General features: G+C 69.7%; 48 protein-coding genes and 3 pseudogenes (1 of these 51 running past the window's edge). 20 read left to right on the top strand and 31 right to left on the bottom strand.

Going from position 1 to position 47,570, the window contains the following annotated elements; translation table 11 throughout:
• On the bottom strand, window positions 1-890 hold an 890-nt coding region (gene coxB / locus AC1DCG_RS05330; protein WP_477041403.1), incomplete at its 3' end, for a cytochrome c oxidase subunit II.
• A gap of 371 nt (window positions 891-1,261) precedes the next feature.
• On the opposite strand from coxB, the gene AC1DCG_RS05325 reads away from it, so the two are divergent.
• The 5 genes from AC1DCG_RS05325 to AC1DCG_RS05305 all read left to right on the top strand — a co-directional run bounded on the left by AC1DCG_RS05325 (window position 1,262) and on the right by AC1DCG_RS05305 (window position 6,756).
• Window positions 1,262-1,588, top strand: coding sequence for a PadR family transcriptional regulator (locus AC1DCG_RS05325; protein ID WP_116490190.1), 327 nt, complete (start codon window positions 1,262-1,264; stop codon window positions 1,586-1,588).
• On the top strand, window positions 1,585-2,151 hold the full coding sequence (locus AC1DCG_RS05320) for a DUF1700 domain-containing protein (RefSeq protein ID WP_165261197.1): 567 nt from the start codon (window positions 1,585-1,587) through the stop codon (window positions 2,149-2,151). The genes AC1DCG_RS05325 and AC1DCG_RS05320 overlap by 4 nt, the downstream gene beginning before the upstream one ends.
• 9 nt (window positions 2,152-2,160) lie before the next feature.
• Window positions 2,161-2,955, top strand: coding sequence for a GIN domain-containing protein (locus AC1DCG_RS05315; protein WP_477029283.1), 795 nt, complete (start codon window positions 2,161-2,163; stop codon window positions 2,953-2,955).
• A gap of 56 nt (window positions 2,956-3,011) precedes the next feature.
• Window positions 3,012-4,442: a metalloprotease TldD gene (gene tldD, locus AC1DCG_RS05310; protein ID WP_477029282.1), complete on the top strand. Its 1,431-nt coding sequence runs from the start codon at window positions 3,012-3,014 to the stop codon at window positions 4,440-4,442.
• A gap of 277 nt (window positions 4,443-4,719) precedes the next feature.
• On the top strand, window positions 4,720-6,756 hold the full coding sequence (locus AC1DCG_RS05305; protein WP_477029281.1) for a TonB-dependent receptor plug domain-containing protein: 2,037 nt from the start codon (window positions 4,720-4,722) through the stop codon (window positions 6,754-6,756).
• Between the two features lie 144 nt (window positions 6,757-6,900).
• Here the strand turns inward: AC1DCG_RS05305 and AC1DCG_RS05300 are convergent, their stop codons facing one another.
• The 4 genes from AC1DCG_RS05300 to AC1DCG_RS05285 all read right to left on the bottom strand — a co-directional run bounded on the left by AC1DCG_RS05300 (window position 6,901) and on the right by AC1DCG_RS05285 (window position 10,642).
• Window positions 6,901-7,497 carry a hypothetical protein gene (locus AC1DCG_RS05300; protein WP_477029280.1) on the bottom strand — a complete coding sequence of 199 codons (597 nt, stop codon included), beginning with the start codon at window positions 7,495-7,497 and terminating at the stop codon, window positions 6,901-6,903.
• Between the two features lie 114 nt (window positions 7,498-7,611).
• Complete coding sequence (locus AC1DCG_RS05295) at window positions 7,612-8,343, bottom strand: DUF4908 domain-containing protein (RefSeq protein ID WP_240903565.1); 732 nt, start codon at window positions 8,341-8,343, stop codon at window positions 7,612-7,614.
• A 304-nt stretch (window positions 8,344-8,647) separates the two neighbouring features.
• Window positions 8,648-9,370, bottom strand: coding sequence for a beta-ketoacyl-ACP reductase (phbB, locus tag AC1DCG_RS05290; protein WP_165261209.1), 723 nt, complete (start codon window positions 9,368-9,370; stop codon window positions 8,648-8,650).
• A gap of 96 nt (window positions 9,371-9,466) precedes the next feature.
• A complete protein-coding gene (locus AC1DCG_RS05285; RefSeq protein ID WP_477029279.1) occupies window positions 9,467-10,642 on the bottom strand; it encodes an acetyl-CoA C-acetyltransferase in 1,176 nt (391 codons plus the stop codon).
• Between the two features lie 220 nt (window positions 10,643-10,862).
• On the opposite strand from AC1DCG_RS05285, the gene phaR reads away from it, so the two are divergent.
• On the top strand, window positions 10,863-11,543 hold the full coding sequence (gene phaR / locus AC1DCG_RS05280) for a polyhydroxyalkanoate synthesis repressor PhaR (protein WP_477029278.1): 681 nt from the start codon (window positions 10,863-10,865) through the stop codon (window positions 11,541-11,543).
• Window positions 11,544-11,602: 59 nt separating this feature from the next.
• Entirely contained in the window at window positions 11,603-11,938 is a 336-nt protein-coding gene (locus tag AC1DCG_RS05275; protein ID WP_477029277.1) for a hypothetical protein, read from the top strand.
• On the opposite strand, the gene AC1DCG_RS05270 is transcribed toward AC1DCG_RS05275, so the two are convergent.
• Window positions 11,919-12,248, bottom strand: coding sequence for a DNA-binding protein (locus AC1DCG_RS05270; RefSeq protein ID WP_477036776.1), 330 nt, complete (start codon window positions 12,246-12,248; stop codon window positions 11,919-11,921). The two genes, AC1DCG_RS05275 and AC1DCG_RS05270, sit on opposite strands and share 20 nt — an antisense overlap.
• A gap of 328 nt (window positions 12,249-12,576) precedes the next feature.
• Here AC1DCG_RS05270 and AC1DCG_RS05265 point away from each other — a divergent pair.
• A pseudogene (locus tag AC1DCG_RS05265) lies at window positions 12,577-12,704 on the top strand (hypothetical protein); the annotation flags it as partial.
• Between the two features lie 11 nt (window positions 12,705-12,715).
• Here AC1DCG_RS05265 and AC1DCG_RS05260 read toward each other — a convergent pair.
• The 3 genes from AC1DCG_RS05260 to AC1DCG_RS05250 form a co-directional block, all read right to left on the bottom strand.
• Complete coding sequence (locus AC1DCG_RS05260) at window positions 12,716-13,984, bottom strand: acetyl-CoA C-acyltransferase (RefSeq protein ID WP_477029275.1); 1,269 nt, start codon at window positions 13,982-13,984, stop codon at window positions 12,716-12,718.
• A 78-nt stretch (window positions 13,985-14,062) separates the two neighbouring features.
• A complete protein-coding gene (locus tag AC1DCG_RS05255) occupies window positions 14,063-14,719 on the bottom strand; it encodes a sulfite oxidase-like oxidoreductase (RefSeq protein ID WP_477029274.1) in 657 nt (218 codons plus the stop codon).
• A gap of 75 nt (window positions 14,720-14,794) precedes the next feature.
• The gene (locus tag AC1DCG_RS05250; protein ID WP_477029273.1) at window positions 14,795-15,220 is read right to left on the bottom strand and encodes a hypothetical protein; all 426 of its coding nucleotides are present in this window, start codon (window positions 15,218-15,220) and stop codon (window positions 14,795-14,797) included.
• A 62-nt stretch (window positions 15,221-15,282) separates the two neighbouring features.
• Here AC1DCG_RS05250 and AC1DCG_RS05245 point away from each other — a divergent pair.
• Window positions 15,283-15,358: pseudogene (locus tag AC1DCG_RS05245) on the top strand (hypothetical protein); the annotation flags it as partial.
• A gap of 136 nt (window positions 15,359-15,494) precedes the next feature.
• Here AC1DCG_RS05245 and AC1DCG_RS05240 read toward each other — a convergent pair.
• Window positions 15,495-16,235, bottom strand: a complete 741-nt coding sequence (locus tag AC1DCG_RS05240; protein WP_477029272.1) for a glycosyltransferase family 2 protein — start codon at window positions 16,233-16,235, stop codon at window positions 15,495-15,497.
• Window positions 16,236-16,290: 55 nt separating this feature from the next.
• Between AC1DCG_RS05240 and AC1DCG_RS05235 the strand changes: the two genes are divergently transcribed.
• Entirely contained in the window at window positions 16,291-18,051 is a 1,761-nt protein-coding gene (locus tag AC1DCG_RS05235) for an ArnT family glycosyltransferase (protein ID WP_477029271.1), read from the top strand.
• Window positions 18,048-18,953 carry a hydroxymethylglutaryl-CoA lyase gene (locus tag AC1DCG_RS05230; RefSeq protein WP_477029270.1) on the top strand — a complete coding sequence of 302 codons (906 nt, stop codon included), beginning with the start codon at window positions 18,048-18,050 and terminating at the stop codon, window positions 18,951-18,953. The genes AC1DCG_RS05235 and AC1DCG_RS05230 overlap by 4 nt, the downstream gene beginning before the upstream one ends.
• A gap of 178 nt (window positions 18,954-19,131) precedes the next feature.
• Here the strand turns inward: AC1DCG_RS05230 and AC1DCG_RS05225 are convergent, their stop codons facing one another.
• Both AC1DCG_RS05225 and AC1DCG_RS05220 read right to left on the bottom strand, forming a co-directional pair.
• Window positions 19,132-19,836, bottom strand: coding sequence for a glycosyltransferase family protein (locus AC1DCG_RS05225; RefSeq protein WP_477029269.1), 705 nt, complete (start codon window positions 19,834-19,836; stop codon window positions 19,132-19,134).
• A gap of 68 nt (window positions 19,837-19,904) precedes the next feature.
• The gene (locus tag AC1DCG_RS05220) at window positions 19,905-20,780 is read right to left on the bottom strand and encodes a bifunctional regulator KidO (RefSeq protein ID WP_165261229.1); all 876 of its coding nucleotides are present in this window, start codon (window positions 20,778-20,780) and stop codon (window positions 19,905-19,907) included.
• Window positions 20,781-20,880: 100 nt separating this feature from the next.
• On the opposite strand from AC1DCG_RS05220, the gene AC1DCG_RS05215 reads away from it, so the two are divergent.
• Window positions 20,881-21,876, top strand: coding sequence for an XdhC family protein (locus tag AC1DCG_RS05215; RefSeq protein ID WP_477029268.1), 996 nt, complete (start codon window positions 20,881-20,883; stop codon window positions 21,874-21,876).
• 25 nt (window positions 21,877-21,901) lie between these two features.
• On the opposite strand, the gene moaC is transcribed toward AC1DCG_RS05215, so the two are convergent.
• The 5 genes from moaC to moaA all read right to left on the bottom strand — a co-directional run bounded on the left by moaC (window position 21,902) and on the right by moaA (window position 24,729).
• The gene (gene moaC, locus AC1DCG_RS05210; protein ID WP_477029267.1) at window positions 21,902-22,369 is read right to left on the bottom strand and encodes a cyclic pyranopterin monophosphate synthase MoaC; all 468 of its coding nucleotides are present in this window, start codon (window positions 22,367-22,369) and stop codon (window positions 21,902-21,904) included.
• Complete coding sequence (gene moaB, locus AC1DCG_RS05205; RefSeq protein WP_477029266.1) at window positions 22,366-22,917, bottom strand: molybdenum cofactor biosynthesis protein B; 552 nt, start codon at window positions 22,915-22,917, stop codon at window positions 22,366-22,368. The genes moaC and moaB overlap by 4 nt, the downstream gene beginning before the upstream one ends.
• Window positions 22,918-22,991: 74 nt before the next feature.
• Entirely contained in the window at window positions 22,992-23,432 is a 441-nt protein-coding gene (locus tag AC1DCG_RS05200) for a molybdenum cofactor biosynthesis protein MoaE (protein WP_477029265.1), read from the bottom strand.
• Window positions 23,429-23,668, bottom strand: a complete 240-nt coding sequence (locus tag AC1DCG_RS05195) for a MoaD/ThiS family protein (RefSeq protein WP_477029264.1) — start codon at window positions 23,666-23,668, stop codon at window positions 23,429-23,431. Before AC1DCG_RS05195 ends, AC1DCG_RS05200 begins: the two co-directional genes overlap by 4 nt.
• A gap of 2 nt (window positions 23,669-23,670) precedes the next feature.
• On the bottom strand, window positions 23,671-24,729 hold the full coding sequence (moaA, locus tag AC1DCG_RS05190) for a GTP 3',8-cyclase MoaA (protein ID WP_477029263.1): 1,059 nt from the start codon (window positions 24,727-24,729) through the stop codon (window positions 23,671-23,673).
• Between moaA and AC1DCG_RS05185 the strand changes: the two genes are divergently transcribed.
• Window positions 24,728-25,300 (top strand): nucleotidyltransferase family protein, encoded by a 573-nt coding sequence (locus AC1DCG_RS05185; protein ID WP_477029262.1) that lies wholly within the window; start codon window positions 24,728-24,730, stop codon window positions 25,298-25,300. The genes moaA and AC1DCG_RS05185 overlap by 2 nt on opposite strands.
• Here the strand turns inward: AC1DCG_RS05185 and AC1DCG_RS05180 are convergent.
• The 8 genes and pseudogenes from AC1DCG_RS05180 to AC1DCG_RS05145 all read right to left on the bottom strand — a co-directional run bounded on the left by AC1DCG_RS05180 (window position 25,297) and on the right by AC1DCG_RS05145 (window position 30,042).
• Window positions 25,297-25,701: a hypothetical protein gene (locus AC1DCG_RS05180; protein WP_477029261.1), complete on the bottom strand. Its 405-nt coding sequence runs from the start codon at window positions 25,699-25,701 to the stop codon at window positions 25,297-25,299. The genes AC1DCG_RS05185 and AC1DCG_RS05180 overlap by 4 nt on opposite strands.
• A 108-nt stretch (window positions 25,702-25,809) precedes the next feature.
• Window positions 25,810-26,025: a hypothetical protein gene (locus AC1DCG_RS05175; protein WP_101711290.1), complete on the bottom strand. Its 216-nt coding sequence runs from the start codon at window positions 26,023-26,025 to the stop codon at window positions 25,810-25,812.
• A gap of 32 nt (window positions 26,026-26,057) precedes the next feature.
• Window positions 26,058-26,411, bottom strand: a complete 354-nt coding sequence (locus AC1DCG_RS05170) for a hypothetical protein (protein WP_165261247.1) — start codon at window positions 26,409-26,411, stop codon at window positions 26,058-26,060.
• 75 nt (window positions 26,412-26,486) lie between these two features.
• Window positions 26,487-26,615 carry a hypothetical protein gene (locus AC1DCG_RS05165; protein ID WP_276308897.1) on the bottom strand — a complete coding sequence of 43 codons (129 nt, stop codon included), beginning with the start codon at window positions 26,613-26,615 and terminating at the stop codon, window positions 26,487-26,489.
• 14 nt (window positions 26,616-26,629) lie between these two features.
• On the bottom strand, window positions 26,630-26,914 hold the full coding sequence (locus AC1DCG_RS05160; RefSeq protein ID WP_240903567.1) for a hypothetical protein: 285 nt from the start codon (window positions 26,912-26,914) through the stop codon (window positions 26,630-26,632).
• 142 nt (window positions 26,915-27,056) lie between these two features.
• Window positions 27,057-27,233: pseudogene (locus tag AC1DCG_RS05155) on the bottom strand (response regulator transcription factor); the annotation flags it as partial.
• 74 nt (window positions 27,234-27,307) lie between these two features.
• The gene (locus AC1DCG_RS05150) at window positions 27,308-29,476 is read right to left on the bottom strand and encodes a xanthine dehydrogenase family protein molybdopterin-binding subunit (RefSeq protein ID WP_477029260.1); all 2,169 of its coding nucleotides are present in this window, start codon (window positions 29,474-29,476) and stop codon (window positions 27,308-27,310) included.
• Entirely contained in the window at window positions 29,473-30,042 is a 570-nt protein-coding gene (locus tag AC1DCG_RS05145) for a (2Fe-2S)-binding protein (protein ID WP_477029259.1), read from the bottom strand. The genes AC1DCG_RS05150 and AC1DCG_RS05145 overlap by 4 nt, the downstream gene beginning before the upstream one ends.
• Window positions 30,043-30,240: 198 nt before the next feature.
• Between AC1DCG_RS05145 and AC1DCG_RS05140 the strand changes: the two genes are divergently transcribed.
• Window positions 30,241-31,137 carry a precorrin-2 dehydrogenase/sirohydrochlorin ferrochelatase family protein gene (locus tag AC1DCG_RS05140; RefSeq protein WP_477029258.1) on the top strand — a complete coding sequence of 299 codons (897 nt, stop codon included), beginning with the start codon at window positions 30,241-30,243 and terminating at the stop codon, window positions 31,135-31,137.
• An 11-nt stretch (window positions 31,138-31,148) separates the two neighbouring features.
• On the opposite strand, the gene phoB is transcribed toward AC1DCG_RS05140, so the two are convergent.
• From phoB to AC1DCG_RS05110, 6 genes are all read right to left on the bottom strand, one after another.
• Entirely contained in the window at window positions 31,149-31,841 is a 693-nt protein-coding gene (phoB, locus tag AC1DCG_RS05135; protein ID WP_058349669.1) for a phosphate regulon transcriptional regulator PhoB, read from the bottom strand.
• Window positions 31,842-31,862: 21 nt separating this feature from the next.
• The gene (gene phoU / locus AC1DCG_RS05130; protein WP_165261255.1) at window positions 31,863-32,555 is read right to left on the bottom strand and encodes a phosphate signaling complex protein PhoU; all 693 of its coding nucleotides are present in this window, start codon (window positions 32,553-32,555) and stop codon (window positions 31,863-31,865) included.
• A gap of 19 nt (window positions 32,556-32,574) precedes the next feature.
• Complete coding sequence (pstB, locus tag AC1DCG_RS05125; protein WP_408608625.1) at window positions 32,575-33,417, bottom strand: phosphate ABC transporter ATP-binding protein PstB; 843 nt, start codon at window positions 33,415-33,417, stop codon at window positions 32,575-32,577.
• Between the two features lie 55 nt (window positions 33,418-33,472).
• On the bottom strand, window positions 33,473-34,786 hold the full coding sequence (gene pstA, locus AC1DCG_RS05120) for a phosphate ABC transporter permease PstA (RefSeq protein WP_477029257.1): 1,314 nt from the start codon (window positions 34,784-34,786) through the stop codon (window positions 33,473-33,475).
• A complete protein-coding gene (pstC, locus tag AC1DCG_RS05115) occupies window positions 34,779-36,221 on the bottom strand; it encodes a phosphate ABC transporter permease subunit PstC (RefSeq protein WP_477029256.1) in 1,443 nt (480 codons plus the stop codon). The genes pstA and pstC overlap by 8 nt, the downstream gene beginning before the upstream one ends.
• A 101-nt stretch (window positions 36,222-36,322) precedes the next feature.
• Window positions 36,323-37,780: a sensor histidine kinase gene (locus AC1DCG_RS05110; protein WP_477041402.1), complete on the bottom strand. Its 1,458-nt coding sequence runs from the start codon at window positions 37,778-37,780 to the stop codon at window positions 36,323-36,325.
• 238 nt (window positions 37,781-38,018) lie between these two features.
• Here AC1DCG_RS05110 and AC1DCG_RS05105 point away from each other — a divergent pair, with 238 nt between their 5' ends.
• From AC1DCG_RS05105 to AC1DCG_RS05080, 6 genes are all read left to right on the top strand, one after another.
• A complete protein-coding gene (locus tag AC1DCG_RS05105; protein ID WP_477029254.1) occupies window positions 38,019-41,273 on the top strand; it encodes an autotransporter outer membrane beta-barrel domain-containing protein in 3,255 nt (1,084 codons plus the stop codon).
• A gap of 204 nt (window positions 41,274-41,477) precedes the next feature.
• The gene (locus tag AC1DCG_RS05100; protein ID WP_477029253.1) at window positions 41,478-43,004 is read left to right on the top strand and encodes an OprO/OprP family phosphate-selective porin; all 1,527 of its coding nucleotides are present in this window, start codon (window positions 41,478-41,480) and stop codon (window positions 43,002-43,004) included.
• A 713-nt stretch (window positions 43,005-43,717) separates the two neighbouring features.
• On the top strand, window positions 43,718-44,746 hold the full coding sequence (locus tag AC1DCG_RS05095; protein WP_477036774.1) for a sulfate ABC transporter substrate-binding protein: 1,029 nt from the start codon (window positions 43,718-43,720) through the stop codon (window positions 44,744-44,746).
• A gap of 104 nt (window positions 44,747-44,850) precedes the next feature.
• A complete protein-coding gene (locus AC1DCG_RS05090; protein WP_165261269.1) occupies window positions 44,851-45,897 on the top strand; it encodes a sulfate ABC transporter substrate-binding protein in 1,047 nt (348 codons plus the stop codon).
• Between the two features lie 205 nt (window positions 45,898-46,102).
• Window positions 46,103-47,212, top strand: coding sequence for a photosensory histidine protein kinase LovK (gene lovK, locus AC1DCG_RS05085; protein ID WP_477029251.1), 1,110 nt, complete (start codon window positions 46,103-46,105; stop codon window positions 47,210-47,212).
• A 14-nt stretch (window positions 47,213-47,226) separates the two neighbouring features.
• A protein-coding gene (locus tag AC1DCG_RS05080) for a response regulator (protein ID WP_165261273.1) crosses the window boundary here: on the top strand, window positions 47,227-47,570 show its 5' portion. It continues 121 nt past the right edge of the window; the window shows 344 of its 465 coding nt (coding positions 1-344); its start codon is at window positions 47,227-47,229; its stop codon lies beyond the right edge, outside the window.

Below are 47,570 nucleotides of genomic sequence, written 5' to 3'. Positions count from 1 at the left end.
GCGGCGGGCGTGGCGGCGGGCGCGGCCGCCGGAGCGGCTTCGGCGGCGGCCGGGGCGGCGGGCGCCTCGGCGGGAGCCTTGGCCTTCACCCACGCGTCGAACTCGGCCTGCGTGACGACCTTGATCTCGATCGGCATGAAGGCGTGGTCGATGCCGCAGAGCTCCGAGCACTGGCCGTAGTAGGTGCCCACCTTCTCGGCCTTGAACCAGGTTTCGTTCAGGCGGCCGGGGATGGCGTCGGTCTTCAGACCGAAGGCCGGCAGGGCGAAGGCGTGGATCACGTCGGCGGCGGTGACCTGCACGCGCACCACCTGGTTGACCGGCACGACCATCGCGTTGTCGGCGGCCAGGCGATAGAGGCCGTGCGGCAGGCCCTTGGCCGCCACTTCTTCCTCGCTCAGCACCTTGGAGATGATCTCCGGCACCTTCTGGTCCGGATACTCGTAGCCCCAGTACCACTGATAGCCCGTGGCCTTCACGGTCATGTAGGGCTTGGGCATGTCGTTGTACTTGAACAACAGCCGGAACGAGAAGATGGCGATGATCATCAGGATCAGCACCGGCACGATCGTCCAGATGATCTCGATCGTGGTGTTGTGGCTGAACTTGGCCGGAACCGGGTTCGCCTTCCTGTTGTAGCGGATCATGATCCAGACCAGCAGGCCCAGGACCAGCAGGGTGATCGCCGTGATGATCGGCAGCAGAACCCAGTCGTGGAACCAGATGGCATCGTGCTTGAGCACGGATGCCGCGGGCTGGAGGGCGATGCCCCCCGGCGTCGGCTGACCCAATAGGTCTTCGGCGAAAGCCTGGCCCGCAAACGTCGTCATGACGGCGGCGGCTGCGAAGCCCAACCCTTTCCGTCCCATCCCCTGAACTTGTGCCTTCATTTCCCTCTCGGCCCGTTACGGCGGCGACCGGCTGTTACTCAGCCGTATCCCCGCGCCGACATGCACAATACGACCGGTTACGCGGACTTATGCAATCGACTTGAAACGGTCGAAAGCACTCCCCCCACGGCGCCGGCCGGTCGCAGGCGTGCTTACGCGCTTCAATCCCTGTTGCCAAGCACCCGAAACCACACGCAGCACAGGGGAATCGCGCCAGTTGCGAAGCATTCTCAATAACTTCGCCGATTTCATCCACACGACCACGAGGCGAATCACGTCGATCCTCGAACATTGATAACTTGTAATAACAGCTACCTTGCATCACACACTACCTGGCCGTACAAGGTTCTCACGAACAGGAAACGAGAGCCGTGCCTGAAGCCATCGAAACCCAACTGAAGAAAGGCGTGCTGGCGCTGTGCGTGCTGGCCCTGCTGTCGAAGGCCGACAGCTACGCCTACGAGATCGCCAGCCAGCTGGCCAAGGACATCGACATGGGAGAGGGGACCATCTACCCGCTGATGCGGCGTCTGCAGTCCGACGGCCTGGTCGAGACCTATCTGGTCGAGTCGACCAGCGGCCCGCCCCGCAAATACTACCGCCTCACCGCCGCCGGCCGCGACAGCTTCGCCGCCCAGAAGAGCGAATGGGAAGCCTTCGCCAAGGCCGTGAACGACATCCTGGGAGCCGCCGCATGACCCGCGCCGAATTCGTCACCCGCCTCAAGCGCGGCCTGGCCGGACTGCCGGTCACCACCATCGCCGACGCCGTGGCCGACTACGAGGCCCACTTCGACGACGCCGCCGCGGCGGGCCGCACCGAGGCCGAGACCGCCGCGGCCCTGGGCGATCCCGACCGTCTGGCCCGCGAGCTGCGCGCCGAGGCGGGGTTGAAGCGCTGGGAAGAGACCAAGAACCCGTCGGCCGCGGCCGGCGCCGTGTTCGCGGTGCTGGGCCTGGGCGCCATCGACATTCTTATCCTGCTGCCCATCCTGATGGGCGTGATCGGGGCGCTGTTCGGCTTCTTCATGGCCGGGATCGGCATCTTCATCGCCGGCGGCTTCGTGTTCTCGGCCGGACCGTTCATGGACCCGCCGGGCGGCGCGGCCGTCGCCCTGCTGGGCGGCATCGGCCTGATGGCCGCGGCCACCGCCCTGACCGCCGTCACGGGCCTGGTCACCGTGGGCCTGGTCAATCTGCTGGTCTGGTACGGCCGCCTCCACTACCGGCTGCTGAAGCCGGCCATCGAACCGCAAGCCTGAGGTCGCGCCATGATCCGCAACCTGACCATCATCGCCGTCGCCAGCTTCGTCCTGGCCGTGGCCTGCCTCGGAACGGCCTTCGCCATCGGCGGCCGCGACATCGCCAAGCACGGCTGGACCTTCCCGGCCAACATCCACATCGAGGACGACGACGGCCGCGTCACCATCCGCCGCAACGGCGACCTGACGATCGAGGACCACGGCCCCAACACCAGCCGCCAGATCGCCTGGACCGGCGGCGAGGCCCTGCGCGTCGACCTGCCGGCCCGGGTGATCTTCACCCAGGGCGAGGCGGCGGGGATCACCGTCGAGGGCCCCGAAGGCCTGGCCCGCCGCGTGGTGCTGACCGGCGATCGCCTGCACTTCGACGGCGACGGCGAGGGCCGCGGCTTCCGCATCGATCGCCACGGCCTGCAGACCTTCGCCGGCCACGACGACCTCGTCATCCGCGTCACCGCCCCCGGCGTGCGCAAGTTCACCCTCAACGGCTCGGGCGACCTCGACATCCAGTCCTACGACCAGCCGGAGCTGTCGCTGACCCTCAACGGCAGCGGCGAGGCCTACGCCTCGGGCAAGACCGGCAAGGTCGACCTGCGCATCGCCGGCTCGGGCGAGGCCGAACTCAGCGCGCTGACGATCACCGACGCCAAGGTCGCGATCGCCGGCAGCGGCGAGGCCAAGCTGGGCCCGACGGGCGAGGCCGACGTCCATATCGCCGGCAGCGGCGACGTCACCCTGACCGAGCGCCCGGCCAGCCTGTCCAAGTCGGTCGCCGGCTCGGGCGAGGTCAACGAAAGCTGGTGAGCGATCCGGGGGCGGAGGGAGATGACGCGGGGCCTGCAAGCGCCTACCTTACAGGAATGACCGCTCCTCTCTCCGCCCCTTCCCTGCTGGACGCCGCCGGCGTCGATCCGCAACGCGCCCGCGCCATCCTCGGCGAGGCCCTGGCCGGGGCCGACGACGGCGAGCTGTTCCTCGAACGGTCCGAGAGCGAGGCCTTCGTCTTCGACGACGGCCGGCTGAAGACCGCCTCCTACGACAGCGGCGAGGGCTTTGGCCTGCGCGTGGTGGCCGGCGAGACGGCCGGCTACGCCCACGCCTCGGAAATCTCCGAGGCCGCCATCGGCCGGGCCGCCTCTTCCGCCAGCCTGGCCAAGCGCGGCTATGCCGGGATTTCGGCCGAAGGCCCGCGCGCGACCAACGAGAAGCTCTACGGCGAGGACGACCCGGTCTCCTCGCCCGCCTTCTCCGACAAGGTGTCCCTGCTCCAGGAGATCGACGCCTTCGCCCGCCAGCGCGACCCGCGCGTGGTGCAGGTGCTGGCCAGCCTGGCCGGCGAGCGCCGCGTGGTCGAGATCCTGCGCGCCGACGGCAAGCTGATCCGCGACGTGCGCCCGCTGGTGCGCCTGAACGTCCAGGTCACCGTCGAGAAGGACGGCAAGCGCGAGGCCGGCTCGTCCGGCGCCGGCGGCCGCGCCGGCTTCTCGGCCTGGATCAGCCCCGACAAGTGGCAAGGCCAGGTCGACGAGGCCCTGCGCATGGCGCTCGTGAACCTCGACGCCGTCGCCTGCCCGGCCGGCGAGATGGACGTGGTGCTGGGCCCGGGCTGGAACGGCGTGCTGCTGCACGAAGCCGTCGGCCACGGCCTGGAGGGCGACTTCAACCGCAAGGGCATCAGCGCCTTCTCGGGCCGCATCGGCGAGCGCGTGGCCGCCAAGGGCGTCACCGTGTTCGACGACGGCTCGATCCCCGGCCGCCGCGGCTCGCTGACCATCGACGACGAGGGTACGCCCACCGAGCGCACCATCCTGATCGAGGACGGCATTCTCGTCGGCTACATGCACGACCGCATGTCGGCGCGCCTGATGGGCATGGCCGCCACCGGCAACGGCCGCCGCCAGTCCTACGCCCACATGCCCATGCCGCGCATGACCAACACCGGCATGCTGGCGGGCAATGACGACCCGGCCGAGATGATCGCCTCGATGAAGAAGGGCCTCTACTGCGCCAATTTCGGCGGCGGCCAGGTCGACATCACCAACGGCAAGTTCGTCTTCCAGTGCACCGAGGCCTACCTCGTCGAAGACGGCAAGATCACCGCCCCGGTCAAGGGCGCCACCCTGATCGGCGACGGCCCCTCGGCCCTCACCCGCGTGACCATGATCGGCAACGACTTCGACTTCGATCCCGGCATCGGCGTCTGCGGCAAGGCCGGCCAGGGCGTTCCCGTGGGCGTGGGCCAGCCCAGCCTGAAGATCACCGGCCTGACCGTCGGCGGCACGAACATTTAGAAACCTCTCCCGTGGGGAGAGGGAGGGGCCCGCGCCGAAGGCGTGGGAGGGTGAGGGCGTACGCCGTCGGCGCCCCCTCCCCCTAGTTTCCCTATCCAGACAGACTGAGACCCCTCACCCTCCCTCCGTGAGAGATGTATCTCGGACGAAAAATGGACGGATTGGTCCATTCCTGTCCGTTATTTAATCCACATTTCAAGCTTGTAACTTTCCCTCCCGGCGACCAAAGGCCCAGTTTGCCAGCACGTGACTGGCGGGGGCCAGGGGACGGAAAGACATGCAGTTCGGATCGCTTTTCGCGGCCCTCGCGGCCGCCACGCCCGAGGCCGCGGCCGAGACCACCGTTCAGGCCCCGGTGATCGCCGCGGCGACGGAGGGCGTCACCCGCTATCCCGCCGCCTTCTTCGCCGAGCGCCAGCCGCTGTCGGCCTACGACATGGTCGTGCGCGTGCCCGGCTTCACCTTCGACGGCGGCGACAGCGTGCGCGGCTTCGGCGGCGCGGCCGGCAACGTGCTGATCGGCGGCCAGCGCCCGGCCACCAAGAGCGAGTCCCTCGAGGACGCCCTGCGCCGCATCCAGGCCAGCCAGGTCGACCGCATCGAGATCATCGTCGGCGGCGCGCCCGGTATCGACATGCAGGGCAAGAACGTGGTGGCCAACGTCGTGCTGCGCGCCGACGCCAAGGGCTCGACCCTGCTGGCGGTCGCCAGCTCGTTCCAGCAGGACGGCCGCACCACCCCGGCCATGCGCTTCGAGGGCTCGCGCCAGTACGGCGTCAACGCCTTCGACTGGTCGATCCTGACCTTCCGCTATGTCGACGACGGCGCCGGCGAGGGCCCCAAGGTCGTGCGCCGGGCGGACGGCAGCGTCAGCCCCTCGTGGCTGGACGAAACCGGCGGCGGCGACGGCCTGACCGCCAAGGCCAACCTCAAGCGCCCCCTGCTGGGCGGCCGGCTTTCGGTCAACACCGTCTACGAGCAGGAAACCTACGACTGGAGCCTGGAGGACATCCCGCCGGCCGGCGGCGACCGCCTCAAGGTCATCGACGCCGACGAGCGCCAGGAGGGCGAGATCGGCCTGGGCTGGGAGAAGGCGCTGACGGCCAGGTCGCGCGTCGAACTGACGGGCCTGGTGCGCCGCAAGCACGTCGACTACGCCAGCACCTTCACCGACGCGGGCGAGGCGGGCCGCTTCACCTCGGCCCGAGACAGCGGCGAGAGCATCGTCCGCGGCGTGCTGCGCCACACCCTCAATCCCGTCCTGTCGTTCGAGGGCGGCGGCGAGATCGCGGTGAACTTCCTCGAAAGCGAGATCGGCTACCTGGTCAACGGAACGCCCCAGGTGCTGCCGGCCGCCAATGTGCGGGTCGAGGAAAAGCGCGGCGAGGCCTTCGGCGTCGCCACCTGGCGGGCCCACCCCAAGCTCACCCTGGAAGGGGCGGTGCGACTGGAGCGCTCGACCATCGAGCAGACCGGCGACACCAACCTGGAAAAGTCGTTCACCTATCCCAAGCCGCGCCTGTCGGCGACCTGGTCGCCCACCGCCCGCGACCAGTTCCGGGGCCGCATCGAGCGCGAGGTCGGCCAGCTGGACTTCACCGACTTCGTCTCCTCGACCACCTTCTCCACGGGCCGCGACACCGCCGGCGGCGCCGAGCTGGCCCCCGAGCACGCCTGGGTGTTCGAAGCGGCCTGGGAGCGCAAGTTCGGCAAGGACGGCGCCCTGGTGTTGACCGCCCGCCACAAGGAGATCAGCGACGTCGCCGACCGCATCCTGGTGGTCGACAAGGCCGGCAATCTCTACGACGCCCCCGGCAACATCGGCGACGCCACGGGCGACGAGCTGGAGCTGTCGGTGAACCTGCCGCTGGAGCGTTTCGTGCCCGGCGGCCTGCTGCGCGGCAAGGGAACCTGGACCCGCTCGGCCGTCGTCGACCCGATCACCCGCCACAAGCGCCGGATCAGCGACGAGGAGCCGTTCGAGGGCGAGCTGCGGTTCTCGCAAGACCTGCCCAAGCGCAAGCTGCAGTGGGGCGTGGAGCTGTTTTCGGGCTCCACCGAGACGGCCTACGCCTTCAACGAGGTCAGCCGCTTCGAGATCGAGCCGTGGCTCCTGGCCTATGCCGAGGTCAAGCCGCGCCAGGGCCTGTCGCTGCGGGTCGAGGCCCAGAACCTCACCGGCCGCGGCCTCAACCGCCAGCGCGAGGTGTTCCAGGGCCGCGAGCGCGCGCCAGGAGACTTCGCCTATCTCGACGACCGCCGCGTCGACTTCGACCCGTTCATCTATTTCCGCCTGCGCCAGACCTGGGGCTGAGCCCGACGGACACGACGACAACCAGGCCGCCGCCCGCTCCCATCGGTCCCCAACCCAGCGGGCAGAAGCGGCCAACTCGCAAGGACCCCGGTTCGCCTTTGCCGGGGTCCTTTTTCTTTGCGGGAAAGCCAGCGAGCGGAAAGCTCAGCGAGGAGCAGAAGCTCGTGCGCTCACTAGAAATTCTTCAAAGTGATCGTCGGAAATCGCCAGATGCTCGACCCAAACGCCTTGCCCCGCTCCCGGGGCAAAGCCGGACACGAAACAATCTGGCTTCTGGGAGAAAAGCCGTCCGCCGTAGACCGCACTATCGTGCTTGATGGTGTTGGTCAGCGCACGCAGCACATCAAGGCCCGGTTCGTCCAGCGGAAGCCCCTGCGCCTTTGCCGCAGCGACCATTTGCTCGTGCGTCGGTCGCGATTGAGGTGTCCAGCGCTTCGCCATGCGTTCCCAGCGATGATAGACGGCCATCGCGAAGGTCTGCCGAAGCGTACTCAACGCGTCCTCGGCATCTTCGCGGCGCTCGGCGAACTCGTCTTCGTAGCTCCAGATTTCCCCGTCTGGATAGGACGCCACCCAACTCGCACGGCCTTCGCTGACTTCGCGTGCGAAGGCTTCGCTCTCGCTGACAACGTTCAGTATTTCGGCGCGAAACGGCGCGCTCGCTTGTTGAAAGGTTCTTTCCAGCCGGTCGATAGCGATCTGATATCGAGCGCCTAGTACTTTGAGGAAAAGGGAACTCAAGGATCTCTCTCGTGACGATTTTTCAGACGCCTGCCTGTAGGGCGCCTTGAGAGAAAAATACAACCCCAATGATATGAAGGCGAAACGACCCTTACGCCCTCCAACTGCGCCCTCTTACTTGTCCACCACCTTGATGATGCGGTCCGACGACGGGCGGCCGGCCAGGCCCTTGCCGGCGGCGTAGGTGACGATCAGGGCGTCGTCCTTGATCGTCGCGCCGGGCTTTCGGCCCTCGGCCAGCAGCACGCGGCCGATGCGGCTGAGCAGGCTGCGGTCGCCGTTGCGGGCCATGCGCTCGAAGGCCTCGGCGGTGACGTTGGCGCATTCGGCGACCAGCACCGAGGTCTCGGGCCGGGCGTCCTGCACGGTCTCGAAGCTGACCCGGTGGCGGGCCGCGCGGCTGGCGCGGTCGGCCGCCTGCAGCATGCGCTGGAACAGGGCGTTGGGCGTGATGATCGCCGGCGGCTGGATGGTCTGGGCCCGGCCCATCAGCGCCGCGGCGGCGCCGGCCGGGCGGTCGGCCGTGAACAGGGTCATGCCGCCCAGCTTGGTGGCGCGCAGCACCGGCTCGCCCAGCTCGTTCTTGTAGATCACGTCGCCGCGCGGACCGGCGTGGGGCGACAGCACCCACACCTCGCTGCTGTTCTCGAACTTGAGCAGGGTGGTCGAGGTGGCGCGGTCGAGCACGAAGGCCCCGCCGCCGTCCGAGACGTAGCGGGCCACCGGCGGCGGCGGCGCCTTGCGCGCCTCGGCGGCGGCGCGATCGCCGAACAGGGCGTCGCGGAGATTATGCTTGGACTGGGCCGCGGCGGGCGCGGCGATGGTCAGGCCTGCCAGGGCGAGCATCAGCGCGGCCGCGCAGCCTCCCGGCCCCATCCTTTCCACCGTCGGTCGTATCATGCGAACGGTGATGGTCCCCGACTGGGGCGAATCTTGGACGTGGAGGCGGCGCTTCCTGGCAAGCGTCGCCGTGCGACTTTTCTGCAACGCTTCCCCTGGCGCGCGGCCCCCGCCACCCGCTCCCCTTAGAGCCTGCCCGTTTCCGGTCTCGTGGAACGGGAGAGCAGGCTCGTCCCGAACAAGATCCCGGTCGGCGCGATTGACGCCAACCGGGACCGGCAGGTCAAGACACTAAGGCGTTCGAAGGCGCCTAGGCCAGGTACTGGCCGCCGTTCAGCGACAGGGTCGCGCCGGTGACGAAACCGGCACGCTCGCCCGCCAGGAACGAGACCATGTCGGCGATCTCCTCGCCCTTGCCCAAGCGGCCGACGGGGATGCCGCCGATGATGCCGGCCAGCACCGTCTCGGGCACCGCGGCCACCATCTCGGTGTCGATGTAGCCGGGGCAGATCACGTTGACCGTGACGCCCTTCTTGGCGTTCTCCAGGGCCAGGGCCTTGGTGAAGCCGATCAGGCCGGCCTTGGCGGCCGAATAGTTGGTCTGGCCGACCTGGCCCTTCTGGCCGTTGATCGAGCTGATGTTGACGATCCGGCCCCAGCCGCGCTCGCGCATGCCCTCGATCACCGGGCGGGTCATGTTGAAGGCCGAGTCCATGTTGACCCGGATCACTTCGGACCACTGCTCGTAGGTCATCTTGTGCAGGAAGCCGTCGCGGGTGATGCCGGCGTTGTTGACCAGCACGTCGATCGGACCCAGTTCGGCGGTCACCTTGGCCACCGCGGCCTGACAGTCGTCGAACGAGCCGACATTGCCCTTGACCACCATCACGCCCAGTTCCTTGGCGCAGGCCTCGGCGGCCGCCTCGTTGCCGGAATAACCGGCCGCGACCTTGAGACCGTCGGCCACCAGCCGCTCGCAGATCGCCCGGCCGATGCCCCGGGTGCCGCCGGTCACGAACGCAACTCTAGCCATACAGTAGTCTCCCGTTACCGCTACGTCATGGTTGCACGTGCTCGCGTCCGGAGCGCAAGCCCCGGACGCGTTTTGTCACGAAGACTTCTTCCGGGCTCAGACGGCCTCGACGCAGAGGGCCACGCCCATGCCGCCGCCCACGCACAGCGTGGCCAGGCCCTTCTGGGCGCCCGAGCGCTTCATCTCGTGCACCAGGGTGGTCAGGATCCGGGCGCCCGAAGCGCCGATCGGGTGGCCGATGGCGATGGCGCCGCCGTTGACGTTGACCTTGGCCGGGTCGAGGCCCAGCTCGCGCACCACCGAGATCGACTGGGCGGCGAAGGCTTCGTTGCTCTCGACGAGGTCGAGGTCCGAAACGCTCCAGCCGGCCTTTTCCAGGGCCTTCTTGGTGGCCGGGATCGGGCCGGTGCCCATGATCTCGGGCTCGACGCCGGCATTGGCCCACGAGACGATCCGGGCCAGCGGCTTGAGGCCGCGCTTCTCGGCTTCCTCGGCCGTGGTCAGCACCAGGGCGGCGGCGCCGTCATTGAGGCCCGAGGCGTTGGCGGCGGTCACCGAGCCGTCCTTGGCGAAGGCCGGCTTCAGGCCCGAGATGCTTTCCAGCGTCACGCCGTGGCGGATGTATTCGTCCTGGTCGACGACAGTGTCGCCCTTGCGGCCCTTGATGGTCACGCCGACGATCTCGTCGGCGAACTTGCCGGCCTTCTGGGCGGCCTCGGCCTTGTTCTGGCTGGCGACGGCGAACTTGTCCTGGTCTTCGCGGGTGATCTGCCAGCGGTTGGCGATATTCTCGGCCGTCTGGCCCATGTGGTAGCCGTGGAAGGCGTCCCACAGGCCGTCCTTGATCATGGTGTCGACGAAGCCCAGGTCGCCCATCTTCTGGCCGGTGCGCAGGGCCTGGGCGTGCGGGGCCTGGCTCATGCTCTCCTGGCCGCCGACCACGACGATCTTGGCGTCGCCCGACAGGATCTGCTGGGCGCCCAGGGCCACCGCGCGCAGGCCCGAGCCGCACAGCTGGTTCAGGCTCCAGGCCGGGCTCTCGACCGGGATGCCGGCCTTGACCGAGGCCTGGCGGGCCGGACCCTGGCCGGCGCCGGCCTGCAGCACCTGGCCCAGGATCACCTCGTCGACATCGGCCGGCGCGATCCCGGCCCGCTCGACGGCGGCGGCGATCGCGGTCTTGCCCAGCTCCGCGGCGGGCAGGCTCGAAAGCGCGCCGAGGAAGGACCCGACCGGCGTGCGAGCGGCGGAGACGATGACGATATCGGTCATTGGCTTTGATTTCCCGTGACTGTTCCGTGACGCCTTCGCAGGTGCGGCGCCCACACTTTTGCAGTGCAACAGCACCATGCCCAAACGAACGGCGTTCGTCACGAATACATTTTCATGTCATCATCTGGCGTCCAAGTCCTCGCGGGACTGGCGCCCTGGCTTTGCATTAGCGATAGTGCGATGCGAAAAGGCGGGCGACACCGCTGTCCCAGGGAACGAAATGTCCGAGAACCCCGATAAAGGCGAAGCCGCCGCCGGCGCCGACAAGGTTTCCGCCGAAAAGGTTTCGGGCCAGCGCGTCGTCATCAAGAAGTACGCCAACCGCCGGCTCTACAACACCGCGTCCAGTTCCTACGTCACCCTCGAGCACCTGTCGGACATGGTGAAGGAGGGCGTCGACTTCGTGGTCTATGACGCCAAGACCAACGACGACATCACCCGTTCGGTCCTGACCCAGATCATCTTCGAAGAGGAAAACCGCGGCGGCGGCCAGAACCTGCTGCCCATCCAGTTCCTGCGCCAGCTGATCGGCTTCTACGGCAACTCGATGCAGGCCTTCCTGCCCAGCTACCTGGAGATGTCGCTGGAAAGCTTCTCCAAGCAGCAGGAGCGCATGCGCCAGCAGTTCACCGGCGCCCCGGGCCTCGCCGGCAAGGCGGCCGCGCCGGGCATGGCGATCTACGAGGAACAGATCCGCCAGAACATGGCCCTGTTCGACCGGGCCATGAAGATGTTCTCGCCCTTCGCCTACAGCCGGCCCGAGGACGCCGCCGCCGAGGCGCCCGTCGCCCCGCCGCCCGCCCCGGCTCCGGCCGCGCCCAGCGAGGACGGCCTGGCCGACCTCAAGCGCCAGCTCGAAGCCATGCAGGAACAGATCGCCAAGCTGGCGACCAAGTCCTAATTTCCATCAACCATGACGGCGCATTCGTTCTTAACGGAGGCGCCGCTAGCGTACCGACCATGACCGGTCCGATCGACCCCATCCGACGCGCGGCGAACGCGCGCCGGGCGCTGGCCGCGCCCAAGGACTCCGACCGCCACGAGGCGGACGGCGACGAGGTCGTGTTCGTCCGCGACGAGGAAGAGGCGCCCGCCGATCCGCCGCCGCAGCCGCGCCCGCGCGGCCCGTTCGCCGCCTTCGCCGCCCAGGTGATGGGCCAGCCCGGCCAGAAGCGCGGTCTGCGCGGTGGGCAGGAAGTGCTCGACGCGGCGCGTTCGACCTATCTCGGCACGGAATATTCCGGCCCGGCCGACCGCCGTCCCAAGGCGGGCCTGATCAAGAAGACCGAGATCTAGCCGCCAGCAGTTCGGCCACCTGGCCCTCCAGGCGCGCGACCCTCGCCTCCAGCTCCGCGATGCGCCGCGCGGCCGGGTCGGCCGGCGCCGCATGCGCGCCGACGCCGGCCCGCCTGGCCGCCTCCTCGCGCGAAACGCCCACCATCTCGGCAAAAACCGCCAGTTCGGCCGGCCTGATCTCGCGCTGATCCTTGAAGACCAGGCCGATCTCGGCCGCGCTCAGCCCGGCCGCGGCGGCCAGCGACGCCCTGTCGAGCCCCCGCTCGGCCAGCCTCGCGTCGTACCACTGATGATCGAAAAACAGCGCCATATGGAATTTCTAGCGCCCCGCGGCGACTTGGCGCCAGTCTTGCTAGGTCGAGGCCCGAGTCTTTTCGGAAAGCGTCTCGACCTATGCTGTCCATCCTGATCCGAGCCTTCGACGTGGCCGTCGTGACCCTGATCTTCTCGGTCCTGACCTGACAGCGTTTTCCTGACAACGCTTCCCTGCGACAAAAGCGCCGAGCGACATCCATTCGCTTGATCGGAGGGACTGGCGGGTCCAATTTAACCGTGTCGCGTCCACCCCCCACAACGCGACATGCGTACCGCCGGCCCGAGGTTGCCCCTAGTCCTCGGGCCGGTTCTACGTCTGGGGTATCCCACCGACATCGCCCAAGCGCCCTGCGTCCTTCGAGGCTCGCCTTTCGGCTCGCACCTCAGGATGACGACGCTATCGCATTGAGTTCCTCATCCTGAGGCGCCCGCGCAGCGGGCCTCGAAGGACGTAGCGATTCCTCAAGCCGCCTCCAGCAGCATCATCGTGCCCTGGCCGCCGTCGGCGCAGATGCTGACGATGGCCTTCTCGCCCTTGCCGCGCGCGGCCAGTTCCTTGGTCGCCTGGCTGAGGATCCGCGCGCCGGTGGCGCCGAACGGGTGGCCCAGCGCCAGGCTGCCGCCGGTGGGGTTCATCCGCTCGCGCGGGAAGGCGCCGAGGTCGGCGGTGACGCCGGCCCGCTCGGCCAGGAACTTTTTGCTCTCCCAGGCGGCGATGTGCGACAGCACCTGGGCCGCGAAGGCCTCGTGGATCTCCCACAGGCCGATGTCGGAAAGGGTCAGGCCGTTGCGCGCCAGCATGCGCGGCACGCCATAGGCCGGCGCCATCAGCAGGCCCTCGCTGCGCAGGTCGATGGCGGTGACCTCGTAGTCGAGGATCTTCACGCGCGGCGTGCGCGCGGGCAGGCGGGCCAGACCCGCTTCGGAGGCCACCCAGACGCTGGCCGCGCCGTCGGTCAGGGGCGAGGAGTTGCCGGCCGTCAGCGTGCCCTGGCCGCTTACCTTGTCGAAGGCCGGCTTCAGCTTGGCCAGCTTCTCCAGCGTGCTGTCCTTGCGCGGGATGGTGTCGCGGCGGGCCTCGCCGACCGGAATGACGAGGTCGTCGAAGAAGCCGTTCTCCCAGGCGCGCACGGCGTTCTGGTGGCTGGCGAAGGCGATGGCGTCCTGGTCGGCGCGGGCCAGACCCCATTCCTTGGCGGTGATCTCGGTGTGCTCGCCCATCGAAAGCCCCGTGGTGCGGTTGGCCACCTTGGGAACGAACAGCCTGGCGTCGGCCGCCTTGAAGGCGGAAAGCACCGCCAGACGCCCCTTCAGGTCGCGGGCCTGCTGCAAGCGGCGGACCCAGTCCGACAGCCGCACCGACAGGCCGATCTGCACCCGGCTCATGGCCTCGACGCCGCCGACCAAAGCCAGGTCGCGGCCGCGCCCGTCGATCATGCCGGCGGCCTCGAGCACGCCGGTCATGCTGGTCGAGCAGGCCATGACGGTCGAGAAGGCCGGGATGGTCGGGTCGGCCCCGGCGTCCAGCAGCACCTCGCGCGCGATGTTGCTCCAGGTCAGGTTGGGGATCACCGTGCCCCAGACGGCGAAGTCGGGCCGCGCGCCCTTCTCCAGCATGGCCTTCACCACGGGAACGGAAAGCTCGATGGCGTCGTGGGCGGCCAGCGCCCCGTCGACCTTGGCGAAGGGCGAGCGCAGGCCGGCGGCGAGCCAGAGATTGGAAGCGGTCATTTAACGGCGTCCGTAAGAGGGTCTGTTACCGATAGATAGGAGGCCGGATGCGCCGGCGCTTGTCGAAATCGGCCGCGCTCAGCCGTAGCGCTCCTCGGTCCACGGATCGCCGCGGTTGTGATAGCCGCGTTCCTCCCAGAAGCCCGGCCGGTCGGCCGCCACGAACTCGATCCGCTTCAGCCACTTGGCGCTTTTCCAGAAGTAGAGGTGCGGCACGACCAGCCGCACCGGCCCGCCGTGCTCGGCCGCTATCGGCGCGCCCTCCCAGCCATGAGCCAGCAGCGCGCCCTCGTGGGCGAAATCGTCGACCGACAGGTTGGTGGTGTAGCCGTCGTACGAATGCAGCACGACGAACCGCGCTTCGTCCCGGGGCGCCACGGCCAGCACCACGTCGCGGGTCAGAACGCCGTCCCAGTGGTTGTCGTAGCGCGACCAGGTGGTGACGCAGTGGATGTCGGAGACGGGCGCGCTCTGCGGCTGGGCCAGCAGGGCCTGGAAATTCCAGGTCGCGGGCCGTGAGACCAGGCCGTCGATGCGCAGCCGCCAGTCCTCGCGGGAAACGTCGGGCTTGAGGCCCAGGTCCAGCACCGGCCAGTCGCGGGTCAGGTGCTGGCCCGGCGGCAGGCGCCCGCTCTCCGGACGGCTCGTCTCGCCGGTCAGGAACTTGCCCGAGCGGGCCCAGGCCTCCTTGCTGCGGGTCAGTTTGCTGTCTTGCGGCGGCTGGTCGTCGTCCATCGGGGCCTCCTGGCGCGGAAGGCTAACGCGGGACGACAGCTTGCGGCTTGAAGAAAGCGCTCAAGGCGGCCGCCCTCAGCGCATCTCGCCGAAGTCGACGTCGCGACGAGCGGCGACGATGGTGACGATGAAGCCGGCCAGCACGTCCAGCAGCACCATCAGGGTGATCAGGAAGAACACCGAGGTCGCGAAGGCCGGCAGAAGCAGCAGCTGCACCAGGCAGACGATGAACAGCACCATCGACAGCGAGTGGTTGATGATCGCCACCTTGCGGCTGGTCGTCGACTTCAGGAGCTCGACGAACAGCACGATCAGCGAGGCGCCCAGCAAGAGGTCGCCCCAGCTGACGATCCAGTCGACGCGCGAGGCCATGTGGATGCGGAACAGCTGCTCGCCGAACCGATAGCTGGCCGCGTCCGACGAAAACCCGCCGCCGACCGTCAGGGCCAGCAGGTTGTAGATCAGCACCGGCAGGGCCAGCAGCGGAAAGGCGGCGAACATTGCGGTGAATTCCCCCGAAGTCGGCTTTCAGGGTTAACCGGTTTTGCCAGGCGGGTGAAGCGGGGGCCGCCCCGAACTTCCCCTCTTCCATAGGGAGAGGGAGGGGCCCGCCGCGAAGCGGTGGGAGGGTGAGGGGTTTCACCGCCAGCCGGCAAATCCCCACGCCTCGCCAGACCCCGAAGACCGAGCCTTATTCGGCGAGAGTGTAACCTCTCACCCTCCCACGCCTTCGGCGCGGGCCCCTCCCTCTCTCGACGAGAGAGGGATCAAAAGCCTAAGCCTCGTCGACGCCCTGCGGGTTGCGGGCCCGCGACTGCAGCCACATCACGCCGAACAGGTCGCTGACCGAGGCCTTCAGGCGGCCGAAGTTGGTGTACTTCGACACGCCCGTCTCGCGGTGACGGTGGTTCACCGGCTGGAAGGCGATCTCATAGCCCTCGCGCAGCATCAGCGCGGGGATGTAGCGGTGGATGTGATCGAAGTAGGGCAGCCGCAGGAAGGCCTCGCGGCGGAAGGCCTTCAGGCCGCAGCCGGTGTCGTTGGCGGTGTCCTTCAGCAGGCGCTTGCGCACGCCGTTGCCGAACTTGCTGGCGAAGCGCTTGGCGTTGCTGTCCTGGCGCTTGACCCGCTCGCCGCCGACCAGGGCCAGTTCGGCGGGACCGGCCCGCAGCGCCTTGGCCAGGCGCGGGGCGTCGGCCGGGTCGTTCTGGCCGTCGCCGTCCATGGTGACCACGATCGGAGCGCGGGCGGCCAGGATGCCGCTGCGGATCGAGCGGCTCTGGCCCGAGTTCTTGCGATGGCCCAGTACGCGCAGCTGCGGAATCTCGGCCTTCAACGCCGTCAGCAGCGCCTTGGTGTCGTCACGGCTGGCGTCGTCCACGAAGATCATCTCGTAGGACTCGCCGGCGAAGGCGGCTGCGATCTCGCGCGCCAGGGCCGGCGCGGCCCCGCCTTCGTCGAACACGGGCACGACGACGGAGAAATCGGGGATCGCGGCGGAATTATCGGATGTCATGGCCGCTTTTACCGCAAAACTCGCGCCATGAAAGGATCGTGCTATTCCAGCACGCATGAGCGCGAACACTAGCCCCGCCCCTACTCTTGAATCCCGTCTCGACGCCTGGTCACGCGGCTGGCGCGCGCCGGTGTTCGCCGCCCTGGTGGCGCTGATCGCGGGCCTGCCGGGCCTGTTCGCCATGCCGCCGCTCGACCGCGACGAGTCCCGCTTCGCCCAGGCCACCGCCCAGATGCTGGAGACGGGCGACTATGTGAACATCAAGCTGCAGGACCAGCCGCGCAACAAGAAGCCCGTCGGCATCCACTGGCTGCAGGCCGTGGCGGTCGAGGCCGTCTCCGCGCCGGAAGACCGGGGCATCTGGGCCTATCGCATTCCCTCGCTGCTGGGCGCCATGCTGGCCGCCGCCGCCTGCGCCTGGGGGGCCGCGGCCTTCTTCGGCCCGCGCGAGAGCCTGCTGTCGGGCGCGATCCTGGGCGCGACCTTCCTGCTGTCGACCGAGGCCTTCATCGCCAAGACCGACGCGGCGCTGTGCGGCTTCACCACCCTGGCCATGGCGGGCCTGGCGCGGATCTACGCGGCCGGACTGGCCGGCGAGAAGGCCGGCAAGGGGCCCAAGCTGGCCTTCTGGATCGGCATGGCCATGGCCGCCCTGATCAAGGGCCCCGTCGGCCTGCTGGTCGCCATCCTGGCCGTCCTGGCCCTGTGGGCCTGGGACCGCAGGATCGGCTGGCTGAAACAGCTGGGCTGGAGCTGGGGCCTGATCCTGTTCGCCGCCATCGTCCTGCCCTGGGCCACCATGATCACCATCGCCACCGACGGCGCCTTCTGGGGCGCAGCGGTGGGCGGGGACCTAGCCCCCAAGCTGGCCGGCGGCCACGAGAGCCATAGCGGCCCGTTCGGCTATTACGCCCTGCTCTCGCCGCTGCTGCTGTTCCCGGTGACCCTGCTGCTGCCCGCCGCCCTGGTCCTGGCCTGGACCGGCCGCAAGGAGCCGGGGGTGCGCTTTGCGCTGTGCTGGCTGATCCCGACCTGGCTGATGTTCGAGATCCTGCCGACGAAGCTCGCCCACTACACCCTGCCCTCGTTCGGGGCGCTGGCCATGCTGATGGCCGCCGCCCTGCGCGCGCCCCTGGGCCTGGTCTCGCGCATCGTCGGCACGGCCCTGCTGGCCATCGCCGGCGTGGCCTTCGCGGCCGTCTGCATCGTGGCCTGGAAGACCTATGCCGCGCCGTCGGCCCTGCCGCTGGCCGTCCTGTCGGCCCTGCTGTTCGTGGCCGCCGCGATCGCCGGCGGTTGGCTGATCCTGCGCAGGCAGGCCGCCAAGGCCCTGGTCACCGCCGGGGTGCTGGGCATCCTGGCGCACGGAACCATGGCCGGCCTGCTGGCCCCGCGCCTCGACTCGCTGTGGCTGTCCAAGCGCCTGGCCCGCGCGCTGGAAGGCGCCGACCTGGCGCCCCGCGCCGGCGCTCCGGGCCCCGTGGCGGTGACCGGCTATTCCGAGCCCAGCATGGTCTTCCAGCTGGGCACCACCACCCAGCTGACCGATGCGGACGGCGCGGCCGACGCGGTGGACGAAGGCCGTCCCGCCGTGGTCGAGGGCCGCGAGGACGAGAAGTTCCGCGCCGCCCTGGCCGCCCTGGGCCACGCGCCCCGCCTGGCCGGCGAGATCAAGGGCCTGAACTATTCCGACGGCGACGACGAGGTGCTGCGCATCTATCGCGGCGAGCCCCGTCGTCACGAGGCCGTCGAGACCCCCGACGCCGTCACCGGCGCCGAGGCCCCGGCTACGGCGCAAGAGGAGGCCCCGCGATGAGCCGCTTCATCGAGATCGTCGAGGTCGGTCCGCGCGACGGCCTGCAGAACGAGAAGTCCATCCTGACGGTCGAGGAAAAGCTCAACCTGATCCGCCGCCTGGAAGCCGCCGGCGCCCGCCGCACCGAGGTGGTGTCGTTCGTCAATCCCAACCGCGTGCCGCAGATGGCCGGCGCCGAGGAGATCATGGACGCCCTGGGCGGCCCTGACCCGAAGCGCTCGCGCATCGGCCTGGTGCTCAACATGCGCGGCTGGGAGCGCTGCGTGTCGACCGGCTGCGACGAGGCCAATGTCGTGGTCTGCGCCTCGGACGGCTTCGGCGTGAAGAACCAGGGCGCCACGGTCAACCAGCAGCTCGACACGCTGGCCGCCATCGTCGAGCGCCAGGCGATCGACGGCGGCCCGCCGATCACCGCCACCATCTCGGTGGCCTTCGGCTGTCCGTTCGACGGCGAGGTGTCGCAAGACCAGGTGGTCGCCATCGCCCGCGAGGCCGCCGCCATGAACGTGCCCGAGATCGCCATCGCCGACACCATCGGCGTCGCCGACCCGTGGACCGTCCGCAAGCGCATCGAGGCCGTCCGCGCCGCGGCGCCCGACGCGCGCCTGCGCATGCACTTCCACGACACTCGCAACACCGGCCTGGCCAACGCCTTCGCCAGCGTCGAGGCCGGGGTCGACGTGCTCGACGCCTCGGTCGGCGGCCTGGGCGGCTGCCCCTTCGCCCCGGCGGCGACGGGCAACATCGGCACCGAGGATCTGGTCTACATGCTGCAGCGGGCCGGTTTCGAGACCGGCTACGACCTCGACGCCCTGATCGCCATCGGCCGCGACATCAGCCAGCGCCTGGGCAAGGCCCCCGCGTCGTCCCTGGCGCGCGCGGGCGGGTTTCCGGCCAAATAAAACCTCTCCCGTGGGGAGAGGGAGGGGCCCGCGCCGCAGGCGTGGGAGGGTGAGGGCGTACGCCGTCGGCGGTCCCGTCACCTGATCTGAAGTGTGAAATCGGCGAGGCCTTAACCCCTCACCCTCCCAGGCTATCGCCTGGGCCCCTCCCTCTCCCTCTGGGAGAGGTGCAAAAACCCTAGGCCGCGAACCTTCCCAGGTCCTGCTTGCTCTCCACCAGGTCCAGCACGTCGCCCATGCGGAAGCCGGGATCGGCCGGGTAGAGGGCGTCGTAGATCGAGCGGGCGAAGGCGAGATCCGCCGGGGTCTTCACGCGCCAGTCCAGGGCGCTCCAGTCGCGCACGGCCCGCAGGTGGGCGTGGCGGAAGCGGCCGGGCTGGTTGCGGATGGCGGCGGTGGGCGAGATGCGGGCCAGCGGGTCGCGCTCCTCGGCGGCCGCGGTGCGCAGGGCCTGGGCCGAGATCACCTCGACCTCCAGGCCGGCCGGGTAGGTGCGGTAGACGCGGTTGGAGGCGTAGTCGGCGCCCGTGCTCAGCGCCAGCTTGACGGTCTGGTCGATCAGGCCCGGATCGACGAACGGCGCGTCGCCCTTCAGGCGCACGATGTGGCTGACGGGACCGGCGGCCTCGGCGCAGCGGGCGATGCGGTCGAGGATGTCGGCGCCGGCGCCGCGATGGACGGTGACCCCGCGCGAGACCAGGAACCCGGCCAGCGCGTCGTCGGCCGGCTGGTCGCTGGTGGCGACGATGATCTTGGAAAGGGTGGCGGCCTGCCGGATGCGCTCCAGCTGGCGCAGGATCATCGGCTGTCCCTGGAGGGTGGCCATCGCCTTGCCGGGCAGACGACTGGAGCCCATGCGGGCCTGCAGGACAGCGAGGATCATGGCGTTGCCTCCCTTCGAGGCGTTTATCGGTTCTTTCTAGAACCTTGAGCTTCGAGTCGGGTCCGCCGCTAGGCGACCCAACGTCGCGGGTCGAGCGCCACCGGATCGTCGATGGCCATCTCGTCCCAGTCCAGGTCCGGCGGCGGGCTCGAGGCGGCGGCGACGACGGCCGACAGTTCGGCGGCCGAGGTCACCCCGACGATCACGGCCGAGGCCTCCGGTCGCGACAAAGCAAAGCCCAGAGCGGCCTGCAGCGGATCCGAGCGGCCCTCGGCGATCATGCGGCGCACGCGCGACAGGCGGCCCGAGGCCCCCTTCAGCTGGGCCGGCACGCGGTCGGGCGGCAGGAACAGCAGGCCGTTGAGGAAGATCGAGCGCAGCTGCACCTCGACGCCCATGCCGGCGATGCGTTGCAGCGAGCCGTCGGCCAGCAGGCGCTGGTCGAGCAGGCTGGCGGGCGCCTGGATGATGTCGGGCTTGAAGCGGCGCGCCACGCCGACCGGATCGTCGGTGGCGTGGGCGGAAATGCCGATGTTGCGGAACAGGCCCTGCTCGCGCAGGCGGTGCAGGCGGTCCCACATGGCCGGGCCATGGGCGCCGAACAGTTCCGACGGCGATTGAACGACGATGGTGTCGGCGCGCTCCAGACCCAGGCGGCGCAGCGAGGCGCGGGCCTCGGCCTCGACGAAGTCGGGACCGCGGTCGGCGCGGGCGGCCGCCAGGGTCACCCGGCACGAGACCGGGCGCGGGATCAGGTCGCCGAGCACGGATTCCGAGCGGCCGTAGACGCCCGAGACGTCCAGCACCGACAGGCGGGCGCGGGCGGCGATGCTGAGGATGTCGCGAGCCTCGACCTCGGGAGAGCGCGAACGCGGCGACGCGTTCATACCGTCCAGTCCGAACTGGGCGGCGGCAAGACCGAGCTTGGAGACGGTGAGCGACATGAACTTCCGCGTCGGATGAAGCACCAATGTCGGAGAGCCTACGCGCCAAGGTTTGAAGAAGGCGTTTCTGGAACCTTGCCGAGGGGTTAAGATCGGGCCGATGGACCTTACCGATCCCGCCGCCGTTTCCGGCCCCGAATGGCCCATGCACGGCCTGGCCGACGACATGCGGCCCGCCCTCGAACAGGCTCTCGCCCAAGGCCCCGCGGCCCTGGCCACCATCGTCGCCCTGGAGGGCGGCGGCCCGCGCCCGGTCGGCACGCAAATGGTGTTCGCGCAAGGCTTCGTGGCCGGCTTCCTGTCGGGCGGCTGCATCGAGGGCGACGTCGAACTGCATGCGCGGGAGGTGCTGGAGACGGGGGCTCCCAAGCGTCTCGTCTATGGCGAGGGCAGCCCCTGGCCGGACATCCGCCTGCTGTGCGGCGCCCGCATCGAGATCCTGGTCGAACGCCTTAACGCCGACGACGGCTCAGTACGCGACCTTTTGACTCACGCCCGCAAAAGACGCCCGGCCCTGTGGTTCACCGACGGAACGAGGCGGGTCTGCGCGCCGGTCGGCGCGACGCCGGTTCCCTGGCCGGGCGTGTTCGTCCGCAGTTTCGATCCCGTCCCGCGCCTGGTGGTGATGGGCGGCGATCCGACCGCCCTGGCCCTGGCCAGCCTGGGTGTCCAGGCCGGGTTCGAGACCACCCTGGTGCGCCCCAAGGGTCCGATGGCCGCCCCGCCGCTGCCGGGCGTGCGCTACAGCCGCGAGGCGCCCGGCCCGGCCCTGGCCGCCGCCGGGCTCGACGCCTGGACCGCCGTGGCGGTGTGCAGCCATGACATGGCGCTGGACCACGAGGCCCTGCTGGCCGCCCTGCCCTCGCCGGCGCCCTATGTCGGCCTGCTGGGCGCGCGGCGGCGGCTGTCGGAGCGGCTCCTGGCGCTGAAGGCCGACGGCCTGACGGAAAGGGATCTGGCCAAGCTGCGCGCGCCCATCGGCCTGGACCTGGGCGGCAAGGCGCCGTTCGAGGTGGCCGTGGCCGTGATCGGCGAGATCATCGCCACCCGCAGCGGGCAGCCGGCGCTGGAGCGGCGGGCTGAAGTCGCGCTCTAACCCCTCTCCCATTGCGGGAGAAGAATCAGGCGCTCCAGTCCCCCGACTTGCCGCCCGTCTTCTCCAGAAGCCGTACGGCCTCGATGACCATGCCCTTCTCGGCGGCCTTCAGCATGTCGTAAATCGTCAGGCACGCCACAGAGACGGCGGTCAGGGCCTCCATCTCCACGCCGGTCGGGCCGGTGGTCTTGACCCGCGCGGTCACCGACAGTCCGCCGTCGGCCGGCTCGACCTCGACCACCACCTTGGACAGGGCCAGCGGATGGCACAGCGGGATCAGGTCGGAGGTCTTCTTGGCGGCCATCACCCCGGCCAGCTCGGCCACGGCGCGCACGTCGCCCTTGCGGCCGGTTCCGGAGACGGCCAGGGCCAGGGTCTCAGGCGCCATGCGCACGAAGCCTTCCGCCACCGCCTCGCGCGCCGTCGCGGGCTTGTCGGAGACGTCGACCATGCGGGCGCGGCCCTGGTCGTCGATGTGGGTCAGCTTGCTCACTTTTCCAGGAGCCTCGGCATCAGCTCGACCATGTTGCAGGGCTTGTGGCGGCTGTCGAGCTGGGCGGCGATCACCTTGTCCCAGCCGTCCTTCACCGCGCCGTTCGAGCCCGGCAGGCAGAACACGAACACCCCGTCGATGATCCCGGCCGTGGCCCGCGACTGCAGCGTCGACAGGCCCACCGTGGCGTAGGAGACGAGGTGGAACACCACCGCGAAACCGTCGATCACCTTGTCGAACAGCGGCTGCAGCGCCTCGACGGTGACGTCGCGGCCGGTCAGGCCGGTGCCGCCGGTGCTGACCACCGCATCCACCTGGCCGCTGTCGATCCAGCCGCGCACGGTCGAGCGGATCTTGTCGATGTCGTCGCGCACCACAGCCCGGCCGGCGAAGACGTGGCCGGCGGCCTCGACACGCTCGATCAGGATCTGGCCCGAGGTGTCGGTGGCCTCGTCACGGGTGTCGGACACCGTCAGGATCGCCACCCGCACCGGCTTGAACGGAAGCTCCGGCTTGATCCCGCCGCCCGGGGTGAGGCCTGCAGACATCCGCTTCTCCATTTCTTTGCTTGTCGCGCGACGGGCGCCGAAACCGCTGACACTTTCGGCTGTCGCGCTTTGGCTCAATCCCAACGCTGAGCGTCGGTCCTATCCTGCGCCGTCGGCTCGATCCAGCGTGCGCCGTCCGGCCCGTGCTCCTTCTTCCAGAACGGCGCCCGGCTCTTGAGCCAGTCCATCAGGAAATCGCACGCCTCCAGGGCGGCCCGGCGATGCCTCGACGCCGTCGCCACGAACACCACCGCCTCGCCCGGCGCGATCTTTCCGACGCGATGGACGATCCGCCAGTCCTGCAGGTCGAACCGCGCGGCGGCGCCCTTCGCAAAGGCCGCGATCGCGCTTTCGGTGAAGCCCGGATAAGCCTCCAGCTCTAGGATCGAGGCCTGCCCGCCCTCGGCGCGGGCCAGGCCGACGAAGCTGGCCACCGCGCCGGTCTCGTCGCGGCCGGCGCAGAAGGCCGTCAGCAGCGCGCCGGGCTCGAACGGCGCCTCGGTCAGGGTGATCATCCGCCGCTCATCGGCGGCAGGAAGGCGACCTCGGTTGCGGCGGTGAGGACCGCTTCGCCCCGCGCCAGGGCCTTGTCGACGGCCACCTGCACGCCGGGACCGGCCAGCGCCTCGGCCAGTTCGGCGTCGTCATTGGCGATGCGGGCGCGCAGGGCCGCCAGGCTGTCCGCCGCGACCTCGCGCTCGCGCCAGCCGGCCTGGTCGGCCAGGCGTCCGAACAGCAGTACGCGGGCCATCCCTAGCCTCCGGTCGTCGACATGTGGCGGGCCACCGCCGGACGGGGCGCGTCGACCTGGAAGTCGTGGCCCTTGGGCTTGGACCCGATGGCCGCGTGGATCGCCGCCACCAGCTCGCCGTCGGTCGCCCCGCCGCGCAGCACGGCCCGCAGGTCGCTGGCGTCGTCGCGGCCAAGGCAGGTGTGCAGGGTGCCGGTGCAGGTCAGCCGCACGCGGTTGCAGGCCTCGCAGAAATTGTGGCTGAGCGGCGTGATGAAGCCCAGGCGACCGCCGGTCTCCTCGACCTTGGCGTAGCGGGCCGGACCGCCGGTGGCGTAGGCCAGGTCCGTCAGCGTCCAGTACGAGGACAGCTCGCGCCGCACGTCGCGCAGCGACAGGAACTGGTCGGTGCGGTCCTCGTCGATCTCGCCCAGCGGCATGGTCTCGATCAGGGTCATGTCGCAGCCGCGCGCATGGGCCCACTGGATCAGGCCGGGCAGCTCGGCGGCGTTGTCGCGCTTCAGCGCCACGGCGTTGATCTTGACCTGGATCCCGGCCGCCAGGGCTGCGTCGACGCCGCCGATCACCTTGGCCACGTCGCCGCCGCGCGTCAGCCGCCGGAAGAGGTCGGGCTTGAGGGTGTCGAGCGAGACGTTGATCCGCTTCACCCCCGCCGCCGCCAGCCGATCGGCGTGCTGGGCCAGCTGGGTGCCGTTGGTGGTCAGGGTCAGCTCGTCCAGGGCGCCGGTCTTCAGGTGCCGCGAGAGGTTCTCGACCAGCTCCATGATCCCCTTGCGCACCAGGGGCTCGCCGCCGGTCAGCCGCAGCTTGCGCACGCCCAGGCCCACGAAGGTCGAGGCCAGGCGGTCCAGCTCCTCCAGCGTCAGCACCTCCGCCTTCGGCAGGAAGGTCATGTGCTCGGCCATGCAGTAGACGCAGCGCAGGTCGCAGCGGTCGGTCACCGACACCCGCAGATAGGTCACCGCGCGGCCAAAGCCGTCGATCAGTCGGGGGCTGTCGTCAGGGGACGTCATATCCGCCATAGAATAGGCCTCCGAAGACGTCGCGGAAAGGGATCGCATGCGACTGGAGGCCATTGTCCTGGCGGCCGGCGCGGGAACGCGCTTCGGCGGCGGCAAGCTGCTCGCCGCCTATCGTGGCCGGCCGCTGCTGGACCACGCCCTGGACGCGGCCCTGGCGGCTCCGGCCTGGCGGGTCACGGCGATGATCCGCCCCGGCGACGCGGCGGTGGCCGACCTGGTGGCGGCCCGCGCCGGCGAGCGTCTGCGCGCGCTGGTCGCGTCCGACGCCGTCGAGGGCCTAGGCGCCTCGCTGCGGCAGGGCGTGAGGGCCCTCGATCCGGCCAGCGACGGCGTGTTCGTGTTCCTGGGCGACATGCCCGACATCCCGGCCGGACTGGCCGGCGACCTGGCTGCGGGGCTGGCCCAGGGCGCCGAGATCGTCGCGCCGGTCCACGCCGGCCGGCGCGGCCATCCGGTGCTGTTCTCGCGCGCGTGCTTTGCGGCCCTGGCGGCGCTGGGCGGCGATCGCGGCGCCCAGGGGCTGATGAGCGCGCGCCCCGTGGCCGTGGTCGAGACCGACGCGCCCGGCGTGCTGTTCGACGTCGACCGGCGCGAAGACCTGGCGCCCTAGACGCCCTCGCCCCGGCGCCGCTCGCGCCAGCTGCGCCAGACCGCCACGGCCAGCACCAGCAGGATGCCGTAGCTCCAGACGGCCAGGCTCAGCTTGTAAGTGTTGATGGTCACGCGATGGTCGATGACCGTCGCCAGGTGCGAGGCCACGCCCAGCATCTGGAACGCCGCGATGACCACGGTCCACAGTCGGCGCGACGACAGCGAGACCCAGACGAACAGCGCCGCCACCACGCCGTCGACCAGCATCAGGCCGATGTCGGCGAAGCGCGCGCTGTTGCGGAAGACGATCAGCGAGATGATCCAGCCGCTCAGCGTGATGACGCCCACGCGGCGCTCGGGCTTGTCGCCGAAACGTATGGCCAGGCCGCAGACGAGGATCGCCACGCCGAAGGAAATCAAGGCTTGTATCAAAGGAGGGGCCCCGCGACTCGCGGGGGCAACATGACGCAAGTCGGGCCCGGATCAAGCGTGATCCGGGCCCGTGCTCACTTCAGGGACGAGCGCGCTTCAGTGGTGCGTCAGCCGCCCTTCGCCGAGGATGCGTCGCACCTCGTCGATCACGACCAGCGCGCCTTCGGCGTCGTTGGCCTCCTCCATCGCGATCAGCCGGTGCATCAGCGCGGTCAGCACCCGTTTCTGGACGGGACAGAGGTCACGCAGACAGCGGCCGAACTCGGCGGCTTCATCAATCGCCGGCTGAAGCGCGGCGAGAACGGCGGTCATGGATTGGCTCCAGGTAAGAGGGGCGCCGCGGACTAGGCGGCGCGGCCGCCGTCGACGGCGTGCAGACCGAAGGTGCGCGGCGTATCGCCGTCCGCGGACTTGCCCATGTCGCCGATGGCCAGAGCGCCGCAGCCGATCTGGGTGCGAACCTCGGCGAGGTCGCCGTGCGCCTTCACGATCGTCCGACGGGCGGAAAGGATATGGGTCAGGGTGTCGCCGAGGGTCTCGATCGCTTCCTGGCCGATCACGGCCGACAGCTGCGCATCGAGCCGCAGGGAGGGCAGCAGGCCCACCAGCTCGGCGGTTTCGCGCAGGGCCGCATCGATGGCGGCTTCGGCGCGCTTGAGTTTCTCGGCCCCAGCACGGGCCGCGTCGCTGCGTTTCATGCAAGACTCTCCCACTCGCGCGGGAGCCCCCCGCACGTTCAAGGCGATGAATTGTTCGGAACTTGGTTTTGCCGGTCAGTGCGCCGGCGGAGTGCTCCAGCCCTCGCGGAACCGCTGAAGGGCGAAGAGGAATTCATGGGCGCCCATGGTCACCACGCTGAGCAGCACGCCGGCCGCCAGGGCTGAAACCAGGATCAGGCCCATCCATTGGGCGGGAGTCAGGTCATGGCGCCAACCTCCCCGCGTTCGGACCGGATCGGACTGTCGTCCGACAGGAACGCCGTCGCCGCGAGAACCCGCAGCAGCAGCTTCGAAGGAGGATCGCCAGCCGCCTGCGCCTTGCGCAGCGCCGAAACCGTCTCCGGCACCAGGCGCTCCCGCTCCGGCGTGCCCGCCATCAGGGTGAGGCCCTCTTCCAACGACTTCCAGCTCGCGATGAAGAACGCCGAGCCGGGAGGCGTGCCCGAAGGCCTGGTCTTGGGTGAGTTGTCGTTCATGGCCATGGCCGCTCCCGCTGTTGAAGTCAGGAGAGACCGGCTCGGGCTGGACGGCTAGGTCTGGCGATTGCCTACGGTAGTCATTACCGGGGTCCCAATTACCGGGGGCCTGCTCCCAGGCCACGAAGGCCAGGGCGGCGTCGCGGCGCGGCATGCCGGCCAGGCGGCGCCGGGCGCTGAGGACGTGCATCTCGACGGTCTTGGGCGACAGGCTGAGCAGGCGCGCGATTTCCTTCGAGCGCTGATGCTGGGCGATCAGGCGCAGGATCTCGCGCTCACGCGGCGTGAGTTTCTCGAAACCAAGGCTGTCGGCAGGCTCGACCATGGCGCTAAGATGGTCCTAGCACAGCCTCTCGTCCAGCGGTCCGGCGTCAATTCCGGTCGCGCCAAGGTTAACGTTCAGACAGATCGGACGAACGGCAGCCTCGTCGTCGACTGGCCCGACAGCGCCAGCAGCGCGTTGGCGACGGCCGGGGCGATCACCGGCGTGCCCGGCTCGCCCACCCCGCTGGGCGGCGCGGCCGATGGCACGATGTTGGTCTCCACGCTCGGCGCCTCGCCGATCCGCAGCACCCGATAGGTGTCGAAATTGCTCTGGTCGACCGCGCCGTCGGTCAGGGTGATCTCGCCATACAGCGCCGCCGACAGGCCATAGCAGGTCCCGCCCTCCATCTGGGCGGCGATCTGGTCGGGCGAGACGGCCACGCCGCAGTCGACGGCGGTGACCACCCGGCCGACCTGGGGCGCGCCCTCGACCAGCCTGACCTCGGCGACCTGGGCCACCACCGAGCCGAAGCTCTCGTGCACCGCCACCCCGCGCGTCCAGCCGGCCGAGGCCGTCGGCCCGGCCTTCTCGACCGCCAGGTCCAGCGCCGCCAGGTGCCGGTCAGCCCCGGCCTTGGCGTAGAGCGCCCGGCGGTACTCGACCGGATCCTTGCCGGCCTTGCGGGCCAGCTGGTCGATCGTGTGCTCCATGACGAAGGCGGTGTGGGTGGCCCCCACCGAGCGCCACCACAGCACCGGCACGCCGACCTCCGGGAAGGCGACCTGGGCGTCCACCACGGGCGTCGCCTTCAGATAGGGCGAATCCATCGCCCCCTCGACGGCGGTCTGATCGACGCCCTTCGAGGGCATCGGCGAGTCCTTCATGATCGACTGGCTGACGATGCGATGGCGCCAGGTCGCCGGCATGCCGTCCTTGTCCAGCGTCACGCGCACGGCGTGCGCCACCAGCGGCCGATAGTGGCCGGCGCGCATGTCGTCCTCGCGGGTCCAGACCAGCTTCACCGGCTTGCCGCCCCCCACCTTCTTGGCCACGTGCACGCACTCGGCCACGTAGTCGGAGGTGAAGGTCGCCCGTCGCCCGAACGAGCCGCCCGCGAACAGGGTCTCGACCTCGACCGAGCCCGGCAGGGCGCCGACGATCTTGGCCGCGTTCAGCTGGTCCAGCGTCTGGCCCTGCGAGCCGTGCACCAGCCTGACCGAACCGCCGTCGACGATCGCCACGCAGTTCATCGGCTCCATCGTGGCGTGGGCCAGGTAGGGAAACTCGTAGACCGCCTCGAAGGCGTCCGATCCTCCGGCCGCCTGGGCCGCGTCGCCCTTGGCGCCGAACGACTCCCACTTCTGGTCGGTCGGGCCCTTGCCGGTCGCCAGGTCCCGGAACGCCGCGGCGATCTGCGCCGAGCCGCGCTTCTCGGCCTTGGCCTCGTCCCAGCGCACCTGCAGCGCCTCGCGGCCCAGGCGCGCGGCCCAGGTGGACCTGGCCACCACCGCTACGCCGGTGGGGATCTCGAACACGTCGACCACGCCGGCGACCTTCCGGGCCGCGTCGGCGTCGAAGCTCTCGACCTTGCCCCCGAACCTGGGCGCATGGGCGACCATGGCCGTCAGCATGTCGGGCAGGCGGACGTCCTGGGTGTAGCGGGCCGTCCCGTCGCTCTTGGCCTGCGCGTCCTTGCGGCGCACGCGGTCGGTGCCGATCAGGGTGAAGGACCTGGGGTCCTTCAGCGGCGGGTCCTCCGGCGGCGTCACCTTGGCGGCGTCGGCCATCAGGTCGGCGAAGGCGGCGGTCTTGCCCGAGGCGTGGGTCAGCACCCCGTCCTTGACCACCACCTCGCCGGCCGGGACGTTCCAGCGGTTGGCGGCGGCCTCGATGAACATCGCCCGCGCCCCGGCGCCGGCCTTGCGCAGCTGCTCCCAGCTGTTGGAGATCGCCGAGCTGCCGCCGGTCAGCTGCGCGCCCAGGGCGCCGTTGCCGTAGAGCTTGGCGTTGGCCGGCGACTGCTCGACCCGCACCTTGGTCCAGTCGGCGTCCAGTTCCTCGGCGACGATCGCCGCCAGGCCCGCGTGGCTGCCCTGGCCGAACTCGATGTGCTTGGAGATCACCGTGACGAAGCCGTCGGGCTCGAAGCGGATGAACGGGCCGAACGCCCCGACCTCGACCTTGGAGCCGGCGCTCATCAGGTCGGCGGGCGAGCAGCCCACCGTCAGCGCCCCGCCGACCATCACGGCCCCGACGACCACCTCGCGGCGGCTGAGGCCCTGCCTGTTCAGGGGCGCGTTCATCGCACCTCTCCGCGCTGCACCCGCGAGGTCGCGCCCGAAGCCGCCGAGATCGCCTCGTCGACGGCCGCCTCGACCTCGGCCTCCTTGGCGACCGGCGGCGCGGCGACCACGGGGGCGGCGGCGCTGGTCGCGGCCTCCTTGATCGCCGCCCGGATCCGCTGATAGGCGCCGCAGCGACAGATGTTGCCGCCCATGGCCGCGTCGATGTCCTCGTCGCTGGGCGCCTTGGTCGCCGCCAGCAGGGCGGCGGCCGACATGATCTGGCCCGACTGGCAGTAGCCGCACTGGGGCACGTCCAGCCTGACCCAGGCCTGCTGCAGCGGATGGGCGCCGCCCAGGCCCTCGATGGTGGTGATCTTCGCGCCCGACAGCGCCGCGATCGGGGTGACGCAAGAGCGCACCGGGTCGCCGTTCACATGCACCGTGCAGGCCCCGCACTGGGCCAGGCCGCAGCCGAACTTCGTGCCGGTCAGGCCCAGCTCGTCGCGCAGCACCCACAGGAGCGGCGTGTCCGGCTCGGCCTCCACCGACACCGTCTTGCCGTTGACGTCCAAGCTCGCCGCCATTGCGTCCCTCCTGCCCCGAAGCGGAGCTAACACCGTTATCCCGATGCGCCGCCAGCGAAAATTAACGCCGTCGGGATCGCGCCCGTCCCCGCATCGTCGCCAGATCCTTGAACGCCTGTTGCGAGAAAGGGCTCACGCTCGCGGCCGACGCGCCCTAGCTTTGGGGCTCGACCCGCGCCCCGCCCAGAGGACCCCGCCTTGGACTCCTTTCCCGCCTACTTCCCCCTCGCCGGCCGCAAGGTGGTGATCGCCGGAACCGGCGAAGGCGCCGAGGCCAAGGCCCGGCTGTTCGACGGCTCGCCGGCCACGCTGGTGCGCCTCGACGGCCACGCCGCCTTCCTGCCCGGCTCCTACACCGGCGCGGTGCTGGCTTTCGTTTCGAGCGCCGACGAGGTGTTCGCCCAGGCCGCCGCGCGGGCCGCGCGGGCCGCCGGCGTGCTGGTCAACGTCGTCGACAAGCCCGACATGTGCGACTTCAACACCCCCGCGGTCATCGATCGGGGCGAGGTGGTGGCCGCCGTCGGCACCGGCGGCGCGGCGCCCGTGCTGGCCACGATGCTGCGTTCGGACATCGAGGCCCAGGTGCCCGAGGGCGCCGGCCGCGTGGCCGCGCTGATGCGCAATTTCCAGAGCGAGGTGCGCGGCGCCCTGCCCACCCTGCACGAACGCCGCGCCTTCCTGCGCGAGGCCCTCTCGGGCGAGGCGGCCCAGGCGGCCATGACCGGCGACATGGAAAAGGCCGGCCAGCTGTTCCGCGAGGCCCTGGCCAAGAGCGTGAAGAAGGAAGGCAAGGTTCGCTTCGTGGCCGGCAAGGGCCCCGCCGACCTGCTGACCCTGCGCGCCGTGCGGGCGCTCAGCGCCGCGGACGTGCTGGTCATCGACGAGGCCGCCGATCCCGAAGTGGTCACCATGGCCCGCCGCGACGCCCACCGGCTGTCGCCGGCCGAGGCCTCCGCCCAGCATCTGATCGAACTGGCCCAGAGCGGCCGCCAGGTCGTGCGCCTGGTCGCCGCCCCGGTCGAGGCGGCCGACATCCAGGCCCTGGCGGCGGCCGGCGTGGCCGTCGAGGTGCTGCCGACCGCGCCGAACGCCTGACGAGACGGCTTTTAGGCCGCCTCGACGTCCAGGGAGTAGCCGGCCGAGCGGACGGTGCGGATGGGGTCGGCTTCGGTCGAGCCGTTCAGCGCCTTGCGCAGGCGGCCGATGTGCACGTCGACCGTGCGGGCCTCGACATAGACGTCCGAGCCCCAGACGGCGTCCAGCAGCTGTTCGCGGCTGAACACCCGGCCCGGGTGCTGCATCAGATAGTCGAGCAGGCGGAACTCGGTCGGGCCGAGATGGACTTCCTTGCCCTGGCGCTTCACGCGGTGGGCGACCCGGTCGATGACGATGTCGCCGACCGTGATCCGGTCGTCGGCCAGGGCCGGGCGGATGCGGCGCATCACGGCGCGGACGCGGGCGGTCAGCTCGACCATCGAGAACGGCTTGACCACGTAGTCGTCGGCGCCGGTGTCCAGACCGCGGATGCGATCGCTTTCCTCGCCGCGCGCCGTCAGCATGATGATCGGCACGTTGCGGGTGTCAGTGCGGCCGCGCAGGCGGCGGCAGACCTCGATGCCCGAGACCTTGGGCAGCATCCAGTCGAGGATGACGAGGTCGGGCGCGCGTTCGCTGGCCAGGGTCAGGGCTTCCTCGCCGTCGGCGGCCACCGCGACCTGGTAGCCCTCCTTGTCGAGATTGTAGTGAAGCAGGGTGGCCAGGGCGTCCTCGTCCTCGACCACCAGAACGTACGGAGTCACTTCGACAGGCCTCCCGAAAGCTTACTGAGCGACGACGTCGAGCTTGGGACGCTGGGAGATGATCTCCTCGCCCGTCAGCTCGAAGTGGATGATCTCGGCGATATTGGTGGCGTGGTCGCCGATCCGCTCGAGGTTCTTGGCGACGAACAACAGATGCGTGCACGCGTTGATCGTGCGCGGATCGCCCATCATGTAGGTCAGCAGTTCGCGGAAGATCGAGTTGTAGTGCTCGTCGACTTCCTCGTCGCTGCTCCAGACGTTGATGGCGCGCTGCAGGTCCGAGGCGGTGTAGGCGTCCAGCACGTCCTTGAGGCGGCTCTGCACCAGGCGGCCCATGCGCTCGATCGAGCGGGTCAGGGCGCTCATCGGCTCGGCCTCGGTCAGGATCAGGGCGCGCTTGCCGATGTTCTTGGCCATGTCGCCGCAGCGCTCGAGGCTCATCGAGATCTTCAGGGCGGCGACGGCGTGGCGCAGGTCCACGGCCATCGGCTGGCGCAGGGCGATCAGGCGGAAGGCCTTGCGCTCGATCTCGGTCTGCAGCGTGTCGAGGCGTTCGTCGCGGCCGACCACCAGCTGGGCCAACGGCGCGTCGCGGCGGGCGATGCAGTCGACGGCGTCGGCGACCTGGGCCTCGGCGAGGCCGCCCATGCGGGTGACCTCGGCGGTCAGGTGGTTCAGCTCTTCGCCGTAGGATTTGACGGTATGTTCGGTCATGTCCTGGTCCCCCTTCCGCTTAGCCGAAGCGGCCGGTGATGTAGTCCTGGGTGCGGCTGTCGCGAGGATTGGTGAACATCTCCTCGGTCGGGCCGCTCTCGACCAGCTTGCCCAGGTGGAAGAAGGCCGTCTTCTGCGAGACGCGGGCGGCCTGGGCCATCGAGTGGGTGACGATGACGATGCAGAACTGGCTGCGCAGTTCGTCGATCAGCTCCTCGATCTTGGCCGTGGCGATCGGGTCCAGCGCCGAGCAGGGCTCGTCCATCAGGATCACTTCGGGCGAGACGGCGATGGCGCGGGCGATCACCAGGCGCTGCTGCTGGCCGCCGGACAGGCCGGTGCCGGGCTGGTGCAGACGGTCGGCCACTTCGTTCCAGAGGCCGGCCTTCTTGAGGCTGCTCTCGACGATGGCTTCCAGCTCGTCCTTGCGGGTGGCCAGGCCGTGAATCTTCGGGCCGTAGGCGACGTTCTCGAAGATGGTCTTGGGGAACGGGTTCGGCTTCTGGAACACCATGCCGACGCGCGAGCGCAGCACGACGGGATCGACGCTCTTGGCGTTGACGTCGGCGCCGTCGATCTCGATCGAGCCCTGCACGCGGGCCGACGGGATGGTGTCGTTCATCCGGTTGATGCAGCGCAGGAAGGTCGACTTGCCGCAGCCCGACGGGCCGATGAAGGCGGTGACCGACTTGGCCGGGATGTCGAGGTTGACGTCGAACAGCGCCTGCTTCTCGCCGTAGAAGACTTTGACGTCGCGGGCGCGGATCTTGAAGTCGCGGCTCTCGACCACGCCGTGGCCCTGCGGGACGGCGGTGTGGATGACGGGCGCGGCGACGGAGGCGTCGCGGTTCTGGGTCGGCATGGCGTGTCCCTGGACGAGGGCCGGAGCTTTGGGATGGGTGAAGGTCATCGGGATCCTACCACCGGCGTTCGAAGCGGCGGCGCAGGATGACGGCCGCGGCGTTCATGACGATCATGAAGATCAGGAGGACGAGAATGGCCGCGGCGGTGCGCTCGTGGAAGGCCCGCTCGGAAGCGTTCTCCCAGATGAACACCTGCACCGGCAGCACGGTCGAGGCGCCGGTGAAGCCTTCCGGCACGCCCGGCACGAACGAGACCATGCCGATCATCAGGAGCGGGGCGGTCTCGCCCAGGGCGTGGGCCAGCGACAGGATGGCGCCGGTCATCACGCCGGGCATGGCCAGCGGCAGCACGTGGTGGAACACGGTCTGGGCCTTGGAGGCGCCGACGCCGAGGGCGGCTTCGCGGATCGAGGGCGGCACGGCCTTAAGGGCCGAGCGGGTGGCGATGATCACGGTCGGCAGGGCCATCAGGGCCAGCACCAGGCCGCCGACCAGCGGCGAGCTGCGCGGCACGTGCAGCCAGTTGATGAACAAGGCCAGGCCCAGCAGGCCGTAGACGATCGAGGGCACGGCCGCGAGGTTGTTGATGTTGACCTCGATGACGTCGGTCCAGCGGTTCTTCGGCGCGAACTCTTCCAGGTAGACGGCGGCCAGCACGCCGACCGGCACCGCGATCAGGGCGGTGATGATCAGCATCAGGGCCGAGCCGACCACCGCGCCCAGCACGCCGGCCTGTTCGGGCTCGGTCGAGTCGGACCTGGTGAAGAAGCCGAAGTTGAAGCCGCCCTTGACGGTGCCGTCCTTCTCCAGCTGGTCCAGCCAGGCCAGTTGCTGGTTGTCGAGCTTGCGGTCTTCCTCGGCGGTCGAGCGCTTGATCTCGCCCTTGTAGTAGAGGTCGGCGTCGGCCTTGACCGGACCGGTGACCTCGATGGTCTTGCCGATCACCGACGGGTCGGCCTTGATCTTGTCGAGCAGCTGGAAGCCGAGATCGCGCGAGACCAGGTCCATGACCTTGCCCGAGGTCGTGCCCAGGTCGTCGTCCTGGATGTTCAGCTTCTTCATCACCGCCTCGGCGACGATGTAGTCGTAGTTGACCCCGTCCAGCGCCGTGCGGTCGATGCGGTCCGGGTTCAGATAGACCGGCACGCTGATCGAGTGGGTCTCGAAGGTGGTGTAGCCCTGGGCGACGATGCGGCCGACCAGCACGACCAGGAAGATCATCGCCACGACGATGGCGGCGATCCCTTGCGCCTTGAACCACATCTCCGAGCGGTAGCGCTTCTTCAGGCGCGCCTCGGCGGCCGAGAGCTGCGGGCGGGGACCCTGCTCGCGCGGGGCGGCGCCGGCGTTGATGGCGGCGTCAGTCATATTGTTCCCGATACTTCTGGACGATGCGCAGGGCGATGATGTTGAGCGCCAGGGTCACGACGAACAGCGTCAGGCCCAGGCCGAAGGCCGAGAGGGTCTTGGGGCTGTCGAACTCCTGGTCGCCGGTCAGCAGGGTGACGATCTGCACCGTGACGGTGGTGACCGTGTCCAGCGGGTTGGCGGTCAGCTTGGCCTGCAGGCCCGCGGCCATGGTCACGATCATGGTCTCGCCGACGGCGCGGGAGACGGCCAGCAGCATGGCGGCCATGATGCCCGGCAGGGCGGCGGGAAGGATGACCTTCTTGACCGTCTCGGACTTGGTGGCGCCCATGGCGTAGCTGCCGTCGCGCAGGCTCTGCGGCACGGCGTTGATGATGTCGTCCGACAGCGACGAGACGAACGGGATCAGCATGATGCCCATCACCACGCCGGCCACCAGGGCCATCTGGTTCTGGACCTGCATCAGGTACTGGGCGATCCCGTCCAGCGGGCCGCCGGCCATGCCCTCGCCGATCGCGTTGAAGCCGGCGCGGAACAGCGGGCCCACGGTCAGGGCGGCGAAGAAGCCGTAGACGACGGTCGGCACGCCGGCCAGCACCTCGAGCAGCGGCTTGACGATCGAGCGCACGCGGCGGTCGGCGTATTCCGACAGGTAGATCGCCGAGTAGAGGCCGACCGGCGCGGCCACCAGCATGGCGATCAGCATGATCAGGAAGGTGCCGGCGAACAGCGGCACGGCCCCGAAGGCGCCCGACGAGGCCACCTGGTCGGCGCGCATGGCGATCTGCGGGCTCCACTCGGTGCCGAACAGGAACGACAGCGGCGAGACGCTCTGGAAGAAGCGCCAGCTTTCCCAGACCAGCGACAGCACGATGCCCAGGGTGGTCAGCACGGCGGCGACCGAGCAGGCGATCAGCAGGCCGTTAATCCAGCCTTCGACGCGGTTGCGGGCCCGGAACTCAAGGCCCACCCGCGGCAGCGCCAGCAGCGCGCCGATCAGGGCCACCAGGGCGGCCAGGGCGATGGTGCTGTAGCGGACCGTGGCGGTGACCTTGCGCGACTCCTCGACCTTGGCGTCGAGGGCGGTCTTCAGGTCGCCTTCGTAGACGACTTCCGACGGCGCTTCCTTGGCCGCGATGGCGCGGGCGTCGCTGAAGAACACGTCCTGGCGGTCGGGGGTCAGCGAGGCGATGGCGGCCGGACGTTCGGCCTGCAGCACCGCTTCCTCGATGCGGCCGCCGAACACGGCGCCGAGCAGCAGGAGAAGCGCGGCCGGGGCGCCGGCCCACAGGGCGGCGTAGGCGCCGTAATAGTTGGGCAGCGAATGCAGGCGCACCGAAGCGCCGCCGGCGGCCTTGAGCGCCCGGCCGCGGCCGAGCAGGAACGCCGCCAGCGCGAACAGCGCCAGGAACAGGAGCGAGAGCCAGGTCAGCATGCGTGAAGCGGTCTTGCGCTGGATGCGAAGACGGCGCCCGTTGCACCGCCCCGCCCGTCAACCGATCTATGCCGGCCGGGCGACGACCTTATGCGACGTTTCTACGACAGTTTTACGACACCGCCCGGCGCGGGCTCTTCCGGCGCCGCGGAATCCTTGCCCTGCAAGGCCTTGGCCATCGGCAGGTAGACCCCGAAGGTGGCCCCCTCGCCCCGCACCGACTCCACGTGCAGGCCGCCGCGGTGGCGGTTGACGATGTGCTTGACGATGGCCAGGCCCAGGCCCGTGCCCTGCCGCTCGCCGCTCTTCTGGCCCTCGACGCGATAGAAGCGCTCGGTCAGGCGCGGCAGGTGCTCGCGGGCGATGCCCGGCCCCCGGTCGCTGACCCGCAGGCCGGCATAGAACTCCTCGACGTCGGAATGGTCGGGGGTCAGCAGCGACAGGCGCGCGGCGGCCGGATCGCGCGCGGCGACGGCCGTGGCCGGGGTCAGGCCGGGGAAGATCTCGACCCGCACCGTCCCGTCCTGGGGGGTGTACTTGATGGCGTTGTCGACCAGGTTCTGGATCACCTGGACGATCTGGTCGCGGTCGCCCTCGACCACGGCCGCGCCGCGCGGCGGCAGCACCGCGTCGAAGCCGACCTGCTTGTCACGGGCCTGCGGGGCCAGGGCGTCGATGACGTCCTGGGCGGCCATGGCCAGGTCGACGCGGCCGGCCGGGGCGATGTGCTCGTTCAGCTCGATCCGCGACAAGCTCATCAGGTCGTCGATCAGCCGCGACATCCGCTCGGCCTGGGCCTGCATGATGCCCAGGAACTTGTCGCGGGCGCCCGGGTCTTCCTTGGCGTGACCGCGCAGGGTCTCGATGAAGCCCGACAGCGAGGCCAGCGGCGTACGCAGCTCGTGGCTGGCGTTGGCCAGGAAGTCGGCGCGGGTGCGCTCGGTACGGCGCACGTCGGTCTCGTCGCGCAGCACCAGCAGGGCCAGGTGCGAGCCGGCCTCGTCGCGGCCCAGCGGCCGGGCCTGGGCGGTCCAGTCGCGCCCCTGCGAGCCGACGCCGGTCCATTCGACCGTGCGCTCGACGCCGCCGAACAGGGCCTCGTCCACCGCCTCCAGCACCTGCGGGCTGCGCACGGCGGTGACCAGCAGGGCGCCCTCGCGGATGCGAAAACGGTCGCGGGCGGCGGCGTTGGCGAACACGAAGCGCCGGCCGGTCAGGTCGTCGGCCTCTTCGGCGGCGATGACCATCAGGGGGTCTGGCAGGTTCTCGGTGATCACGGCGAAGGGCGGCGCGCGGTCGGCCGAGGCCGCGGCGGGCGCCAGGCTGAGCACGGAATCGTYGAGCCGCCGGCGCAGGCGCCGCAGAAGCATCACGCCGCCGACGCCCAGAAGGATCGCCGCCGGCAGGGCCACGCCCGGCCGCGCCGCGCCCAGGGCGGTCATGGCCACCAGCGCCGTCGGCCCGGCGGCCACCGCCGTCCATGCCCCGACCCAGCCTCCGGCCACGCCGCCCCCCCAGCGCTCAGGCGCGACGGGCGAGAGGGGAGAGACGGTGGGCATGGCGAGCGTTCGGGCTCCTGGAATGGGCGAAGGCCTCCCACGAAGGGGCGGGGCCAAGGCTCGTAGGCCAGTTTTGTGACGATGCGATGATTCGACGAACCAGATATGGCGCCGTCGCAGAGCATGGGATAGACGGGGAGCCCCCGGATGCGTGTCGGGTGCGGAAGTCACCGCAATTTCGCCGCAACCTGACGCAATCTGGGGATCGAGGGAATTCTCCTTAGGGTGGTCTGTTCGTATGCAGCGCAAGGTCCTGGTCGCGACGGTCGCGGCCGCTCCTCTGATGGCCATGGCCTTGGCCGCGCAGGCCGAGACGGTGGTGAACACCGCGCGGACCACGCCTATCGCCACCGGCTCGGCCGGGACGAACGGCGCGGCCGATGATGTCAAGATCGACACGGCCGGCTCGATCAGGCTGACCGCGTCCGGCGCGCTGGTGACGCTGAACAGCAACAATAAGGTCGCCAACAGCGGCACGCTGAGCACCCAGGGCGTCAACGACTCGACGGCGATCCTGATCAACGGCGGCACGACCGGCTCGGTGACCAACACCGGCACGATCACGCTCGACGAGGACTACACCCCGACCGACACCGACTCGGACGGCGACGTCGACGGCCTGTTCGCCCAGGGCTCCAACCGCTACGGCATCCGCCTGACCGGTCCGGGCGCCTTCACCGGCGACATCCTCAACCAGGGCTCGATTGTCATCGAGGGCAACAATTCGGCGGCCATCTCGCTGGAAAGCGCCCTCAACGGCAATCTGACGCTGGGCAACACCACCACCACGACCACCACGATCGCCGTCACCGGCAACAACAGCTACGGCGTGCGCGTGGCCGCTCCGGTCAGCGGCAAGGTCTCGATGACCGCCGGCAGCATCTCGGTGCTGGGCCAGAACGCCACCGGCTTCGCCGTCGACAGCGACGTCGGCGGCGCGGTGCTGCTGCAGGGCGCGATCACCGCGACCGGCTATCGCTACACCTCGCGCCCGACCGACAAGACCGTGCGCGACAAGCTCGACGCCGACGACCTGCTGCAGGGCGGCCCGGCCGTGCGCATCGCCGGCAACGTCGGCGGCGGCGTGTTCCTGGACATCCGTCCGGCCGACAACGACACCACCAAGACCGACGAAGACGGCGACGGCATCGAGGACGCCCAGGAAGGCAGCTCGACCCTGGCCGTCTACGGCGGCGCCCCGGCGCTGCTGATCGGTTCGGACACCGGCGCGATCAACATCGGCGTCATCGGCACGGGCGACAACGCCTACGGCCTGCGCGCCCGCGGCTCGATCACCGCCAACGGCGTCTATGACGGCATCGCCTCGACCGCCATCCAGCTGGGCGGCAACGCCGGCCAGACGACCACCATCGCCGGCGGCGCGCGCCTGGAGACCGTCATCACCTCGCAGGCCTACGAGGCCAACGCCAACGGCGTTCGGGTGACCGCCGGGGCCACGACGCCGGTGATCTACAACAGGGGCACGATCACCACCTACAGCGTCTCGGAAGGCGCGTTCGATTCGCGCGGCATCGTCGTCGAGGCCGGCGCCAACGTCCCGAGCATCCGCAACGCCGGCGTCATCAATTCGAACGTCGTCGGCGAGAAGGGCAGCGCCTACGGCGTCATCGACTATTCGGGCAACGTGACCTCGATCGAGAACACCGGCTCGATCATCGCGGCGATCTCGCCCACCGACGACGCCGACGACAAGGACGACGCCGACACCGATCCGACGAACGAGACGATCACCGGCAAGGCCGTGGCGATCGACGTCAGCCGCAACACCAGCGGCGTCACCCTGACCCAGAACGGCCTCAACGACGGTGACGACGGCGCCGATGGCGTGGCCGACCCCGACGCCGACGGCGACGGCGTGGACGACGCCGACGAGCCGGCGATCATCGGCGCGATCCGCTTCGGTTCGGGCGCCGACACCTTCAACGTGCTGAACGGCGCCGTGGTCGGCGACATCTCGTTCGGCGACGGGGCCGACACCTTCCGCATCGACGGCGGCGCGGCCGTCATCGGCGCGATCAGCGACAGCGACGGCCTGCTCGACATCAACATCGGCAAGGGCTCGCTGGGCCTGACCAACGCCCAGTCGATCAACATCTCGAACCTGAACCTGGGCGCCGAGAGCAAGCTGGTGTTCACCGCCGACCCGACCGCCGGCACGCACACCCGCCTGGTGGTCTCCGGCGCGGCCAACATCACCAGCGGCGCGCAGCTGGGCCTGCGCCTCAACAGCCTGCTGACCGACCCGACCTCGTACAACGTGATCTCGGCCGGCTCGCTGACCGCCGGCACCTTCGGCCAGGGCCTGCTGGACAACGCGCCGTACATGTACGTCGCCAGCGCCCGCGCCGACGGCAACGACGTCTATCTGGACGTGCGCCGCCGCACCGCCTCGGAAATCGGCCTGGCCCGCTCGGGCGCCGCCGCCTACGACACCCTGTTCGGTTCGCTGGCCGGCGACAAGGAAGTGGCCAACCTCTTCCTGGGCATCAACGACAAGGCCACGTTCCTCCAGAACTACAACCAGCTGCTGCCCGACCAGGGCGAGGGCATGTTCTCCACGCTGCAGAACATCAACCAGCAGATCTCGGCGGCCACCGCCGTGCGTCCCGATCCGGGCGACCGCTACGGCCCCGACAGCATCTGGGTGCAGGAAATCAACGGCCTGGTGCGCCGCGAGGACGGCCCGACCCTGGGCACCGACACCCAGGCCTTCGGCTTCGTGGCCGGCTACGAGGCCATGGGCGACGCGGGCGGCGCCCTGGGCGTGACCCTGGCCTACACCGCGCTGGAAGAGCACGACAACGTCGCCCAGGTGGGCGAGCAGACCACCGCCTCGGTGGTGCAGGCCGGCGTCTACTGGCGCCGTTCGGCCGGCCCCTGGCGCTTCAACGTCGGCGGCGGCGCGGGCTACGGCTGGTTCGACAGCACCCGCGTGCTGTTCATCCGCAACGCCAGCACCGGCGCGCTGGACGCCACCCGCCGGACCGACTCCGACTGGGGCGCGGTGACCGCCAACGCCTTCGCCGGCGCGGCCTACGAGGCCAAGCTGGGCCGCTTCTTCACCCGCCCCGAAGCGCGGATGGACTACACCTACCTGAACGAGGACGGCCACGAGGAGGTCGGCGGCGGCGACGTGCTGGACGGCATCATCGGCGCCCGCAAGTGGAGCAACCTCTCGGGCGACCTGGGCCTGGTCATGGGCGCCGACTTCGGTCGCGACGTGTGGCTGCGCCCCGAAGTGCGCGTCGGCTACCGCAAGACCATCGCCGGCAGCCTGGCCGACACCGTCGTGACCAAGAAGAACGGCAAGTACGTGCTGGAGGCCTTCGACAACCGCGAAGGCGCCCTGACCCTGGGCTTCGCCCTGCGGGCCGGCACGGCCATGTCCTACGTCGCCCTGGAAGGCGGCGCGGAAAGCACCAAGCGCCAGAAGCGCTACAACGTGAAGCTCACCGGCCGGACGATGTTCTGATCGACCGACCAAGGTGGAGTGAAAGGCCTCGCACAACGTGCGGGGCCTTTTTCTTTGGATCGTCCGCCTTCGGAGCGACACTTGGCCGCAGCGGCCAGCAAAACCAGACACTTGGGCCGTCAAAGCTCCGTTAGAGCCTGCCCGTTAATCCTGTTTTCCTTAGCACTAGGACGGCGGCCTCAAAGCCGCCGCGAGGGGAAGACCGTGACCATCAACCGCCTTGCCTCGCGCATGGCCCTGATCGCCTGCGTCTCGACGCTGGCGCTCGCGGGCGGCGCCCAGGCCCAGACGCCCGCGAGCGCCGACCAGCAGGCCCGCATCGAGGCGCTGGAAGCCCAGCTGAAGCTGCTGCAGCAACAGATCAACGAACTGAAGGCGGCCACCGTGGCCAGCCGTCCGGTCGCCACGGCCCCCGCCGCTGCAACCCAGGCGGCGCCGGTCCAGGTCCAGGTCGCCGCAGCCGCGCCGCCCTCCAAGCCCGCCTCGCCGCTGCCGGCCGCCACCGTCAGCATCGCCGCCGGCCGCCCGACCATCGCCTCCACCGACGGCGCGTTCACCGCCACCCTGCACGGGGTGATGCAGCTCGACACCGCTCACTACTTCCAGGACAAGGGCCTGCCGGCGGTGATCGGCAACGGCCGCGACCTCAACAGCGGCAGCAACTTCCGCCGCGCGCGCCTGGGCCTCGACGGCCGGTTCTTCAAGAACTTCGACTATTCGATCCTGCTCGACTTCGGCGGCAACGGGACCGACGGCCCCGGCATGCTCCAGGAGCTGTTCGTCCAGTACAACTACGCGCCGTTCAAGGTGCGCGTCGGGGCCTTCGCCCCGAACGTGGGCCTCAGCGACGCGGCGTCGCAGAACAGTGCGCTGTTCCCCGAGCGCGCGGCGATCGCCGAAATGGTGCGGGGCCTGGCCGCCGCCGACCGACGCTATGGCCTGCAGGTGCAGACCTCGGGCGAGAACTGGCTGCTGTCGGCCGCCGCCACCGGCGGCAAGAGCGGCGACGCCCAGACCTTCGACGAGCAGCAGGCCTATGTCGGCCGCGCCGCCTTCGCCCCGGTCAAGAGCAAGGACTGGCTGCTGCACCTGGGCGTCAACGGCGGCTACATCGCCACCCCGGCCCAGACGGCGGTGGGCGGCGCCTACGCCCTGACCCTGACCGAGCGGCCCGAACTGCGCGTCGACGGAACGACCCTGGTCTCGACCGGCGCCCTGGACGCCAAGAACCTGCGCCACCTGGGCGCCGAGCTGGCGCTGCAGCACAAGAGCCTGCTGATCCAGAGCGAGGTGTTCGACCTCGCGCTGGAACGGCGCAACGCCGCCGCGGGGGTCAGCGACCCGAAGTTCGGCGGCTGGTACGTCGAGGGCGGCCTGGTGCTGACCGGCGAGAGCCGCCGCTACAACGCCGCCACCTTCGCCTTCGACGCCCCCGCAATCGCCCATCCCTTCGATCCCAAGGCCGGCCAGTGGGGCGCCTGGGAGCTGGCGGCGCGCTATTCGGTGCTGGACCTGAACCACCACGAACTGGCCGCCCTGGCGGCCGACCGGGTGCGCGGCGGCGAGCAGACGATCTGGAGCGCGGGGGTCAACTGGTTCCCCAACTCGGTGACCAAGGTCTCGCTCGACTATCTGGACGTCGACATCGACCGGCTGGACCCGGCCGGCGGCGCGATCCCGCTCAGCCAGGGCTACCAGGCGGTCAACCTGCGCAGCCAGTTCGCGTTCTAGACCTTCGCGATGACGGGCCGGCCGCCGGCCCGTCGTTTCGCCTCCGCATGCATGGCGACGGCCCGAAGCGCTGTCGCCGAGCCCTCTTTCGGATCGAGCGATAACGTGCGTTCTTCCTCCAATGGGCGCTTCCCCTCGACTTAGACCGTCTACACGCTGGTTCCTCGGCGGCGTCACGATCTGCGCCTGGTTCCTGGGCGCGCCATTGGCCCCGTTTGCGTCGGCATACTTCTCGGTCGTCCCGCCGGGCCTGCATCTGGTTCTGTTTCTCGTCGCCATGGGGGCCCTGATGGCAGCCTGCCGATGCACGAGTTGCGGCCATCCCGTCTGGCTCAAGAGGCTGAAAGGCGGCGGCTATCTCATCGGAGGCTCCGGACGCGATTGCTCGCGTTGCGGAGGACCGATCTAGGGCGGATCGACATTCAATCGCTTGCCCCGATTTTTCACCGAGCATCCCCGCGAAGGCGGGGACCCAAGCCGAGTTCGCCGATAGTCCACGGCCGCGCCCAAGCCTGAACGTCAGCTTGGATCCCCGCCTTCGCGGGGAAAATCGGCCTGTTGGGCGTCGCGGTTGGATGAATGTCGATCCGCCCTAGTCGGTGGGTCAGGGCGCCTTTGAGGCCGCCCCTTTCTGATCCCCCCTTCAGAAACACTCGCGCGCGTTGCGGCGGCGCATCGGCCAAGGTCTGGGCGTCATTCCACGAGGACGCCCGATGACCCTGCTCCGCCTTCCTTCCCGTCGGGACCTCGCCCTCGGCGCCGGCGCCCTGGCGGCGGTTCCCGGCAGCGCGCTGGCCCAGAAGGCGCCCAAGGTCGTCACCTTGCTGAACGTCAGCTACGACCCGACGCGCGAGCTCTACCAGGACATCAACCCGGCCTTCGCCGCCTACTGGAAGCGCCGGGTCGGCCAGACGCTGGAGATCCGCCAGAGCCACGGCGGCTCGGGCAAGCAGGCCCGTTCGGTGATCGACGGGCTGCAGGCCGACGTCGTCACCCTGGCGCTGGCGGACGACATCGACCAGATCGCCGCCCGCGGCCTCACCGCCGCCAACTGGCAGTCGCGCCTGCCGCAGAACTCGGCCCCCTACACCTCGACGATCGTGTTCCTGGTCCGCAAAGGCAATCCCAAGCGGATCAAGGACTGGGGCGACATCGTCAAACCCGGCGTGCAGATCATCACCCCCAATCCCAAGACCGGCGGCGCGCCGCGCTGGGCGTATCTGGCCGCCTGGGCCTGGGCGCTGAAGCAGCCGGGCGGCGCCGACGCCTCGGCGCAATCGTTCGTGCGCCAGCTCTACAAGCAGGTGCCGGTGCTCGACAGCGGCGCGCGCGGCTCGATGACCACCTTCGCCCAGCGAGGCGTCGGCGACGTGCTGCTGACCTGGGAGAACGAAGCCCACCTGGCCCGCCAGGAGTTCGCCGCCGACGGGCTGGAGATCGTCTATCCGTCGCGCTCGATCCTGGCCGAGCCGTCGGTCGCCGTGGTCGACAGCGTGGTCAAGCGGCGCGGAACCCGGCTGATCGCCGAGGGCTATCTGAATTTCCTCTACAGCCCGCTGGCCCAGGACCTGATCGGCAAGCACCACTACCGGCCGCGCAATCCGCAGGCGGCGGCCAAGTACGCCGGCAAGTTCCCGAAGATCCCGCTGGCCACCATCGACGGCCAGTTCGGCGGCTGGAAGAAGGCCCAGGCCCGCCATTTCGCCGACGGCGGCGTCTTCGATCAAATCTACCGGCCGTGAGAGTCTTCTTGGGCGTGAAACCTACCTAGACAATAGGGTATGACGCCTCCGTCCGGTTCGTGCGTTAATCGCCCGGACCCATCGGAGCCAAGAGCGACATCGCCATGACCAACGCCTTCAAGTCTCCCACCCGGCGCGGCCTGCTCGGCGCGGCCGGCGCCGGCGCCGCCGCTCTCGGGGCCCCCGCCCTGCTGGCGAGCCAGGCCCAGGCCGCCGGGTCGCTGACCCTGCTGAACGTCAGCTACGATCCGACGCGCGAGCTCTACAAGGACATCAACGCCGCCTACGCCAAGTACTGGAAGGACAAGGTCGGCCAGACCCTGACCATCAACCAGAGCCACGGCGGCTCGGGCAAGCAGGCCCGCTCGGTGATCGACGGCCTGCAGGCCGACGTGGTCACGCTCGCTCTGGCCTACGACATCGACGAGATCGCCGACAGGGCCAAGCTGCTGCCGGCCAACTGGCAGTCGCGCCTGCCGCAGAACTCCACGCCCTACACCTCGACGATCGTGTTCCTGGTCCGCAAGGGCAACCCCAAGAAGATCAACGACTGGAGCGACCTGGTGAAGCCGGGCGTCGGCGTCATCACCCCCAATCCGAAGACCTCGGGCGGGGCGCGCTGGAACTACTTGGCCGCCTGGGCCTGGGCGCTGAAGCAGCCGGGCGGCAACCCCGCCAAGGCCGAGGCCTATCTGAAGGACCTCTTCAACCACGTGCCGGTGCTCGACACCGGCGCGCGCGGCGCCACCACCACCTTCACCCAGCGCGGCATCGGCGACGTGCTGCTGGCCTGGGAGAACGAGGCCTTCCTGGCGCTCGAGGAACTGCCGGGGCAGTTCGAGATCGTCGTGCCGTCGCGCTCGATCCTGGCCGAGCCGCCGGTGGCGCTGGTCGACCGGAACGTCGACCGCCACAAGACGCGCCTAGCCGCCACGGGCTACCTCAACTTCCTCTACAGCCCCCTGGCCCAGGACCTGATCGCCAAGCACCACTACCGTCCGCGCAACGCGGGCGTGGCCAAGAAGTACGCCGGCAAGTTCAAGCAAATCCCGCTGTCGACGATCGACGACACCTTCGGCGGCTGGAAGAAGGCGCAAGCCACCCACTTCGCCGACGGCGGCGTGTTCGACCGCATCTATCGTCCGAAGTAGGGGCGGCAGGCCGGGACGGAGGGGCGGCGGGTCTCCAGTGTGGCCCGCACGTCTCCAAACTTGACCATTGCCGACGCGGCGGTCCCCATGGGGCCGCCGCGTTTGCTTTTCCAGACACCCAAGCTTGGTCGGGAACCCGACCCATGACCGGGCGTTCAGGCGTTGACGGGGCGTCCACAGAACAAAGCCGGGGTCGGGCTCAGGAATGACGGATTATCTGAAGTCTCAGCGGGCGGGCGATCAGCTCGCGGCCGAGCACGGCATCGACGACCCTTTCGCCGCCGCCATCCGCGCCACCCGCATGGCCATGATCGTCACCGACGCCACCCAGGCCGACAATCCGATCATCTTCGCCAACGACGCCTTCCTGCGGCTGACCGGCTACGCGCGCTCGGAGGTGATCGGCCGCAACTGCCGCTTCCTGCAGGGGCCCGACACCAGTCCCGCCGCGATCGGCGACCTGCGCCTGGCCATCGCCTCGGGCGAGGACATCGCCATCGACATCCTCAACTACCGCAAGGACGGCAGCACGTTCTGGAACGCGCTGTACCTGTCGCCGGTGCGCAACAAGCTGGGCGAGATCATCTACTTCTTCGGCTCGCAGCTGGACGTCAGCGACAAGAAGCAGACCGAGCTGCACCTGCGCGAGACCCGAAGCGACCTGGAGGACGCCGTCGAGGCGCGCACCCGCGAGCTGTCCCAGGCCCTGGAGCAGAAGACCGCGCTGCTGCACGAGGTCGACCACCGGGTGAAGAACAACCTGCAGCTCATCTCGTCCCTGCTGCTGCTGCAGAACCGGCGCGAGAAGGAGCCGGCGGTCAAGCACAGCCTGCGCGGCATGCTGGAGCGGGTGAACGCCATCGCCACCGTCCACCGCCGGCTGTTCCAGAGCGAGGACGTCGAGCGGTTCGACGTCTCGGCCTTCGTGCGCGACCTGGTCTCGGACATGGCCGGCTCGGCCGCCCGCGACGAGATCCGCGTCAGCCTGGACCTGGAACGGGTGGACGTGCCGGCCTCGAAGGCCGCGCCGCTGGCGCTGGTGATCAGCGAACTGTTCTCCAACGCCCTGCGCCATGGCTTCCCGGAGGGGCGTTCGGGCCACATCTCGGTATCGATCACTCGCACGAATGGCGAGTTTCGGATCGAAATCGCTGATGACGGCGTTGGAATGCCAGAAGGGGCCCGCACCTCGGGTTTCGGACTGACCATCGTCCAGTTGCTGTGCCAGCAGCTGAAGGCGCGGTCCGAAACCACCGCAGCCGGACCCGGAACCCGCGTCGTCGTCAACCTGCCCGTCAACGGCGCGCATCATTAGGAACCGTCAGACCCATGCCAGGGCGCGCGTTGGATGTGTTGATCGTCGAGGACGAGGTGCTGCTGGCCGCGGAGCTGGAGTTCCTGGTCCAGGAGGTGGGCTACCACCCCGTGGGCTGCGCCATGAGCTCCGACGAGGCCGTCGACCTGGCCAAGTCGCTGCATCCCGATCTGGCCCTCGTCGACGTCCACCTGCGCGACGGCCCCACCGGCGTGGAGGTGGTGCGCAAGATCCACGACGACTGCGGCTGCGTGGCCCTGTTCATGACCGCCAACGTCAAGCGCCTGCCTGAAGACTTCGCCGGCGCCTGCGGGGTGATCGGCAAGCCCTATTCCGAGCACGGCGTGAAGACCGCCCT

This window comes from Caulobacter sp. 10L414 (assembly GCF_056395525.1).
This window is presented reverse-complemented; position numbering and strand designations above follow the sequence as displayed.

Coding starts and splice junctions, on each gene's coding strand:
- moaA (WP_477029263.1), bottom strand. CDS start 24,729: ATGCGATCCCTTTCCGCGACGTCTTCGGAGGCCTATTCTATGGCGGAT.
- AC1DCG_RS05090 (WP_165261269.1), top strand. CDS start 44,851: ATGACCAACGCCTTCAAGTCTCCCACCCGGCGCGGCCTGCTCGGCGCG.
- AC1DCG_RS05240 (WP_477029272.1), bottom strand. CDS start 16,235: ATGACATCCGATAATTCCGCCGCGATCCCCGATTTCTCCGTCGTCGTG.
- AC1DCG_RS05320 (WP_165261197.1), top strand. CDS start 1,585: ATGACCCGCGCCGAATTCGTCACCCGCCTCAAGCGCGGCCTGGCCGGA.
- AC1DCG_RS05230 (WP_477029270.1), top strand. CDS start 18,048: ATGAGCCGCTTCATCGAGATCGTCGAGGTCGGTCCGCGCGACGGCCTG.
- phbB (WP_165261209.1), bottom strand. CDS start 9,370: ATGGCTAGAGTTGCGTTCGTGACCGGCGGCACCCGGGGCATCGGCCGG.
- AC1DCG_RS05250 (WP_477029273.1), bottom strand. CDS start 15,220: ATGTTCGCCGCCTTTCCGCTGCTGGCCCTGCCGGTGCTGATCTACAAC.
- AC1DCG_RS05095 (WP_477036774.1), top strand. CDS start 43,718: ATGACCCTGCTCCGCCTTCCTTCCCGTCGGGACCTCGCCCTCGGCGCC.
- AC1DCG_RS05145 (WP_477029259.1), bottom strand. CDS start 30,042: ATGGCGGCGAGCTTGGACGTCAACGGCAAGACGGTGTCGGTGGAGGCC.
- AC1DCG_RS05275 (WP_477029277.1), top strand. CDS start 11,603: ATGACCGGTCCGATCGACCCCATCCGACGCGCGGCGAACGCGCGCCGG.
- AC1DCG_RS05235 (WP_477029271.1), top strand. CDS start 16,291: ATGAGCGCGAACACTAGCCCCGCCCCTACTCTTGAATCCCGTCTCGAC.
- AC1DCG_RS05255 (WP_477029274.1), bottom strand. CDS start 14,719: ATGGACGACGACCAGCCGCCGCAAGACAGCAAACTGACCCGCAGCAAG.
- AC1DCG_RS05150 (WP_477029260.1), bottom strand. CDS start 29,476: ATGAACGCGCCCCTGAACAGGCAGGGCCTCAGCCGCCGCGAGGTGGTC.
- AC1DCG_RS05215 (WP_477029268.1), top strand. CDS start 20,881: ATGGACCTTACCGATCCCGCCGCCGTTTCCGGCCCCGAATGGCCCATG.
- moaB (WP_477029266.1), bottom strand. CDS start 22,917: ATGTCTGCAGGCCTCACCCCGGGCGGCGGGATCAAGCCGGAGCTTCCG.
- AC1DCG_RS05195 (WP_477029264.1), bottom strand. CDS start 23,668: ATGGCCCGCGTACTGCTGTTCGGACGCCTGGCCGACCAGGCCGGCTGG.
- AC1DCG_RS05260 (WP_477029275.1), bottom strand. CDS start 13,984: ATGACCGCTTCCAATCTCTGGCTCGCCGCCGGCCTGCGCTCGCCCTTC.
- AC1DCG_RS05285 (WP_477029279.1), bottom strand. CDS start 10,642: ATGACCGATATCGTCATCGTCTCCGCCGCTCGCACGCCGGTCGGGTCC.
- pstA (WP_477029257.1), bottom strand. CDS start 34,786: ATGACTGACGCCGCCATCAACGCCGGCGCCGCCCCGCGCGAGCAGGGT.
- AC1DCG_RS05165 (WP_276308897.1), bottom strand. CDS start 26,615: ATGGGCCTGATCCTGGTTTCAGCCCTGGCGGCCGGCGTGCTGCTCAGC.
- AC1DCG_RS05200 (WP_477029265.1), bottom strand. CDS start 23,432: ATGATCACCCTGACCGAGGCGCCGTTCGAGCCCGGCGCGCTGCTGACG.
- pstB (WP_408608625.1), bottom strand. CDS start 33,417: ATGCCGACCCAGAACCGCGACGCCTCCGTCGCCGCGCCCGTCATCCAC.
- AC1DCG_RS05225 (WP_477029269.1), bottom strand. CDS start 19,836: ATGATCCTCGCTGTCCTGCAGGCCCGCATGGGCTCCAGTCGTCTGCCC.
- pstC (WP_477029256.1), bottom strand. CDS start 36,221: ATGCTGACCTGGCTCTCGCTCCTGTTCCTGGCGCTGTTCGCGCTGGCG.
- AC1DCG_RS05295 (WP_240903565.1), bottom strand. CDS start 8,343: ATGCTCGCCCTGGCAGGCCTGACCATCGCCGCGCCCGCCGCGGCCCAG.
- AC1DCG_RS05270 (WP_477036776.1), bottom strand. CDS start 12,248: ATGGCGCTGTTTTTCGATCATCAGTGGTACGACGCGAGGCTGGCCGAG.
- phoU (WP_165261255.1), bottom strand. CDS start 32,555: ATGACCGAACATACCGTCAAATCCTACGGCGAAGAGCTGAACCACCTG.
- AC1DCG_RS05220 (WP_165261229.1), bottom strand. CDS start 20,780: ATGTCGCTCACCGTCTCCAAGCTCGGTCTTGCCGCCGCCCAGTTCGGA.
- AC1DCG_RS05305 (WP_477029281.1), top strand. CDS start 4,720: ATGCAGTTCGGATCGCTTTTCGCGGCCCTCGCGGCCGCCACGCCCGAG.
- lovK (WP_477029251.1), top strand. CDS start 46,103: ATGACGGATTATCTGAAGTCTCAGCGGGCGGGCGATCAGCTCGCGGCC.
- phaR (WP_477029278.1), top strand. CDS start 10,863: ATGTCCGAGAACCCCGATAAAGGCGAAGCCGCCGCCGGCGCCGACAAG.
- AC1DCG_RS05315 (WP_477029283.1), top strand. CDS start 2,161: ATGATCCGCAACCTGACCATCATCGCCGTCGCCAGCTTCGTCCTGGCC.
- AC1DCG_RS05170 (WP_165261247.1), bottom strand. CDS start 26,411: ATGAAACGCAGCGACGCGGCCCGTGCTGGGGCCGAGAAACTCAAGCGC.
- AC1DCG_RS05175 (WP_101711290.1), bottom strand. CDS start 26,025: ATGACCGCCGTTCTCGCCGCGCTTCAGCCGGCGATTGATGAAGCCGCC.
- tldD (WP_477029282.1), top strand. CDS start 3,012: ATGACCGCTCCTCTCTCCGCCCCTTCCCTGCTGGACGCCGCCGGCGTC.
- AC1DCG_RS05105 (WP_477029254.1), top strand. CDS start 38,019: ATGCAGCGCAAGGTCCTGGTCGCGACGGTCGCGGCCGCTCCTCTGATG.
- AC1DCG_RS05160 (WP_240903567.1), bottom strand. CDS start 26,914: ATGGCCATGAACGACAACTCACCCAAGACCAGGCCTTCGGGCACGCCT.
- AC1DCG_RS05185 (WP_477029262.1), top strand. CDS start 24,728: ATGCGACTGGAGGCCATTGTCCTGGCGGCCGGCGCGGGAACGCGCTTC.